Source organism: Soonwooa sp. (genome assembly GCF_030151385.1).
In the GTDB taxonomy this organism is placed as follows: Bacteria; Bacteroidota; Bacteroidia; order Flavobacteriales; family Weeksellaceae; genus Soonwooa.
Genome location: NZ_JASLDS010000059.1, coordinates 1 through 56733 on the forward strand (window position 1 = coordinate 1; position 56733 = coordinate 56733).

Here is a 56733-nt window from a genome sequence, read left to right on the forward strand (position 1 = left end):
GACCACGAAGTGGGGGCAGGAAAGACGCTCATCATGTGTACCGCAGCACAGGAAATGAAGCGTTTGGGAATGGCTCATAAACCGATGATTATCGGGCTGAAAGCCAATATTCCCGAAATAGCCGAAGCCTACCGCAAAGCCTATCCTCACGCAAAAATCCTCTATCCGGGCATTGATGATTTTACGCCCGAAAAACGCCTGCGGATTTTCGGCGATATTAAAAACAACGAGTGGGACTGTGTGATATTGACACACGACCAATTCGGAATGATACCCCAATCAGCCGAAATACAAAAGGAAATTCTCCAAGACGAATTAAACAGCGTAGAGGAAAATCTTGACGTTATGCGAAGTCAAGGCGATGACATCACACAATGGATGCTAAAGGGAGCAGAAAAACAAAAGGAAAATCTCGAAGTAAAGCTCAAAACCCTGCAACACGATATTGAAAACCGCAAAGATGATATAGTGGACTTCAAAATGATGGGCATAGACCATTTGTTTGTGGACGAAAGCCACCAATTCAAAAACCTAATGTTCAATACAAGGCATTCGAGGGTGGCGGGATTGGGAAACCAACAGGGAAGCCAAAAGGCACTAAACCTGCTTTTTGCTATCCGTACCATACAAGAACGGAATGATGCGGATATGGGTGCGACCTTTCTTTCGGGAACTACCATTAGTAATTCACTTACCGAACTGTACCTGCTGTTCAAATACCTGCGACCAAGAGCATTGGCAAAACAGGGTATTAACTCGTTTGATGCGTGGGCGGCGATTTACGCCAAGAAAACCACCGATTACGAGTTTTCAGTGGCGAACAATATCGTGGCAAAAGAGCGTTTTCGCTACTTTATAAAAGTGCCGGAATTGGCTCAATTCTACTCGGAAATAACGGACTACCGCACTGCGGAAATGATTGGCATTGACCGCCCCGAAAAGAACGAGATATTTTACAACATACCGCCAACTCCAGACCAGGAAGAATTTATCCAAAAGCTGATGAAGTTTGCCGAAACAGGCAAAGGCGAATTATTAGGTAGAGCACCATTATCACAAAAAGAGGAAAAGGCAAAAATGCTCATCGCTACGGACTACGCCCGTAAGATGTCATTGGATATGCGAATGGTAAGCCCGCATTATGAAGACCACCCTGACAACAAGGCTTCACATTGTGCCAAGAATATCGCCAAGTATTACAATAAGTTCAACGCACAGAAAGGTACACAATTCGTGTTCTCGGATTTGGGAATATACAAGCCCAACGAATGGAATGTATATGCTGAAATCAAACGCAAACTCGTAGAAGACCACGGCATACCTGCACACGAAATCCGCTTTATACAGGAAGCGAAGAACGACAAGCAACGCAAGGCACTTATCAAGGGAATGAATGATGGAACAATCCGTGTGCTGTTCGGTTCTACGAGTATGTTAGGTACAGGTGTTAATGCACAAAAAAGAGCGGTTGCCATACACCATTTGGATACGCCGTGGCGACCGTCCGACCTTGCCCAAAGGGACGGTCGGGCTATAAGAAAAGGAAATGAAATCGCTAAACATTTTAATAACAACAAAGTGGATGTAATTATTTATGCAGTTGAAAAATCGTTGGACAGTTATAAGTTTAATCTGCTGTACAACAAACAGCTATTTATAGACCAACTGAAATCCAATAATCTCGGCAAACGGACGATTGACGAGGGCAGTATGGACGAAAAATCAGGAATGAATTTCTCGGAATATGTGGCTATTCTTATGGGAAATACTGACCTTTTGGATAAAGCCAAAATAGAAAAACAGATTGCCGGATTGGAAAGCGAAAGACAAGCATTTAATCGTTCCAAGTACAGTGCAAAGTACAAATTGGAAGATTATACGGCAGAATTGGACAAAGCCCAATCACGCTTTGACCGTATGAGCCTCGATTGGAACAATCTGCAAAGTCGTATTCAAAAACGCTCGGACGGTACTGTTGCCAATCCTGTTCAGTTGGACGGCTTGTCGCCCAATGCGGACATCAAACAAATCGGTGCAAAGCTCAATCAGCTTGCAGACAAATCCCGTACAGGTGGGGATTATGAAGAAATTGGTAGCTTGTACGGTTTTCAGCTTTTGGTCAAAACGGAAATGTCGCAAAGAGAGGGTATGGATATTCGGGTAAACCGTTTTCTGATACAGGGAGAGGGGAATATTAAATATACCTACAATAACGGTATCATTGCCAAAGATGAAAAACTTGCCTCTATGAATTTCCTCAATGCCTTGGAAAAATTACCAAGCTATATCGAACAGGAACAAAAGAAAATTACCGAAATCCAAAAAGATTTACCTGTTCTACAAGAGGTGCTTAACGGTACGTGGAGCAAAGAGAATCGATTAAACGGACTCAAAACTGAGCTGGCTTCCGTTGAGCGGAAGATCCAACTCTCTATCAATCCCGAAGCACCGGGAAACCAAATTGAAAAAGAGCATGAAGCACCAAAGGTTTCAGAAAGTATTATGCGGACAAAAGTTATCAGTTTTTCACGAGGGATATTATGATCATCTCTCGTCTCGTTCGTCCATTTTCTTTATAAGAGCATTGCACAAACTATCAAGGAATTTCGTTCGGTTTATTTTACGCGCTTTTAATTCCATAAATGTATGATAGAAGTCCCCCAAATCTATATTAAAAGCACTTTCAAAAGTTTTGGCAATAAATTTAATATCTATACTCCCATTGTTAAATACGCCTTGTGCATGGAGCGCATAAATCAATTCTATTAATGCGGTTTTGCTAGCTGTCCAGTTCATCAAGTAGTTGTCGGATATCTTTTTATGGTTGTGATTTAGCTGATTTTCAAGATAGACCTGTATCAAGTCATTTGCTATTATTTTGGCTACTTTGTAGTCGTGGGAGGTACAAAAACGGTGGTCAGCTTCAAAATAAAACGTATCTAACCACAATCTTATATCGTGCTTCCCTCGAATAAAAAAAACCTGGTCAAGGAATGTGTTATTGCTACGGTAATACTTGTAAAAATCAAGATTGTTATCAAAAAACCTTTTGAGTTTATTTAATTCTCTATTCAGATATTTTTTTATCTGTTTTTCTCCGTAAGGCTTTTTGGTTTCGATTTTATAAACGGCGTTATAATAAATCAACTTAGAAACAATGGCTGGCTTTTGATACTTAAAAAATCGAATTTCATCATTAATATTATCAAAACCATATTCAAGGACATAGTTTTTTAAATCAGATAAACAACTCAGAATCGCCCTTATTACGGTTTCAATCCGTTGAATTGAATAATTTGCTTCATCTTCCATGTCGTTGATTGACAATTCCAGTTTGATAAGCGACTCCTTATAAATTTTATCCATAAAATGATTCTTTTGTGAGGCAACCTGAAGCTTACGTGTAATCCTCTATTTTTCGCAATTAGATTTTACATTCTTAGTCTGTACTTTTCATGTGATTCACAGTGTTGATTAATTAGTACATATGGAATTACGGCCTTCTCGCTTATTAAATTTATTTAGTGAGATTGATTTTTACATACCATTACCCATTTGGATTCCCTGATTAGATTCTCCTTGTTTCTGATCATCATTTTTAATACCTCTTTCTTTTTTAGCCCTACCTTTCGTATCCGCCTTTCCAAAATTATAGCTAAAGGTCAGTCCAAAAGAACGGAACGGGAGTTTCATATTATTTGTTTGGGTATAATCAGGAGTAAATACCTCGCTTTTGAAATTGGTATTTTCCCAGAATGGGTTTGTAATATTTAATCCAATACTAGCCGTTTTGTCCCATAATTCTTTTTTCACACCTACGGTCCACATACTCATAGAAGGGGAAGTACCCTGGAATGTACGTCTTGGTGAATTCAACATGACGAATGTCTCCGCTATTAAATCATTGCTTATTTTATAACTCCCGTTTATAAAAACGCGATACATAAAATGCAACTTGCCAACCTGAGTACTCATTTCCTCATTAAAGGAGTTTCCTTTTGCTTCATATGTAAATAGACTGACATTGCTTCTTAGCGTTAAATTTCTAATAGGTGAAAAAGACAAAAACAGATTTGTTCCAAAAGATTCATTGGTGCCGATATTGTCAAAAGTAGTCAATGAAATCTGCTGTCCAGGCGTGCTAAGACTGTCAATCTGGTTCAAGCTTTCGATTACGTCGTTGGTTCTGCGATAAAATATGGAAGCATTAAACACCGTTCCTTTTTTAAATGTTGAATAGCCCAATTCAACGTTGTGGGAAAGCTCAGGCTTAAGCTCTGGATTTCCTTGTCTCTGAACAATTGGGTCTGCCGTATTTCTAAAAGGATTTAAATAAAACAAACTTGGTCTTTGAATACGTTGGTTGTAGCTCAGTTTTAAACTAGACATCCTTCCTAGCTTTTTCGATATTACCGCAGTGGGTAATATATTTGTATAGTCATTTTTAAAGGCTTCGAAACCGCCTATTGCATCACCATTAAGCTTTGTGTGTTCCATTCGAAGACCTGCTTTTACTTCATATTTTTCAGCAAACTCAAAACCATACGATAGATATCCAGCTACTACATCTTGGTTATAGTTAAAGTCATAAGATCGATCATCTGAAATATGAAAACTGCCGTCTTCTCCTTCTTGAATCAAAGATGAGCTTGTAATATCGCGAAGAATGGTTTTAACTCCCATTTCCAATGTTGTACTACCGAGAGGTTGTACATAATCTGCCTGAAGCGTAAATTCATCATTTACTCCTTTATTTTCTCCAATTTCGTCAAGACGACCTCCTGTTTCATAAATCGTTTTGTAATCAGTAATACTGTTGCTTCTGGAAAACTGCCCTGATAGTGTCAATTCCTGTTTTGGATTTGCAAATTTCCTTATGTAATCTGCTGACCAATCAAAGCCGTCAGAGGCAGTCTTTTGATCTCTATTGGATAATAGTGACGAATTACCATTATTTGGCAAGAAGAACGTTGAATTGGTGTTTCCATCCATATTCATTTCAAATCCGTTTACTGAAAACGTGGTAGTAAATAGATCTTTATCGGTCAGGTCATAATCAATACCGATAGACCCCCGAAGTCCAGATCGGGTGGTCTTTTGATCACTGAATTGCTTCAACACCGGATCACCCCCAATTGTAAATTGTTCGAAATCATTGGTAACGGTTTGAGGCCACATATAATTACCTCCTACATTGGCTACAACGCCAAATTTTCCTTTTCTAGCATTAAAGTTTGCATTTCCATTATTATGTCTGGTTCCAAGACCGCCAGAGATAGAGCCGTTTACTCCGCCAATATCTTTCTTTTTGGTAATGATATTAATAATGCCAGAAGTCCCTTCTGCATCATATTTAGCCGAGGGACTAGTAATAACCTCTACACTTTTTATCTGATCGGCAGGAATGGTCTTTAAGGCATCGCCAACATTACCGGCCATTGCACCAGAGGATTTTCCATTGATTAATATTTTTACGTTTTGATCGCCACGCATGGACACATTTCCATCTATGTCTACAGAAAGCATTGGCACCTTACGCAAAACATCGGTGGCATTTCCGCCCATAGAGGTTACATCTCTTTCGGCATTAAAAACCAATCTGTCGATTTTATTTTCGATAATAGGGCGCTCTCCCTGTATCACTACTTCTTCAAGCAGGTTAGCATCTTGATTGATCATAATGTTGCCCAAATTATTGTCTCCAGGCTTAACAATATAATTGGAGAAGGTTTTTGTACTGTACCCTATAAAGTTGATGGAGATATCGTATTTTCCCGGTCTTAGATTATCGAGTGTGAATTGGCCCTTTTCATCCGCTACAGTTCCGTTCACATTTTTGTCGTCTCCAACTGGATGTAAAGAGATCGTGGCATAGTACACGGCTTCTTGAGTAAGTGAATCGGTTACTTTTCCACTGAGTTTTGCAGTTGGGTTTTGCGCCCAGACACTATTTGCCAGTATTGCAAAAACAAATAATATCATAATTTTCTTAAATTCCATAAAATTGATTTTTTGTTGCGTTGCGTTAATTCTATTTTTTAAGATCATTTTCAAACTTTAATTGCGCTAAGATATAGTCGTATGCAGCGGTCAGGTAATCGTTTTTTGATTTTTGAACGTTATAATCTGCGTTGTAGATTTCACTGACCAAAATAGATGATCCCTCTTTCAGGTTCATGCTGATCAATGTGCCACTCTGTTCGGCTCGTACAAGTCTGGCGTTGGTTGATTTTTTGGATTTTTCCAATTGGGATTTTATTACATCAATGTCTGCGAAAGAGGCTGCGGCATTTTTTCTTGCAGAATTAAGGTTGGCACGGGCCACATCAAGATCTTTTTTCTTTGTTTCCACATTTTGCCAAGTTTCAGCTCCAGTTTCTGCAAGGCGATTGCTTACATCAAGATCTCGTTCTATTTCTGCGAGTTGAATTTCATATTGTTGAATGTTTGAGTAATCCGCTTCAGCTCTTTTCTGTTGCATATCAAGTTGTTTAAGCAGAATATTCTCATCTGCCTTTTCGGATTCCGTATTCAATTCAAAAATGATCTCTCCAACTTCAACATAATCACCTTCTGCTTTGAACAACTGGGTAATGATTCCCCCATATTCTGAAGCGATCTCTACCAATCCCCCTTCGGGTTCTATCTTACCAATTGCCGAAACAACACTGACGCTATCAGGTACCGCAAGTCCTTTTTCTTTGATGTTTTCTGCCCGTTGCTCTGCTTTCTTATTTCCACAAGAATTCAAAAGAAGTAGTGCAAACAAAAGAACAACAGGAGTCAATTTTCCCATTTTTTGCATGATATTAATTGAGTATTTCATTTTTCTACTGTTTATATAGTGTTTCATCTTTCGGAGTATCCGATACATTGCCTTCTTCTACATAGATAATACGGTTCGCATATTGTCTTAGCCGTAGATCATGTGTTACGACGATCACAGCTTTACCACTTTGGGCCAATTCCCTTAGATCATTCATTACAACATTCGCACTTTTGGCATCCAACGAAGCGGTTGGTTCATCACAAAGTAAAATGGGTGCATCGGTAACCAGTGCGCGGGCAATGTCCATATCGAAATGCTCTACATAGGTTTCTTTGTCCGTGCCGTTGGTTACGTAAAAAACCAATGCTGATTTAGGAAAATAAAGCGTTCCGAAATTTGCTGTTATGTCGGTTGCATTGTTCATTTTTCTGTGGTTTTATAGTTATACAATAGGTAAGATAGGTCGTCCAATAACTCAAACAGGCAGTTCTCAAAATCAAGGTTTCCAACCGATATTTTTCTTTCGTCAAAGACTTTGTTAATGGTCGGTTCTTCCATTACTCCGTATTCGTTAAACTCGTTGTTGATACTGTCTTTTATGTTTTCGTACAACCAACCTTTGGTATCTGCGATAAAGGAAATATACTTTTCCATTCCGATAACTTCGTTTTCGCAATCATCGTTATAGGGGTCTTGTTCGGGTATGGGTGCGTTTCGGAAAATACTTGCTGTCGGGTATTCCGTATAAAGGGCAAAGGCATTACAAGCCACGTTCCAACATTCTTTGTCGAATGTATCACGGCTTTTAAAACGGCTTAAACGTTGCTCAAATATCGTTAGATTGATACGGTTGTACAACTTTTGCTCAATCCTGTCGCCAACGGTTTCCGCTTTCCTCAATTCACTTTTATAGCTTTCGGTTTCTTCCGTTTCATCGTCATAATCTACCCAATCTTTGTGCGTTTCATACAGCCAATACAAATAGCTGTCTTCCTGTCTGTAATATGGTATTTGGGCAATATGGTACAGATAACTGCAAACCGAAGTCAGTAAATGTGCGGTGTGTTTCCGCTGTTTGTCGTGCAACATTTCAAAGAGTGGAACAATGGGAATGTAAAACAGCGTTGTACCTGTGTCGTATCTTTCCTCGCTCGTTAAAAAGGTTTTCTTACTGTCCCGTATCAATTTAAAACCGTCCCAATTTCTATGGCTTCGTTTCATTTGGGTATCCATATCCCACATAGCCAATACCATATTGTAGGGATAGCCGTAACCCTGTCGGGTTGGCATTGGCTCAATGCTGTAATGCTCGGCAAGTTTGGAAAGGGATTTATAAAAATCCCTTTCCGTTTTCTGACAAGCCTGTACGGATTGTGCCGTTTTCAGTTTAGGCAGAAACGTACACTTTAGAAAACCATTGGTAGCATTGCTATCGGTACGGATTTCCGTTTGTCTTTCCGCACCTGGTCTGCATCTTTTGGTCTTTGCATCCATTGTGCGAACTCGCCCAACTGTCGGTGCAACTTCCGTTGCCGTTTCTGTTCGGGTATGCTGATTGTTCCCGATATGATTTTGCGTTGCATAGTTCATTGTTTTACGATTTTAAATTATCCTTTAGTACCCATAACGCTTTCAAATCTGTACTCGACCGCATCGTCTTTTATCTTCGGTGCTGATACCTTTGCGGTCGTCAAAATCGGGTACATATTGGCGTAATAATTCATTACGGCTTCCACGCTCCAACGTGCTTCGGGGTCGGTCAGTCTGATGTCCTGTCCTTTATCTTTAAGTATAAAAACTCTCGGTAATACTGTTGCTAATAACATAACTTTTGATTTTGGTGTTAATACTGTTCTGTTTCGTCAATGGGGCAATCTGCCGTAACTTCTTCCGCTTGTGGCGGTTCTTCCGTTGGTTCTTCCATTGCACCGAATAGGCTCGGTGTTGCAAACTTGTCGGACAATGATGTTTTGCGTTTGCGTATCTCGTCCGCCTTTTCGGGAAACTCCGCAATGTCGGGTACTTTTATCCACGCTTCACGGAATTTGCCCTCTTTCTCCAACTCGTCAGCCTTTGCCATACCGTCTTTGTACTTCTTGTCTTTTGCTTCCTTTTCCTTTTTAGCTTTCTCGGCTTTCTGCTTCTCCGCTTCGGATTGCAGTTTGACGATTTCCATTTGCTTCATAAAGGCTTCCATATCTACCATTACGCCCGAAATGGTTTTAATAGGTGCGGTAATCTGCTCAAAAAATCCCTCGTCAAACTCCTGCGGAGTGGCGTTGAATGTCAAAGGGGGAATGAGGTTTTTTGCACTATCTCCGCATTGCTCATTGTTGAGCAATACTGTTACGATTAGGTTGTTTTCCGTGCCTTTGGTTATTGTCAGTTGTAAATTACCTGTAAAATCCAACTGTGCTATCTGATTGAAAAAATTTGTGTTCATTGTCTTAATTTTAATGTGTTGTTACTTGTTTTTTGATTGCTGTAAGTTTCTCGTACATATCCGTCCAATAAGCTTTTTGCCTTTTGTCGAACTCGGAAAAACTTTTGTCTTTGTGCCTGTACTCCTTGTAATCTGCGGTTATTCTGATAGCTTCGTCAAGGTCTGTAACTTCTATTAGGCAACCGTTTAAATCTGTGATATACATTACTATCCGTTTTTAATTTGTTATTTCTGCTATCTTGTCAATCCTGCCATAAATGAAACTTCGTAGGCTTGTTTTGTCGGGTGCGTTGTATTCCTGCCAACTGTCGTACTGCTTCACTACATAGGTTTTTAAAATATCCTCAAACCCAAACCGATAACCCATTAGGGGAATTGCCCTGTTAAAAAATGCGTTTCGGTTTACTGCTTCTGCAATCCAGTTTTTATCGGCTCGGCTCAACTTCTCGCCCTTGTTCAGTTTCTCCCTTAGCTGATACACCTTTGAGTTTTTCAGCGTTTCCAAATTGGGTACTTCGTGGCTGACAAATTTTGTGGCTATTGCTTTCGTTTCCATTGTAACTGCTTTTAAATGTTATGCAATTATTCTGCGGTGTAAACTCCATTTACATAGTAGCCGTGTGACTTTTCCCAAAGGCGTACTAAACCGTCTGTGTCTATATAAAAATGCTCTGTACGATTGCAGTAAATAATAAATACGCTTTCGTCCCTGTGCTTCTTTTCAAGGCTCTTGGCTCTCGCCAGACTTTTCGCTTCCTCTATTGTTGTCGCTTTCATAACTTCTGTTTTTATAGTAGGCTACCACCGATTAAGGCGGTAGCCTCTTGTTATCTAATTAAGGTTTAGGATTTCTGCACCGTCTAAGGCAAAGGCGGTACACAGTTCAAATGCTTTCTGCGATTTGCGTTGTGCAGTTCCGCCCAATACAATATTCTGTAACTTGGCTTCTTCGTTATTGTATTTTTTTACGTTCTGATAGTAGCCTGTAACAGCGTTGTACGCTCCGAACAAAGTGCCTTTGGTCGTGTCCATTAGCTGTGTGTCGCTCATCATTGCATAGCCGAAAGCGTCATCAACTACATTTTTAAACACGGTTGAAACTTCATCTTCCGCACCCTTTTTGAGTAAATCAAGGGTTTCCTTATTCGGGCAAAGTGCCAATTGGATTAGCTTTCTGACCTCACGGTCGGTTACTTTTACCTTTGTCCATTGGTTGAAAATGCCCTCTAACTGAATGCTCAACGTGTTAGCCAATCCCATAATCTTGTGAGCGTTCTCGATACGCTGTTTCGCTCCCGAAGTATGTTTGATACGGACAACATTGGTCATATTCCGCAATGAAGCGTTTAAGGTATTTTGGCAAACGATACGGATAGGTGTAAACGCTGCGGTAATACTTCCGCTACCATCGTGCGAAGTGGTAAGGAAAATGTACTTTTCTGTAACATCATCGCCATTGCCTACACGGATATAGTCGGGCAATTTGGCTGTGATAAAAATGCGCTCTCCCTTGCCCAATGCTCCTGCGGTTTCGTATAAAATACCGTCCCCACCGCCTACGATAGCATCAAAGAAATTAAACGCTTCTCGGTTTTGTACGATATGGTAATCCTTACCGACTACGCCTAATACTGCATTGTTATCGGTACGTATGTTGGCGAAATAGTTAGGTACTTCCAATTCGGTACTGCCTAACTCAATACCTTGTGCCGTTTCGATAAATCCCGAACCTTTGGTAAATAGTGGGGATTTTACGACTTCGTAATCTAAACCTGCGTGTTTGATAGCTTCCGCGCTTGTTGGGTATTGCTCCACGATTTGCCCCAAACCGTGCCACGCTTTTTGCTGTACTGTAAAGAAACTGTACTTTCCTGTTCTCTCGTTGAAATTGATGTTATGTGCCATTTTGATAAAATTTTGATGTTAAAAAATGATTGAATACTCGTTTTAGAATGGTAGGTCATCTTCCGTTCCCTCTGCTGTAAATCCGTTGCTTTCAGATTGTGCAGTAGCTTGTAGGGTTTCGGTTCTTCTACTACCTCCGTGCAGTTTGATTTGTGAGGTATGGAAATTCAGCCCTGCTCTCGCTTCGCCCTCTTTGTTTACCCACGCCCTTGTGCTTACCCGCCCTGTGAGTTCTACCAAAGTGCCTTTTGTCAGTAGCCTTGCCACGTTAGCACTTATCCAATAGGCACAATCGAAATAGGTTGTTTGCTCTACTCGTTCGCCTTGCTTGTTCCGATAGCTGTCGTTTACCGCTACTGAAAAGTTTACTACTTGTTTTTCGTTCGACAATGTGCGTACTTCCGCATTTCTTGTCAGTCTTCCTGTGATGTTCATTTTTGTTGATTTTTAGAGGTTGATATTTGATTTAATTTTTTTTGATTTATTCGGTAATGAGAGGAGGTGCTGTTTCGTTTCATTACCATTTTCAATGCTTATAATTTTCATAACTGACATTTTTTTTATTCGTCCAAAGAGCCGGAGTATGCTATGTTTCGTTTCACGAGCATAAAAGGTTCGTGTTTAGCCGACACAAGGTTTTGAATAAAAAATACTACCCAACGGGTGGAGATTTTTTTTCAAACTTGCGTGACCTTTTGGCGGCGTTAAGAACACGGAAATACCTTTGCTCTTGAAATGGGACAATAGTGCATACAGGCTTCTTTGAATAAAAGAAAATGTGGAAGCCGGGAAAATTGCATTGGAAAATGGTCTGTTGTGAATGGAAATAACACTTCTATTTCCCTGGATTGATAAATGTTTTTTTAATTGTGTGGCTCTTAAAGCCACACCTGACAGGGATTTTAAAAATGCCGGAAGGGCGTTTTTCAAATTTCTGTTTCAGAAATAGCCGAAAGCTCTTTTACAGTCGGGGAAATTGGAAAGGGAGGTAAATGTGCTTTGGGTATAAAAAATTGGGACAAAAAAAACAGAGCTGTCAAGCTCTGTTCTATAAGTTGTGTTGGATTTAATTAAATATCTACCGTTAAAAATGCTTCTTCCATTGCCTTGAATTTCGGTGTTACCAAATCCATATCCTTACTGATTTTCTGGCTGGTAATCTTTGCATAAATCTGTGTGGTAGAAATATTTTTATGCCCCATCATTTTGCTTAAACTTTCAAGCGGTACGCCCTCGGTCAAAAACATTGTTCCGAAAGTATGTCTTGCCGTGTGGAAAGTTACTTTTTGCTCCGTAATAATTTCCGCTTTTTCAATCAGTTTAGTAACGTGTCTATTACAGGTCGTATTGGTCGGAACAGGAAAGATAAATTCATTGCGGGTCGTACCCAAATATTTTTCAATGATGCGTTTGGGTATTTCCATTAACCGAACATTGGAAGCAACATCAGATTTCTTTCTCCTGCTGATAATCCATTGATGACCGTCAAAGAATGACTGAATATTGTTCCTTGTCAGCTTTTTAATATCTGCATAAGCAAGTCCGGTAAAGCAACTGAAAATAAACAGGTCTTTTACTACCTCATACCGTTTGTGCGCAGGTTCGCACATCATTAGCTTTTCGACATCTTCTTTCAGTATGTAACCTCTGTCGGTTTCCTCCATACTGATTTCGTAATCTTCAAACGGATTATCACGTATCAGCCCTTTTTTGATAGCCAGTTCGACAAGGGCTAATACAGGCATCGTGTACACCCAAACCGTATTATGCGACGACTGTAAATCGTACCGTAGGTAAAAATCAAACTCACGGATAAAATCGTTGGTCAATTCCCGAAAAGCCATATCATTACGATGATAGCGTTCCTTTATAAACGTGGTAAGATGATTGTAAACCGTGATATACTTGTTGTAGGTGCTTTGTGAGCGTTCTTCCTTTTCGACCAATTTTTTAAATTCCTCATTTTGGTCGTTGAAAACTTTCAGTATAGCATCGTCCATTACACCCACACCTAAAAAGGAGAGCTTTACTTTTTGGGCGGTAGCAAAACCCTCGTGTTTCAGCATATCTTCATAAATCTTGTCGATACGCCCACGTATGTTATCTAATTTTTGGTTGATGCTTAATGCCTGGGTACTCTTGCCCAAAACTCTCCCGAATTTTAAATCCCAATTATTTGCATTAATTTCTAACTTTGTTCCCAAAGTTTTAGCAACTCCGTCAATGGTAATACGTGCCATAATCGGGGCATTACCGTTCTTTTTCGGTTCGTTCTTTTTCAAATAGAAAAGTAGTTTGAACGTCGATTTTTTTGCCTGTTCCATAACTCCAATGTTTAATGTTTAAAATTAAATTACATTGAGTTACAAGGAAACGTAAAAAAGGGTGCAAAACACTGAAATATAACTTGTTAAGACATACCGTTACCTGTATCAACAGGTAACGAATTAGTAACCTAACCTTGTCAATTTAAGCCTAAAATCATACAGACACGGACTTCCAATTTAAGACTACTATTTTATAAAGCGTTGTATAGCAAAGGGTTTAACCGTTTTGCTTATCTTTGCTTTTTATTAATCTTTTTTAATAAAAATAGTGCGTCTTTGCATGAAAAATAAATAAAAATGTTAGATTTAATCATAGTTGGTGGAGGACCTATTGGTATTGCTTGTGCGATAGAAGCGGAGAAACACCAACTTTCTTATGTTATTTTAGAAAAAGGAACAATCGCCAATAGTCTTTACAATTATCCTTTGTACATGCGGTTTTTCTCAACGGCAGAACGCCTTGAGATCGACGACATTCCTTTTATAACGACAGCACCAAAGCCAGGTCGACAAGACGCCTTGGAATATTACCAAGGGATAACGCGACAACGAAAACTCAATATTCGGTTGTATGAGGAAGTTTTGATGGTTCAGAAAAATGGAAATGAATTTTCGGTAGCGACTTCAAAAGCAGGTTATACAGCCAAGCAAGTCATTATTGCAACTGGATTTTATGACATTCCAAATTTGTTGAATGTTAAAGGAGAGAATCTTCCCAAAGTTCATCATTATTATAAAGAACCTTATCCGTACGCGCAACAAAAAGTTGTCGTGGTTGGTGCGAGTAATTCTTCGGTAGATGCGGCTTTAGAGATTTATCGAAAAGGCGGTGATGTTACGATGATTATTCGCGGTTCCGAAATTGGAAATCGTGTTAAATACTGGGTGAAACCAGATATCGAAAACCGAATTGCCGAAGGAAGTATCAAAGCTTATTTTAATTCCGAGATTACAGAAATCACAAATACGCATGTTTTGTTTAAAACTGAAACAGAATCGCTTTGTATAGAAAATGATTTTGTTTTAGCATTGACTGGTTACTTGCCTGATTTTAAGTTTTTAAAAAATGCTGGAATTATTTTGGAAGGCGATGCCGAAGTTCCGCTTCATAATCCCGAAACAATGGAGACTAATATTAAAGGACTTTATCTAGCGGGAGTCGTTTGTGGTGGTCGCAATACACATTTGTGGTTTATAGAGAATTCTCGGATTCATGCTAAAAAAATTATCAATCATATTACAAATCCTTAATACAAAGAAAAATTTACAAAATTTGGTCTAGTTTTTGAATGTTAAAAATTCGTTAAAAAACACGTTATGAAATTCAATTTTAGTCGAAAACTATGGCTTTTGCTGCCTGTTTTTGTTTTAATTCAATGTAAAAAAGACCAAGAAAGTACTCAGAGTTCTTCAAGTTCGTCAGCATCTATAGACGCTCCAAATTCTGTCGATTCGGTAAAAGTTGATAATACAGAAAGCAGAATTAAGGATTCTCTTGCCAAAATAGAAAACCAAAAAAAGGAGGCTGCAAAAACGGTTATTCCAAATAAAGAATTTCATTACACGGGAATTTCATTAAAAAAGAATGATTCTATAGCCAAAGAGTTTAAGAAGAAATATACTTCTGACGAGATTTACACTATTTGTGCTATTAATAGAGTTGACAAAAGGAACCTTAACCGTCCTGATACTTTGGTTGTGCCAAGTGTTATCGAAAAAGATTTTTTAAAATATTCGCCTTTTCCAGGTAATGTTCCTGTTCTTAAAGATGTTAAGAAGTTTGTGTTTTTCTCATATCCAATTCAGGCTTTTGGTGTTTATGAATATGGAAACCTTGTTAAATGGGGGCCAACATCGATGGGGAAAAAAGCCTCTCAAACGGATAGAGGACTTCATTTTGCCAATTGGAAAAAAGAAGTGTCAATCTCTACAGTTAGTGATGAGTGGAAGCTAAGATGGAATTTTAATATCAGTAACTTCCAAGGTATTGGTTGGCATCAGTACGAGTTGCCAGGTTATCCAGCGTCGCACTCATGCCTCCGAATGTTGGAAGAAGATGCCAAGTGGATGTACAGTTTTGCCGACACTTGGATTCTTAATAAAGGTGGTGCAACAGTTCGTGCCAACGGCACACCAGTCTATGTCTATGGCGATTACAAATGGGGTGGCAGAAGACCTTGGTATAACTTAATGGACGACCCTAAGGCTAATGATATGTCGGTGGATGATATGACAAAAGTAATCCAGCCACAACTCGACAAAATCTTAAAAGAACAAGATAATCGCAATCAAGTTGCAGCACAAGTTTTAATCGAAAGAGCTGAGAAGAAAAGACAAGACTCTCTTAGTATTGGTGGTGTCTAAGGTTTTTGTTGTGTTGGATTTTTCTTAAAGGTCAAAATTGTTTTTTCGAAAATGAGTTTAATTTGTCCCATGTTGAAAGGACTTATATAACCGTACTTTAAGATTTCAGCATAAGTTTTTTTGTCCATAGTCATTAAAGAAAAAGATAAAAATCTGTTGACATCTTGACTTTCGAGACCGAATTCTGCAAAATATTCGTCGGTTAGTTCGCTGTGTAACCATTCGACACAATCGGGAAGCGACCACTTGTTGTCAATAGCTCCAAAACTAATTCCAGGACCAACAGGTTGTACAAAATCTCCAGGTTTTCTTAGTCTTTCAACGTAGAATTCAGATGGTAGTTTTATCGTTTTTCGGATGCCATCATTCACGCGTCTATCTTTTAAACTTCTTCCAAAAGCTTCGCTGTCTTTTGTTAAATCACCTGTTGGTGTTTGAGCGATTACAACTTCTTCAATTTCTTTTGGGATGGGCGTTATGTCATAATCGTAGGAAGTGTTAAGATTCTGAACATGGAAGTTAATATTCTCATAACCAGATCGCGTGATTCTTATTTTGTCACCAGCTTTTGCAGCGATGCTATAAAATCCAAATGCCGTCGATGTTGTGCGTTGTTCGGTTGAGAGATTGATAATTAAAGCACCAGCAACAGGATAATTGTTGAGGCGGATTGTTCCAGAGATGCTTTGAGATTTATAAAAAATGGCGCTTAATAGTAAGCAAAATAGTAGAAGTTTCTTCACGCAATATTTTTTGTTAAAATTAAATCTAAAACTAAAACTTAAGTGATATTTAACCGATATTAACACTTTTATAATTTTTTTATAAAATCAAATTTTTGCTACTTTTTTTCTGAGGAATTATGTCTTAACTTTACACTCAATTAGCGCAAAAATTTCAAATTAATGTACTTAGTTTTCGATACCGAAACCACAGGTTTACCAAAGAATTTTAATGCCCCTTTATCAGACTCGGACAACTGGCCACGTATGGTGCAGATTGCTTGGCAGTTACATGATGAAGAAGGTAATCTTATTGAAAATCAAGACTATATTATAAAGCCAGAAGGTTATGATATTCCGTTTAACGCGACAAGAATTCACGGGATTTCTACCAAAATGGCGCAAGAAGAAGGTCGAGATTTGAAGGAAGTTTTAGAAGAGTTCAAGGCGGTTTTGGAAAGGTCGAAAGTAGGTGCTGGACATAATGTGGAATTCGATTACAATATTGTTGGCGCTGAGTTTTACCGTAAAGAAATTGAAGACAAATTGCAGGCGCTTCCAAAGGCGGATACCATGCATTTGGGAACCGATTTTTGTAAGTTAGGCGGAGGACGTAATGGTCGTTACAAAGCACCAAAACTTGGTGAGCTGTACGAAAAGCTGTACGGTACAAGTTTCGATGAAGCGCATAATGCTGCTGCGGACGTTAATGCAACTGCGCAAGTCTTTTTCGAAATGATGAGAATCGGCATTATTCCTGCAGATTTGCTTAAGATTTCTGAAGACCAACTTCGACTTTATCAAGAATTACATCCTAATCCAATTGCGCCTTTCGACATTGTTATTCGTCGTCAGGTTGCTGGATTTAACAATAAAAACAAGAAAAAAGATTTTGGAAGTCTTGACGAGATTGACCTTGGCAAGTATTTTCATTTTGATAACCACAGTGTTTATTCCACGTTGCAGGCATCGTCAAGTATTAATGATTTGATTAAAAAAGCGGTGGATAACGATTTTCCAGCAGTTGGTATGGTCGATATCGGGAACATGATGGGTGCTTTCAAATTTGTTTCGGCGATGGAAGGCGTTAATGGTGACCGCGAAAAAGCTTACAAATCTTATCTTGAAAAGAAGCAAGAGGCTGAGGAAAAAGGCGAGGAATTTAACGATGCCGAACCTCCAAAAGAACCGCTGATGCCAGTTTTGGGTTGTGAGTTTTTTATCTCTGACCGTTACGAGCAAAAACAATTTACCAAAGATGATCCTGACAAAAGAACGCAAGTTGTTCTTCTAGCAAAGGATTTTGAAGGTTATAAGAATTTAGCAAAATTATCGAGTATTGGTTTTGTTAAGGGTTTTTATTTTGGTGTCCCAAGAATTAGCCGCGAGTTGATTGCGCAATACAAAGAAGGTGTTATCGCTTTAACTTCGGGGATTAATGGCGATATTCCTGATGCGATTCTTAACATTGGTGAACAAAAAGGAGAGGAGCTTTTCAAATGGTGGAAAGATGAGTTTGGTGATGATTTCTATGTTCAGCTTCAGAACCACGAATTGCCAGAAGAAGAGCATCTTAATGAAGTTCTTTTACAATTAGCAGAAAAATATGAGGTTAAAATTTTAGCCCAAAACGAAACCTATTATACCAATAAAGAAGATGCAAATATCCAAGATATTTTGATGTGCATCAAAGATGGCGAAAAGTTGTCAACGCCTGTTGGTAAGGGTTTTGGAAAAAGAAAGGGTCTTAGTACACAAGAATATTATATCAAAAGCAGTGATGATGTCAAAAAGACGTTTATGGCTTATCCTGATGCTTTCGAAGCTTATGAAGATTTCTTAGCCAAGTTCAAACCTTATCGATTGAAGCGTGATGTTTTGCTTCCGAAGTTTGATATTCCTGAGCAGTTTATCCATGCAGAAGATGATGTCGATGGCGGCAAACGTGGTGAGATGGCATATCTAACGCATTTAACTTATGAAGGTGCGAAAAAACGTTATGTCGAAACTGGTATCACCGACGAGATTAAAGAACGTCTAGACTTCGAGTTGGATGTTATCGCAAATACAGGTTATCCTGGTTATTTTTTGATTGTACAAGATTTCTGTAACGAAGCTCGAAATATGGGCGTTTGGGTTGGACCTGGTCGTGGTTCCGCGGCAGGTTCTGCTGTCGCTTATTGTATTGGAATTACGAATGTTGACCCTATTAAATACGATTTGCTTTTTGAGCGTTTCCTAAATCCAGAAAGGGTTTCGATGCCTGATATTGATATTGATTTTGATGATGAAGGTCGGGATAAAATTATCAAATGGGTTGTTGAAAAGTATGGTAAAACGCAGGTTGCACAGATTATCACATATTCTATTTTGGGAGGGAAATCTGCAATTAAAGATGCGGGAAGAGTTTTGGATTTGCCAATACCAGATACCAATAGTATTGCAAAATTAATTCCGTCAACACCTGGGATGAACATTGCAAAAGCCCTCTCTAAATATGATAAACTGAAACCAGAAGAACAACTTTTGGTGGACGAGATGAAGATGGTTTTGGATGATCCTAATGATGATCGTTACCAAGTTTTGGCGAGTGCCAAAAAGATGGAAGGTTGCGTTCGTAACACAGGGATCCATGCTTGTGGTGTGATTATCACGCCAGAGGATGTTAGTAATCTTGTGCCAGTGACCATTGCGGCGAAAGATGCTGATATTTTGGTATCTCAGTTTGACAACTCGGTTGCGGAAAGTGCGGGACTTTTGAAGATGGACTTCTTGGGACTTCGTACTTTGACGATCATTAAAGATGCTCTTAAGTTGGTGAAGCAACGCTATGATATCGATATCGATCCAGATTTGATTCCGTTGGATGATGTCAAAACTTATCAACTCTTTAAAGAAGGTCGTACGATTGGGATTTTCCAATACGAAAGTCCAGGGATGCAAAAATATATGCGCGAGCTGAAACCTACAGTCTTTGCCGATCTTATTGCAATGAACGCCTTGTATCGTCCAGGTCCTATTAAATACATTCCGAACTTTATTAATCGTAAACACGGGATCGAGGAGATTGTCTATGACTTACCAGAAACTGAAGAATATCTAAAGGAAACTTACGGAATTACTGTTTACCAAGAACAGGTAATGTTGTTGTCTCAGAAGTTGGCAAATTTTACCAAAGGTGAAGCCGATACTTTGAGAAAGGCGATGGGTAAAAAGCAAATCGACGTTCTTAACAAGATGTATCCAAAATTTATCGAAGGTGGACGTAAGAATAATCTTGATGAAGGACCTTTGGAAAAAATTTGGAATGACTGGAAAGCCTTTGCCGAATATGCTTTTAACAAATCGCACTCCACTTGTTATGCCTTTATCGCTTATCAAACGGCTTATCTAAAAGCCAATTATCCTGCCGAATATATGGCGAGTGTGATGAGTAATAACATTAACAATACCGAGCAAATTACCATGTTTATGGAAGATTGTAAGGCGATGGGTGTTGATGTTTTAGGACCAGATGTTAACGAATCGCAGTACAAATTTGCAGTAAACGAAAAAGGTCAAATTCGTTTTGGTTTGGGAGCGATTAAAGGAATAGGCGAGGGACCAAGTGAGGCAATCTATGCAACACGTCAAGAAGGAAAATTCAAAAATATATATGACTTTTTCGAGCGTGTACCAGCATCGCAAGTTAACAAAAGAGTGGCGGAAAGTTTGGTAATTGCTGGCGCTTTTGATGGTGTCGATAAGTATCACCGCGGACAATATTTTGATATTGACCAAGCTGGGAAAACTAATCTCGAAAAGTTGTTGCGTTATGGACAAAGCTTCCAAGAAAGTCATAATGAAATGGAAAATTCCTTATTTGCAGATTTTGCAGATGAGGTCAAAATAGAACAACCAAAACTTTTGCCTTGCGCAGAGTGGCCAAATATGCACACGCTTAACAAGGAAAAAGAAAGTATCGGATTCTATCTGTCGGCGCATCCGTTGGACGAATTCAAATATCAGTTTCAGTTTATCCAAGGTGTGTTGTCGAAAAAAGCAGTGTTGGAAAGTCAAAGCGAAGATGTTCCGCAAGAGAATCCTGCTTTGGCTGCGGCAGAAGATGATAAAGATGAGGTGGAGGAAATCGATTTTGAATTCGATATCGAAGACCACGATGGCGAATCCGAATTGGTGGAAGCTTCAACTAAAAATGCTGAGCCCAAAGGAAGTTTTAACTTCTTTAATTTGGATGAGTTGGATTATTTTAAAGACAATGTTTTTCCAAAATTGGCAAAACCAGAACAAGACAAAAAAGATTGGCGCAACCGTGATAAAGATACAGGTAAGGAATATTCTGTTGCAGGATTAATCACCGAATATCGTGTGCAGGATGGTTTTAGAAGTGGTGAGAAGGTTGCGTTTGTAACCTTGGAAGATTACACGGGTTCGTATTCTTTCCGTTTGGGCGACCGCGATTATATGAAGTTAAAAGAAAAGCTGGAAGTACAGCGTTTTGTAATTTTAAAAATAAAATTTGCGCAAGTCAAAGACGGTCGCGTTTTCGTCAATGTCAACGATGTTATCGAATTGAAGGAAGCTTTCGACAAGTTTGCAAAAAGTATGTCTGTGGTTGTGAGTCTCGACAGTCTCCGTCAGACGGATATTGACTTTTTCAAAAATTCGTTTTTGGGACACGATTATGGTGATCAAAAGTTGAGTTTCTGCGTCAAAAATCCAGAAGATAACAGTGTTATAGAATTAGTGTCCATGCAGCATCGCATCAAGATTAACGACGAGTTGCTGAGTATTGTCCACGATGTCAACAATTATGAAGTTTTCCTAAATTAAAAGATAAGTTTAGTGTAAAAATATTTGGGCGTGTCCCTCGTATTTTTCCTTCGCTAAACCTCATAGGTTTCTAAAAACCTATGAGGTTTTTCTTTTGTCAAAATCCTCGGGTCGGGCTCTTTGTTGCAATCTTTAGGTTTGTCGCTCGGACGGCTCCGCTACGCTCCGCCGCCTCGCTCCAACCCCAAAGGATTTTCACGTCGATCCCTCACGCGGGATTCTGCGCCATAGGAAAAAAGCTTTCAGAATTTGAAACTCTGAAAGCATTTTAATAGTTCATATTAATTTGAATAAGAAATTTAGCTACACAAATCCGCGAAAGATGCTTCGGTGACAGATTGTAGATCGTTTGGATTTAAGATGATTTGCAAACCTCGTTTACCGGCGCTAATGATGATGTCATTTTCTAGAGTTGCCATCTCTTCGATGTAAGTTGGAAAAGTTTTTTTCATCCCAATTGGCGAGCAGCCACCTCGGATGTATCCAGTTGTAGCAAGCAAATCTTTAAGGGGAAGCATTTCGCAATTTTTGTTGCCAGAAGCTTTCGCCAATTTTTTGAAATCCAATTGTGCATTACCTGGAATGACAGCAACCAAAAATGGATCTTTTTGACCTTTCAGAATAAGCGTTTTATAAATCTTCTCTGCAGAAATCCCGATAGATTCTGCGACATGTTCTGCGCTGAGATCATTCTCATCGACTTCATATTCTCGAAGTTCGAAAGTGATATTTTGAGATTCTAAAATCCGTACTGCATTTGTTTTCTTGGACATTTTCGAATATTTAAAACTAAGATTTTTGTTCTTTATCTATAAATTAACCACAAAAGATTTTAACTTAATTCAAGCTTACAAAAGACAAGATTCTTTTGTCAACATCATCTTTAATGAATAATGTTTTCCACTTTTGCGGTTTAAAGATTTTTAATAAAAACTAAATTTAAAACTTTTTTGATTTTAAATCCCATTTTACACCAATAAAACTTCGGATACCTTGCATTGGTGCATAACCGTAAGTGGTGTCAAACGTATAATGTTTTGGATTGCTGATAGGATCATCAACATTTTTATCAAAAGGATCATTTGTACGCATAATCGGATCTTTCGGAAGAAAGTTCAATAGATTTTTTACACCAGCATAGACTTCAAAATTTTTGAATTGCTTTCTAATCTGGATATTTGCCAAAGTAAAAAATGGTGAATACTCTGGTCGAAAGTCGTCTTCCAAAATCGGCAAACGCATTGGTCCGTAAAATTGTCCAGTAAAATCTGCAATCCAATTGTTCGGGAAATAATAACTCAAATTATAAACGCCGCTCCATTTTGGCGCATGAAGTTGCTGGATTTTTTCAATGCTATTTTTTTGATAAACATCCATGTAGGTAAGACCCAAATTTATTTTTAATGGCGAAGTCCAAAGCAAATCCATGTTTAACGACAAACCTTTTGAAACCGCATATCCGTCCAAGTTTTTAAAAATAATTTTATCAGGATCGGTATCGAAATCGCCAATAATTTTGTTCGTGAAGTAAGAATAAAAACCAGAGAGATCTACACTTACATTGGCGTCTCCCAAAGGAATTTTGGTAAGATAGTTGGCAAAGGCATTGTAAGATTCTTCAGGTTTTAAAGTTTCGGAAATAACAACATCGCGAGAACCTGTCAATGCAGCATGATCTTCCGTGAAAACATGGACAACACGAAATCCTTTTCCTAAGCTTGCACGAAAAGTATGATGTTCGTTTGGCATAAATTTCCATGCCAATCGCGGCGAATGGATTAAACCGTGTTGGTTATCGTGATCTAAACGATAAGCCAACAGTAGAGCATTTGACTTCGAAATCTGCCATTCGTCTTGTGCGAAAAAGCCATAGAGATTTCGGTTTTGCAAGCTTGCCGTTTGTGTGTAATTTTCTGTTGCAACAGTATTGTCATCATAAGTAGAAAACTTTGCTGTGATACCAGAAGTTAAATGATGTTTGCCAAGTTTTTTTTGCCATTGCATCTGTCCAAAAAATACCTGTTGATCTGCAAGAAAAGAGTTTTCGCCATAATAAGAATCTTGATGATGGTAATTGTACGACCATAAAGTTGTGATATTTTCTAAAGTTGGAAGATCATAAAGCGCGAAAACTTCTACGCGATTGGTGTAGATACTTTCTCCATAGACATCGGAGCTTCCGCGATTTTCTTTTTGCCAGTTCATTTCGCCACCAAAGCGATCTTCATAATAATAACGTAAACCGAAGCTCGCTCTTTTTTGATGCTCTCGCTTGAAATTCCATTTGTTAAAAATCGAGATTCGATGCTGCAAAGGTGTATCGGTAAAATTGTCTTTATTAAGATCGATTCTGTTTCCAAAATAAAAATGATTAAGACTTAACAAACTCGAAATTTTAGAATTTAATCTGAAGCTCGTTGCCATATCAAGATTTAGTTCGGCATTGGAAGATGTTGAATAATCAATACTTAATTTTGGAGAAGTGAGAGGACTTTTGGTGATAATATTGATAATGCCGCCCATTGCTTCGGCTCCATAAGTCGCATCAGCAGGACCTTTTATAACTTCGATGCGGTCAATAAGGTTACTCGGAATTCCACTAAGACCATAGACGGTTGATAACGAACTAACAATTGGCATCCCATCGATCAACATTAACGTGTAAGGACCTTCCATACCGTTGATGTGGATATCGCCAGTATTACAAACGGCACAATTAAGTTGAGGTTTTACACCGTTGATCATCGCTACCGAATCAAAAATGTTATTTGTATTGTTTTTTCTTAAAAAAGCAGACGAATACACTTCTATTGGGATAATACTGTTCGATTTTTTTTGAGGTCGTTGGGTTTTAATGATGCTAACGCCATCAATATTTTTAGTGTGTCGGTTAGGTTTAATAACGACGCTGTCTCGATCAATAGTCAAGCTGTCGGACTCTTGAGAATACAATATTGATGAAAGTAAGAGTCCTAGTAAAGGTAATGTTTTATTCATATATTTATAAAAGTTAGACAAATCTAACAAAATAAATTTAAAAACAAAATTTGATTATTCTTTCGGATTGTTTACTAACTGCTCGAAAATGATTAAATTTGGGAAAAGCGAAAAGTAAAATGAGATACCACAGTTCTGGAAGTATTCCGCAGAAAAGACATACGATTTTTAAGTCGCCAGAAGACAAATTTTATTACGAACAATTGTTTGGTACAGAGGGTTTCCACGGGATTTCCTCATTGTTATATCATATCCACCGTCCAACACAGATTAAAGAAGTTAAGCTTTACAAGGACGCAACACCCAAAATTGCAGTTCCCAAAAACATACAACCAAGGATGTTTAAGGGGAAAGATGTGACTCCCGAAGATGATTTTTTGGAGAGCCGAAAGATTTTGATGTTAAACAATGACCTGAAAATGGGACTTGCTAAACCTAGAAAATCTACCGATTATTTTTATAAAAATGCCCACATGGACGAATTGCTTTTTGTGCATGAGGGAAAAGGTATTCTTAAGACTTTTGTTGGAAATCTAGAATTCGGTGTTGGCGATTATTTGATTATACCGCGTGGAACAATCTATCAAATGGAATTCGAAACCGAGAATAATGTTTTATTTTTCATTGAAAGTAATTCGCCGATCTATACACCAAAGCGTTACAGAAACGAGTTTGGACAATTATTAGAGCATTCGCCTTTCTGTGAGCGCGATATTATTTTGCCAACGCTTGTAGAACCAAAAGACGAAAAAGGTGAGTTTTTAATTAAGGTTAAAAAAGACGATATGATTTGGGACATCACCTATGCAACGCATCCTTTCGATGTTGTGGGCTGGGATGGTTTCTTTTATCCGTTTAAATTTAACATTAAAAATTTCGAGCCTATTACAGGTCGCGTACACCAACCGCCTCCAGTGCACCAAACTTTTGAAGCGCACAATTTTGTAGTTTGTTCTTTTGTAGCGAGACTTTTTGACTACCATCCATTGGCAATTCCTGCACCGTATAACCATTCGAATATTGATTCGGACGAAGTATTGTTTTATACCGAGGGCGATTTTATGAGTCGTAATCATATCGATTTGATGGATTTTACATTACATCCAGGTGGCATTGTGCATGGTCCACATCCAGGTGCGATGGAACGAAGTATCGGTGTTAAAGAAACACATGAATACGCCGTGATGGTTGACCCTTTCCGTCCTTTGTTATTGACAGAGGAAGCAATGAAAGTCGAGGATCCATCATATCTTACATCTTGGTTAGAGCCTTAGAAAAGGTTATTGCAACCGATTGTAAAAAATTATTTTTTAAACCAACATACAAGAGATGCTTCATAATGAGTTAAGCATTTCTGTTCTTGTATAAAATATAGGGATAAACTTTGATGCCTTTGCGCCTCAAGGTTTTGAATTAAATTTAAAATCAATGTTAGAGAGAATTAGATTAGAAAATCTACACAACAAAGTAACCACTGCTGAAGAAGCCGCAAAAATCATCAAAGATGGAATGGTCATTGGCTCTAGTGGTTTTACAAAAGCTGGCGACAGCAAAGCCGTTCTTGCAGCTCTTGCAGAACGTGGAAAAACTGAAAATCTAAAAGTTACATTAATGACAGGTGCTTCTCTAGGTCACGGAACCGATGGGAAACTTGCTGAAGCTAATGTTATTAAGAAAAGGATGCCTTTCCAAGTTGATCCTATTTTGAGGAATAAAATTAATGCCGGAGACATTCTTTTTATCGATCAACATCTTAGCGAAAGTGCCGAACTTCTTCATGCTAAAAATCTTCAACAGTTGGATGTTGCCGTGATAGAAGCGGCTTATATTGAGCGCGACGGAAGTATTGTTCCTACAACTTCTGTCGGAAATTCTGTAACCTTTGCGGCGATGGCAAAAAAGGTGATTATCGAAATTAACACCCAAGTTCCAGAAGATGTTTATGGCATCCACGATATCTATCAAGCGGAAGATTATCCTTTCAGAAATGTTATCCCAATCGTTGCACCTTGGAATAAGATTGGACGTAGAAGTATTCCTGTGGATCCAGAAAAGATTGAAGCGATTGTTTTCACCGACATTAAGGATAGTCCAGCAGATATCGCTGAACCTGATCAAAAGACGATTGCAATTGCAAATCATCTTTTGAATTTCTTCGAAAATGAAGTGGCTTTAGGAAGACTAACGGACCGTTTGCTTCCTATCCAAGCGGGAATCGGAAAAGTAGCCAATGCTGTTCTTACAGGATTTAAGGATAGTAATTTCTATGATTTGACAATGTTCTCGGAAGTGTTGCAAGACAGCACGTTTGACCTAATTGACGCTGGAAAATTAAGCTTTGCGTCTGCTTCATCAATTACTGTTTCTAAAGAATGCTACGACCGTGTTTTTGACAACCTTCAAAAATATAGAGAGAAAATCGTTTTGAGACCTCAAAACATTTCGAATACGCCAGGTCTTATCCGAAGATTAGGAATTATCGCAATTAATACGGCAATTGAGTTTGATATCTACGGTAATGTTAATTCGACGCACATCAGTGGTACTAAAATTATGAACGGAATTGGTGGTTCTGGCGACTTTGCGAGAAATGCTTATCTAAGTATTTTCGTGACGCAAGCTGCTTCTAAAGATAATAAAATTTCGCACGTTTTACCGATGGTGTCGCATACTGATCATACCGAACACGATGTTGATATTTTGGTAACGGATGTTGGATTAGCAGATTTAAGAGGTCTTGCGCCACGCGAACGTGCTCAAAAAATTATTGATAATTGCGTGCATCCAGATTATAAGGAAGAATTGCAATCTTACTTTGATAGAGCTTGCGAAAGAGGTGGACACACGCCTCATTTGCTAGAAGAAGCTTTCAGTTGGCACCTAAGACTTGCCGAAAAAGGAACTATGAAAAAATAGTTAAACGGAAAAGTTTTTGATTTAAACTTTTAAAAATATTTTAAAATCTGTGAAATCGATAAGATTCGTTGGTTTGGTAATTCGCTGACAATCTAAGGTTTTCACAGATTTTTTTTGTTTTCGATTTTATGTGATGAGCTTTTATTCTTGCATTAAAATCAGTTTTAAAAGAGAAACTATTGAACTTAAAAAATGAACTCAGTAAAAATCTTCTTAATCGTGTTTTGTAAAATGTGAGAGGGGAGCGCCGTAGGTGCGACCTGATAATTTTTCTAAATCAAGTTTTTCCGACAATCCAGACTTTGTAATTTTAAAAATAAATTCTTGCTTAAAATTTATACTTACCTAAAAGATTTTGCGTTATCGATTTTGTATTTTAAAAAATACTGACTAGAACTATTAAAAATTAACAAACCTGTGAACAAATCATCTTCAAGCAGAAGCCTTAATCTATTGATAAATAGTATATTTGTTAGAGATGTTTAACACAAATTTTAGCCAATAATGTACCATTACGTAAGTGCGGAAGAAGCAATTTCTATTGTTAAAAGTGGTGATCGAATTTTTTCACACGGAAGTGCCGCAACCCCTAATTTTTTAATCGACGAGTTGGCGAGGCAAGCTTCGAGACTTCAAGATGTCGAATTGGTTTCTATAACATTGCAAGGCAATATCGAAGTTGCAAAACCAGAATACAAAGGGCATTTTGCTATTAACTCGTTTTTTGTTTCGGGACCTGTTCGTGCGGCAGTTAATTCGGATAATGGTGATTTTGTCCCTGTTTTTTTAAGTGAAATTCCACTTTTATTTAAGAAAAATATTTTACCTATTGATGTGGCTTTGGTGATGTTGTCGCCGCCTGATAATCATGGATATTGTACATTAGGAACTTCGGTTGATATTGCAAAATCGGCTGTTGATTGTGCCAAAAAAGTGATTGCGATTATCAATCCCAAAATGCCAAAAACCCAAGGTGATGGAATGATCCATGTGAGCCGAATTGATAAAATGATTTATCATGAATCCGAACTCCCAACCATAGATTATAGTGCCAAAGTTGGTGACGAAGAGTTATTGGTCGGTAGAAATGTTGCTGAAATTATCGATGATCGTGCGACTTTACAAATGGGAATCGGAACTATTCCTGATGCGGTTCTTAAATGTTTGAGCAATCATAAGGATTTAGGCATTCATACAGAAATGTTGAGCGACGGCGTCATTGATTTAATCAAAAATGATGTTATCACCAATAAGTACAAAGGCTATAACGATTTTAAAAACATTACAAGTTTCTGTTTTGGTACACAAAAGCTTTATGATTTTGTAGACGACAATCCTGTTTTTTCGTTCAAAGAAGTGACAGATGTTAACTTTCCGATTAACATTATGAAAAACAAAAAAATGCATGCCATCAATTCGGCGATCGAAATTGACTTAACAGGTCAAGTTTGTGCTGATTCCATTGGAACATTTCAATACAGCGGTATTGGTGGTCAAATGGACTTTATGCGAGGTGCTGCGTTGAGTGATGGAGGCAAACCTATCATGGCGCTAACATCGAGAACCAAAAAAGGAATTCCGAGAATTGTGCCTTTTCTGAAAGAAGGTGCTGGCGTTGTAACCACTAGAGGGCACATTCATTATGTTTGTACGGAATACGGAACTGCTTATCTCTACGGAAAAAACTTGAGACAACGTGCTAAAGCGCTTATTGAAATATCGCATCCCGATGATCGCGAAATGCTAGAAAAAGCCGCTTTTGAAAGGTTTAAATAATATGGTTTAAAACGGAATAAAATAAAAGGCTATCCGATTTTGGATAGCCTTTGCTGTAAGTTTTCTATTACCAGATTTTAATTCTGTCTTCTGGTTTTTTATAAAGTTTGTCACCTTCTTTGATGTCGAAAGCTTTGAAGAATGCATCAACATTAACCAAAGGTCCAACAGCACGATACATTCCTGGTGAATGTGGATCTGTTTTAACCTGATTTGTCAAGAATTTTTCTGTTGCTTTAGTTCTCCAAACGGTTGCCCAGCTCAAGAAGAATCTTTGGTCTTGCGTGTAACCACTTATCAATCCAGGATTTCCTTTGTCTTTAAGATACATTTGCAAAGCATCATAAGCCACGGCAACACCACCAAGATCACCGATGTTTTCTCCCATTGTGAAAGTTCCGTTTACTTTGGTACCAGCAACAGGCTCGTAGCTAGAATATTGTTCGCCTAGTTTTTTTGTAGCCGCTTCAAAGTTCTTGCGATCGTCATCTGTCCACCAATTATTTAGGTTTCCATCACCATCAAATTTAGAACCGCTGTCATCAAAACCATGTCCAATTTCATGACCGATAACAGCACCAATTCCACCAAAATTAACAGCTGGATCTGCTTTAAAGTTAAAGAAAGGCGGCTGAAGAATTCCCGCAGGGAAAACGATTTCGTTGTTAGATGGACTGTAATAAGCGTTAACAGTTTGTGGTGTCATGCCCCATTTTGTTTTGTCAACAGCTTTACCAACTTTTTCTAAATTTTTGGAATAACGCCAAGCCGAAACATTTTTTAAGTTTTCATAAAGCGAAATCTTATTTGGCCCTTCGATTGCCAATTTGGAATAATCTTCCCACTTATCTGGATAAGCTACTTTAACCGTAAATTTCGACAACTTTTCCAAAGCTTTTTCTTTGGTCGTTGGCGACATCCAAGTCAGTTCCGAGATATGTTTGTGGTAACTTTTGATTAGGTATCCAATTAATTCTTGCATTTGCGTTTTAGCTTCTTCTGGGAAGTATTTTTCAACATACAACTTTCCGAAAGCTTCACCCAAAACGCCGTTGATCATTTGTAAACCACGCTTGTTAAGTGCACGTTGTTCTTCTTGACCTTGAAGATATTTGCTGTAGAAATCGAAATTCAATTTGTCCATATTTTGGTTTAGGACACCAGCATTTCCCGAAAGCAATCTTACCTTCATATAATCTTTTAGCAAAGGAAGATTTTTCTCATTAATGAAACTGTCTAGTTTATCATAATAAGCCAATTCTCCGATAATAACGCGATCTGTGTTAACACCAACATTCTTTAAATATTGAGGCAAGTTAACATTCTTAACCATTGCAGAAAGTTCAGCAATTGTCTTCGGGTTGTAACGTTTGTTAGCATCACGACCTTCTTCTAATGTTAAGTAAGTTTTGGCCAAAGATTTTTCAAAGTCAACGATAGATTTTGCAGTTGCAGCACTATTTTTATTACCGATTACATTTAACAAAGCTGTTACATGCTTTTGGTATTCTTCCAAAGTTTTAGCATTAGCTTCATTTTCTTTTTGATAATAATCTTTTCCTAAACCAAGATCCGCAGCACCTAGATAGATGGCGTTGTTTTTAGAATCTTTAAGGTCTGGACCAACACGCCAATCGTAGAATGGATTATCTCCAAATTTGGTTGCTTGGTCAAGATATGTTTGTAAATCTTTTAGATTTTTGATAGCGTCGATTTTCTTAAAATCTGCTTGGATAGGCTTTAATCCATCTGCATCTCTCTTTTTAAGATCCATGTAAGATGCGTAAAGATCTTGGATTTTTTTACCTTCTGTACCAGCAGCAAATTTATCCGTCAAGATGTGATTAAGAATATCTAAAGAAGCTTCGTCTGTTTTTTCGCGAAGCTCGTTGAAAGAACCCCAACTTGCTTTGTCAGCAGGGATTTTTGCGGTTTTAACCCAGTTACCATTAACATAACTAAAGAAGTCATCTTGTGGTCTAACGGATTTATCCATCATAGAAATGTCAATTCCAGCTTCTTGATATTGTTTGGGAGTTGAGGTTGTTGAAGCGGTTGTCGCTCCTTTTGTCTGTGCTATTGCGTGGTTGCTTGCTAACAATCCGCAAAAAGCGATTACACCAATTTTTACTTTCTTCATTTTTTGAAATTAATAGCATTAAAGATAAGTATTTATTCCTTTATAGAAGCCAGTTTTGGGCATAAAAAAACCTCACTTTTAATGGTGAGGTTTTGTATGCTAAAGAATGATTATTTCTTTTTTTCTAGGGCATCTTTTATTTTACAATCTTTGTATTTGTCATCGATTGAGATAAAGATGTTTGGGATTTTTGCTTTTACCCATTTGTCAACAACTTCGCCTTTCTTTTTGTTAAGAGCCATTTCCTTAACTCTTTCGTAATCTGTATTAAGGTCTAAAGCATGTGCGTCGATAATCTCGTTAACACTTACGATAGAAACAGCTTGTTTTCTGTTAAGTGTTTCTTCAAAAGGTTCTGTGATGTCGTCTTTGTTAAGACCTGCAATTTGGTAAGAAATTGTTGGGTCCAGGTGTAGTTTTTCAATTTTGTCACCACCGTCTTGTGACTGCATTACACCAGCATTAAACTTCGTCGCCTTGTCATCAGAATACTTGTAAGCAGCATCTTTGAAGGTTAGTTTTTTGTCCAAAATCTGTTGACGAATATCTTCTAGCTCTTTTTTAGTCGCTGCAATTTCTTCTTTAGTAGGTTCTGCTTTTAACAAAATGTGACGCGCATCATATTTGTTACCAGTTCTTTTGATCAACTGGATTAAATGGAAACCAAATTCTGATTCTACAGGATCTGATATTTCGCCATCTTGCAAGTTAAGTGCTGCTGCTTCGAAAGGCTTCACCATTTGACCTTTGTTGATGTTTTTGTAAAGTCCACCATTGGATGCCGAGCCTTCGTCTTCGGAATAAATCCTCGCTTGGGTTTCAAAAGATTCGCCTGCAAGAATGTCTTTTTTAATCTTGTTAAGTTTATCAATCAATTCTTGTTTGTGAGCTTCTGTTAGCTTAGGATAAATACTGATTTTACCCAAAACAACTTCGTCTTTAACTTGTGGTAATTGGTATTTGAATTGGTTAAAAAAATCCGTTACCTCGTTAGGTGTAACGTCTGTTTTATCCGTAATTCTACTGTATTTTTGTTGTCCGTAGTAATTGTCAGAGTCAATTTTTTCGATCGCGTTACGCATCTCGTACGCTGTACGGAACTTGTACATACCTAACATCGTTTTTTCGTCAGGAAACTGAGATAAGATTTGGTTGTACTTTTGCAGTGCCATATCTTTAATCGCAGCAGAACGATTTTCGATCAAAGTATCTCTTTTTGCTTCGTAGATAATGATTTTGTTATTAACAATACTTGATAAAAACTCACATTTGTCAGCTACTTTAGTTCCTTGTTGTTGTGCGTAGTTGGCTTGGTCTTCGATGTCGGATTCTAGTACAATTTCGTCACCGATAACTGCAGCAATACCATCTAAGAATTGTCCAGGCTTTATCTGAGCATCCATTTTGGAACCGAAAAGCACCAAAGCTAACACTATAAAAACCGATTTTAATTTATCTAACATTATAATTTCTTGTAAAATTTGTTTGCAAAAATAGGATTATAAATGGATTACAGTCAATCTTTTATTATAATTATTTCTTAAAAGTCTTCTGTAAATCTTCCACAAAACCTGGTTGAATTTCAATTTTGGTTTTCTTTTTTTCGTTGGCAATAGCTTCTTGAAGGGCAACTTCTGTCATCGCATCTTTTACCGAATCTTTAGCTTCTTCAAAAGTCATTGTTTCCTCTGGCAAAAGCTCATCCACTGCAACGATAACGTCACGATCTTTAACTTTAGTTTGGAAAACACCTTTTTCGTATGGTACTTTGTATTCTGTGAAAACTTCTGCCGTATTTGGGACTTTTCCTTCTTCGAAGCTTACTAGGATTTTATTTTTATCGCTAAGTTTTTTATCGTATTTAGCTTTTAAAGCATCCCAATTTTTGATGTTTGACATTTCTTTTTTAACATCAGAAACTAGCTTAGGGTCCGAGATAATTGCAACACGACTTTTAGCACTTTTTTCCCACTGGTATTTGTCTTTGTGACTTTCGTAATAAGCTTTTTGCTTCGCAACATCTTTATTGATTTCAGCTTTTAGATAATCATCAAAAATATATTGAGAATACAAGTTTTGGCGAAGTTCGTCAAGTTGAGATTTAATATCTGGACGGTTTTGGAAGTCTTCTACAAATGCTGTGTAAGCAGAGTTTTTAACTTGATAATCCACTAAGCTTGCCCATTCTTTTGGTGTAATTGTATCGAGGTTTTTATAATTTTTGTCGATATAATTTTTGAAATCAGAATAGGTTTCTGTTTTGGTTTTGTATTGGAAAAGCGGCGCTGCATAATTTTTGAAATTTTTATAGTCAGCATAACTTTTCTTAATCACAGCAAGATCCGGAAACTCTTTGTAATCTGGTGCTTGCATAATCATTTTTAACATGTTGTCCGAAACCAATTCAGCATAAGCGCTTGATTTCAGCTCGTTACGGAAGAAATCTTTATTCTTGTCTGTCAACTGATAAGGCTCGATGTGGTAAATATTAAAAATGAAATATTTGTTATCAAGCTTTACAGGCTCCGTTGTGTAGTAACCATTAGTTTTACCTTTGAATTGTGCATAGACTTCATCTGGTAGAATAGGAGAGCCTAGGATAAGTCCAGCATTTTTCCTTTCGTTATCCGTTGATCCTAATTCTTTCGCAACATCTTCGAATTTTTTTCCAGATTTAAGTGCTGCATAGATTTTAGCTTTAGATTCGTCTGTGTTAAAATCATTAGGGTAAGAAATTGTACCCAAAGTGATGTAACCTAGACTTGGTCTTTTCTCTAAAACCTTCGCAAAAACAATGCTACCATTGGCATTAAATAGTTTGGTATAACTGCCAACAGGCGTTTTTTCGATTTCGCCAAAAAGTTCGTTATCCAACATACCAGCTTTTACAAAAGCAGGTGCCACCGGATTTTTGACATAAGTTGCAACAGCATCTTCCATTTTGGTTGTGCCCGCTTTTACGTCTTTATAGATTTGATCGTAGTTGTTGGTGTCTTCAGCATCTTTAATAACATTGAAGACTTCAATTTTGTATTCGTTTTGATTGGCTTTAATGTAATCTGCGATGATAGGATCTAGAATATTACTTGGGATAAGTTTTTCTTCTTTAAGATCTCTGATGCGCATATCCATCGCATTGCGAAATGAGGTTAGCGTGTCTGCTTTCTTTTCTTTTGCCAATTGTTGCAAAAGCATGAATTCTACTGTTGAGTTAACCGTTGCGTCAACGCCAGCTTTTTCTAAACCAACTTTATATTTATCCTTAAAATCTTTAAGCGTAATGCTTTGGTCGCCAACGATTAATTTTTGACCAAATACAGCTTGTGTTGCCAAGGCTGCTAATACAAAAAGAGTCTTCTTCATTATTAAAATTATTATTGATGTCCGAGAACAAACATTCTACATATTAAGTTCGAAAGTTGTTAACTCGCGGAATTGGTTGATACGTCCTTTTAGCTCGTCTTTAGTTACATCTTCTAGACGTACTGTTCCGAATTTTTCTACTGTGAAAGATGCCATCGCACTTCCTACAATAAGAGCGTTTTTAAGATTGTCAAAACTGAAATCTCCAGTTTTTGTAATATAAGCTGCAAGTCCACCTGCGAAAGTGTCACCAGCACCTGTTGGATCGAATACTTCTTCTAATGGTAAAGCTGGGATTGCGAATACTTTTCCATCATGGAATAATAATGCACCATGCTCACCTTTTTTGATAATTACGAATTTTGGACCTAAAGCATGGATTTTTTGAGCTGCTTTTACCAAAGAATATTCACCAGAAAGTTGTCTAGCTTCTTCATCATTGATGGTGATAACATCTGTTTTTGCGATAACATCCATTAACAAATCCCAAGTAAGATCCATCCAGAAATTCATCGTGTCTAGGATAACCATTTTTGGTCTTTGGCTCATTCTTTCCAAAACAGCTAATTGTACTGCTGGATGAAGGTTTCCTAGCATCAACACATCTGCATCAGCAAAGCTTGCGGGGATTTTTGGGTCAAAGTTTTCCAAAACATTAAGCTCTGTAACCAAAGTGTCACGAGAGTTAAGGTCGTTGTGGTATTTGCCACTCCAGAAGAATGTTTTTCCTTCTTTAATGATTTCTACACCATCGATGTTAATGTTTTTTGAAGTTAACATATCCAAATAGCCTTGTGGAAAGTCACCGCCAATCACAGAAACCAAACCAACTTCTGCTTCCAAAGCCGAAGCTGCAAGTCCAATGTATGTTGCTGCACCTCCTAGGATTTTATCAGTTTTTCCGAAAGGTGTTTCGATGGCGTCAAATGCTACAGTCCCTACTGCTAGTAATTTCATATCTAAATGTCTTTTTTTAAGTTATATATTATTTTTTCCACTGGAACGTATCAATCAAGTGGAGCATGTCTTTTTTGATGTAATCAACCGCTGGCGCCAGTGAGTCTGGCTTTGGGCGTGTGTTGAAGTATAAATTTCCTGTTAAAAAATGCTTTGTACTGTCCGTTACATAAAATTGAATATTAGAAGCCGTCTGTCCTTGCAACTCATAAAAATTACCGTAGACTTTCTTCTCTGGATAAGCGAAACTTTTGGTGTCAATAGCTGTCGCTTTTATCGTATGTTCGTAGACCATTCTTTCTGCTTCTTTCAAGTGGCTTTGGAAATCGCCAGTTATCGGAAGATAAGTAATGAAGACTTTTGCCTTCATCCCTTTGTAATTAATGTTGTACCAACAAGGCTTTTTGGAATCTTGTATCACAGCAAAATCCGAATAATCGAACTGAAATGGACAAGCGCTATTAAAGGTCTGATAGCGAGGTTTGGGATATTCCAATCTCAAATCTCCGCTTGGCTTGGGCAATACTTCTTTTCCACAAGAAGCGAGCATTGCCAAAACAGTAAGTCCTAATAGCTTTTTTAACATCTGGCAAAAATAGTGATTAGATTTTAGATACTATACATTATAAAATATAAAAAATTCTTAATTGTTGATGATTTTTGTTGCTTTTGAAGCCTATTCGGAAAAACTGGTCTTCCATGAGTCTTCTAAATCATTGAAAGATTGTAGATTAAACTTAAAATAAATTTTGAAATTAATATTGTGGGATTAATAAAAATTACTAATTTTGCAATCTGTTAACCAACCTCTGACGATAGACGTGAAAGTTGCTTGACTTTGAATTATTTTATTTTATAAATAATGGATTTAATTAAGTACGTACAAGAGAAGTACATTGACAAAAAAGATTTCCCAAGTTTCAAAGCTGGTGATACTATCACTGTTTATTATGAAATTAAGGAAGGTCAAAAAACAAGAACTCAGTTCTTCAAAGGAGTTGTTATCCAATTGAGAGGAACTGGTGCTACTAAGACATTTACAATCAGAAAAATGAGTGGAGATGTTGGTGTAGAGAGAGTTTTCCCAATCAACATGCCTGCACTTCAAAAAATTGAAGTTAACAGAGAAGGTAAAGTTAGAAGAGCTAGAATCTACTACTTCCGTGATCTTAGAGGTAAAAAAGCAAGAATTAAAGATAAGTCTTTCGGAGGTAAATAATCCACAGATTTTATCTAACAATAAAAGCCACGTCGCAAGATGTGGCTTTTTTTGTTTTTCATTAGCTAATAGCTTTTAGCTGATAGCTAATAGCATTTGATCAGTAGTCAATAGTTTAATCCAGAAGCTGATAGCCAGTAGCTAATAGCCTTTAATCAGTAGTCAGTAGTTTTTATCCAGAAGCTAATTGCCAATAGCTAATAGCTGATAGCCAGTAGCTAAAAACAAAAAAAAACTGCCCGAAAGCAGTTTTTAATTTAATATAAAGTTCCAAAATATTACATTGGACCTTGTTGATCATCTCCAGATGCATTGGAGTTAATGTCTTTTTTACGTTTTGGCTGATCTACCTTTTCACCTTGCTTAAAGCGGTATGTTAATGATAGGTTGAACTGTCTAGGTTGCCATTGCATATAAGAATATCTCGTAGCATTCGCTGTGTATGTCGTAGACTCCATTGCTCTTGTATTAAAGATATCTTGGATGTTAAATGCAATTGTTCCGTTTCCGTTCCAAATTGTTTTTGAAGCTCCTAGATTAACAGCATACATATCTTTTCTGTCTTGGTAAGCTGTTTTTTGAGCACCACGATAGAATCCTTGAAGTTGTACACTGAAAGTTTTATCAATCTTAAAAGTAGAATTAAGACGTAATCTTGTTGAGAAACCTTTACCTGTAAAGTCTGCCAATGCAACAGTTGGATCACCATTATTATCTAAGGTGTTGTATTCGATTTGACCTTTTGTGTAGTATTTGTAAACATCCGCACTACCCATAAATTTCAACCATGAAAAAGCATCATAAGTAAAGTTGAAATCCAAACCATAACGATCGTCAACACCTAAGTTGATTGGCTTGGTGTGGAATACAATCGTTTCGTCAGGTGTTCCTACATATTCTTTAACGTTATATACAAGCATTTTAACATCATCACTTTCATGACGATAATAAAGCGTAGGTGTTATTGTGAATTTTTTCTTTGATAAATTATAACCCAATTCGTAAGAGTCGACATAAGCTGGATCTAAGTCTATGTTACCATCAAAAATATTTTGATTATCAGCGTAACTAGGATTTGGAATCAAGAAGAATGAACGTGGTCTATCAATTCTTCGTGAGTAATTTAACAATAACTGATTGTCTTTCGCAATGTCGTAGCTTAAATATACACTTGGGAAAAGATTATTGTAATTTTTCTTAGAGTCAATCGCAGCCTTGTTTGGATTTAAGTTATGATATTTTAAACTGATGTTAGAATATTCATCACGTACACCTAACTGATATCCAAACTTGTCAATTTTACTTTTGAATTGTAAATAAAACGCGTTGAACATCTCCTCGTATTGCGCTTGATAAGTATAGTCCTTTAGGTGTCTTAGTACTGGATCACCCGCAGTGCTTTGTAACACATCATTATCATAATCGTTTCGGTTGATGTCGATTCGGTAACCTGCTTCCAATTTAGATTTTTCGCCAATTGGAAGTTCGTAATCCGCTTTTCCAATAAAGGTTTTATTTACCGTTTTTTGATTAACAACATTGTTTAAAGAAAATACATTGTTTGTCGTTTCCAAAATATTGCTGTCATTGTTAGAGCGGTTTCTTTGCACACTTACAGACAATGAAATATTATGTCCTTTGTCATTAAATTTGTGGTCTAATCCCCAATCTCCTTGGAAAGCAAGATTATTATTGTTTCCTAGACTGCTTCTGTTTTTATAAAAAATTGATCCATTTAGGAAATTGTTATTATAGTCGATATTACCATTGTTATTACTATCAAAAGTTCTAACCGTACCAGATATGTTCATTGATGTTTTGTCCGAAATGTCATAGACAAGTCCTCCAGTTGCGTTGTACATATCGTTTTTACTTTTCGTAAGCGAGTTTTGCCCAGTGAAAAGAATCGCGTTTGGATCAGTTACATTAATGTATGAGTTGGTATTCTTGTTTTTGTTTTCCGACTCACGATAACCGCCGCCGCCATTCAAGAACCAAGAGAATTTACCTTTTCTCCAGCTTAGGTTAGCATTAAGATTTGTCTGAGGCAGATATCCTAAAGAACCAACAACACTACCATTGAAGCCTGTTTTTTTATTCTTTTTAAGAATGATATTCAAAATACCGGCAGTTCCCGAAGCTTCAAACTTTGAAGAAGGGTTGGTGATTACTTCAATTTTTTCGATTTGGTCGGCTGGGATTGATTGCAAAGCATTCGCTCCATCATCAATTCCTAATAGAGAAGAAGGTTTACCATTAATTAAAAACTTAACATTAGAATTTCCTCTCATCGATACCGTTCCATCTGTATCTACAGAAACCGAAGGTACGTTCGTTAAAACATCTTGCAAGCTTCCGCCTTTGCTCACGATATCTTGTGATGGATCGTAAGTTTTTTTGTCGAGCTCAACTTTGTAAGCTTTTGGAGCAGCTGCAGTAATGACAACACCTTGGATTTGCGTTGTTTTGTCAAGATTTGCAACTTCATTTCCTTGGATTACAAAAGCAGGAATAACGCCCGATTTTGTAATTTGAATTGTCTGAATTTTTGTCTTAAAATCAATAGCTTCGATGGTTACCTCGTAACTTCCAGCAGCTAACTCGATTTTAAAATTACCATCTACATTTGCCAAAACGGCGTCACTTAGTTGTGCATTTTGCTTGTTTTTAAACGTTAAAGATGCGTAACCAATACCGCTGCTGGTGTTGTCCTGAACACTACCCGTCATAGAAAATTTCTGTTGGGTTGCGCTTGGTTGCTGCTGTTGCTGTGCAAATGCCAGTGAAGCCGCTCCAAGAACAAACACTAGTCCCAATGTTCTTTTCTGAATAATGTTTCTGATTTCTGTTTTTATCATGCTTTCTTTTTTATCGATTCTCAAAGAGATTCGAGAAGTATTATTTTATCTGTTTTGCATTAAGCCAATCTTGATAAGCTTTTGCATTTTTGGCGTGTTCTACATCGTTATCCGTGAATTTGTGATAGCCAAATCTCGCTGGATCAGCACACATATAGATGTAATTGTTTTTGTCCGCGTTAAGAACGGCATCCAACGTATTTTTGTCAACAATACAGATTGGCCCCGGCGGAATTCCCGCGTTGGCATAGGTGTTGTAAGGTGATGGTGCTTTTAGATCTTTGTAATAGACGCGTTTTATTTGTTTGGTAAAGTTGCTCGCTTTGTTAATCGCGTAGATAACTGTTGGGTCACTTTGCAACTTCATACCTTTTTTGTAGCGGTTAAGATAAAGTCCAGCAATCGTTTTTTGCTCGTCCTTTTTTCCTCCAGATTCTTTGTAAACGATAGATGCCAAAGCATAAATTTGGTCTCTCGACAAGCCAAGTTGCTTTTCTTTAGCAACGCGATCAGCATTCCAAAACTCGTTGTATTCTGTGTTAAATTTATCAAAGAACTCTTTAGGCGTCACCGTCCAAAAGAATTGATAGGTATCATTAAAAAAGAATTTCTTAAGATCTTCGGCATTGTTAAAACCTTTCTCAACGGCAATTGCATTAAGGTCTTTTGCAAAATGTGTAGAATCCGCTTCTGTTTTTCTGCTAACGCGACCAATCATTTGGTACACATCATCAAAATCTTTAATTCTAAAACTATTTGGTGTTTGGTTACCAGCTTTAATCATGTTGACCAAATCGCTGTTGTTCGCACCCATTTTTATTTCGTAGCGTCCAGCTTTAATATTTTGAGCCAAATCTTTGTCGGCTGCAATTGCTTCAAAACTTTCGGCATTGCTAAGATAAGGTCGAATGGAATCCATCACTTGCTTCATCGGAGCATTGTGCGGTATTAAAACAAAACCTTCTTTAGCAACATTGTTACCGTAATTTTTGGAATAAAATCTAAACCCAAAGTAAGCACCAATTGCAAGAATTGCGATGATAATGATTGCTACTATTTTTTTCATATTCGATTTAGATTTCTATTGTTCCTATAAAAACTTGCTTTGCAGGGCCTTCCAACCAAATATTTTTGAAAGCTCCATTTTCTTCTTCAGCATAAATTTTCAAATTGCCACCAAGTACTTTAACAGGCACAGAAGTTAGATGCTTCTTTTGCATAAAAGTTAAAGCCGCAGCTGTAACACCTGTTCCACAACTGAAAGTTTCGTCTTCGACGCCACGTTCGTAGGTTCTTACAAAGAGTTTGTTATCAGGAAGTTCGGTTACAAAATTAACATTGATGCCTTCTTTGTGATAAGTCTCATTATTTCTGATTTTGTTACCATTATGATAAACATCATAGTTTTCGACATCGTCAACATATTTAATATAATGCGGCGAACCTGTGTTTAGCACAAAATCTTTTTCGTCCGCAAAGATTTTTTCGACATCAATCATTTTAAGTTTAACAATACCATTTTTGATTTCGGCTTCGTGTAAACCATCGATCGCGTTGAAAGTTGTTTTATCTTCAAAAATATCTAAGAAATGTGCAAATGCCACAATACATCTTCCGCCATTGCCACACATCGTGCTCTCGTTACCATCGGAATTGTAATACACCATTTTGAAATCTTCGTGCGCATCATTTTCTAACAAAATAAGCCCATCGCCACCAATGCCAAAACGTCTGTCACAAAGACGATTGATAAGCTCGGTATTCTCTTTTGGAAAGTCAAGATTGCGGTTGTCTATTATGACAAAATCGTTTCCTGTTCCTTGATATTTATAAAATTTCATGTTTTGTTTTTTAGTGTTTTTAAAAAGCCTACAAAATTACAAAATACTTAGCTCTATTAAGAATTTGGTTTTCTTAAAAAATATTAAAGTTTTTTTATTAGCCATTATCTACAATAATTCGCAATTTGTCATTCAGAATGAAGCGCAGCGAAATGAAGAATCTCTTTGAAAATGGGGATTGTTCCTCAATTGGAAATCGGTGATTCGGTGTAACCAATGACAAACTTTATTTAAAAAAATGACTTAGGCTTTGTCACGGATAATCAAATAAAGTTCACTTTAATTTTTTGTTTTAAAATGAACTTTAAAAATGAATTTTAACAGAATAAAAAAAGAAATCGGATGCATAAAGCACCCGATTTCACACTAAAAAATACAAACAAAACGGACTTACTTTTCAGTTTTTCGATAAGCATAGTAGAATATCAAAGGAAGAATAGTAAATGATAACAACATACATATAATAAGTCCACCAACAATCATAATAGCAAGAGGTTTTTGGATTTCCGAGCCCATTCCGTGAGAGATTGCGGCTGGAAAAAGTCCCATAGAACCCATCAAAGCAATCATCACGACTGGTCGAATTCGGCTTTCTACACCTTTGGCAATCGCTTCTTTTAGAGACATTCGGTTTTGTAAATTCTCCTTCATAACTCCGATGAGGACAATGCCGTCAATCGTGGCAACACCAAATAAAATAATAAATCCAATTCCCGCGGAAATTCCAAAAATGGTTCCCGTTGTCCAAAGCGAGATAAATCCACCAATAAATGCAAAAGCTAATGTTATCGACGAAATAAGTGTGTCTTTAAGGTTTCCAAAATTGAAATACAACAACATCATAATCAACACCAACGAAATCGGAACGACCATTGCAAGCTGTTTTGCAGCTCTTTCTTTACTTTCGAATTCGCCAGCCCAAACCATTTTGTGATTTTTCGGAAGTTTGACATCTTTAGCCACTTGTTCTTTGGCTTCTGCAATGGTGCTTCCTAGGTCACGTCCTTCGATGTTAAATCCAACACCAATGTAACGGCTGTTTCCTTCACGATAAATAAATGATGGTCCAGTATGATAATCGATGGTCGCAATTTCCTTAAGAGGCACTTTTTTCTCATCCGCAGTTGGAATCAAAATGTTGGCAATTTTCTCTGGCGTATCGCGGTATTGTTTTTCGAAACGCAGCATCACATCAAACATTCTTTCGTTCTCGTAGAATTTTGTAGCAGCTTGTCCACCAATGGTCATTTCAATGACCGCTTGTGCGTCAGCTGTTGAAATCCCGTATTTTGCCATTTTGGAATCGTGCAACTGAATTCTAAGTTCTGGAAGTCCAATGTTTTTAAATACGTTAACATCAGTAATACCATTAACTTTTCCGAGAGAGTTGGCAACTTGGCCAGCATATTCCTCAAGTTCGAAAAGGTCGTTTCCGAAAATTTTGATAACCAAAGGTGCTTTGACACCAGCCACATATTCTTCAACGTTATCTTGTATCGGTTGGCTAAATCCAAAGTTAATTCCCGGATAGCGCTCGAGGTCTTTTCGCATTTCGTCGAGCAATTCGTCTTTAGAAATTTTCTTTTTCCAATCGCTTTCAGGTTTTAGTTGAATATTAAATTCAATATTAAAAAATCCAGTTGGGTCGGTTCCGTCATTTGGTCGTCCCGTTTGCGTCATCACAAATTTTACTTCGTCATACTTTAAGAGAATTTTTTTCATCTCTTTTGTTAAACGAACAGACTCGTCAAGGTTAACGGAATTCGGCAAAGTTGCTCTTACATAGATGGCGCCTTCGTTTAGTTTTGGTAAAAATTCTGAACCGTAGTGAGAAAATTTAAAACCACAAATTCCGAGTAATGCTAAGAATCCAATGAAGAAAGCTTTTTTGTGTCTCATGCTAAGCTCGTAAAGCTTGAACATATTTTGTCTAAAGAATCTCGAAATAAAGTTTTCTTTTTCCTCGATATTTTTCGTTAGTAAAAGTTTGCACATCGCAGGAACGTAAGTCAAACTTAATATCAATGAACCTAAAAGTGCGTAACCTAGCGTAAATGCCAATGGTGAAAACATTTTACCTTCTACTTTTTGGAACGAGAAAATCGGTAACAAAGCAACAATCAAAATAAGCAACGCAAAGAAAATGTAACTCGCTACGCTTCCTGCGCTTCTCTTGATAATGCCCAATTTTGACATTTTGTTAAAACGTCGTAGACCGACTTGCTTGGCTTTGTGTTCTAATGCTACAAAAACATGTTCGACGATGACGAGTGTTCCTTCCAAGAGAAGTCCAAAATCCAGTGCGCCCATCGAAATAAGATTGGCTGGCAAACCTTGGATTCTCAACATTATGATGGCAAACAAAAATGCCAAAGGAATAACCGACGCCACAATAAAGGTTGTCCGCCAATTGTAAAGGAAAATGAAAACAATAATGGAAACTAAAATAATCCCTTCGACAAGGTTTTTGGAAACTGTATTCACTGTTGTATTCACCAATTCTGTACGATCGATGATAGGCACAATTTCGACATCAGCAGGAAGTTCGCCGCCGTTAAGCTCGGCAATTCGTTCCTTTAGTTTTGCAATAACGCCACTTGGATTTTCGCCACGTAACATGATGACAATTCCTTGTACAACGTCGTCTTGCTCGTTGTAACCAACTTGACCCAATCTTGGTTTTGCTGAGATTTTGACTTCTGCAACGTGTTTTACCAAAATAGGCGTCGAACCTTTTACTTCAATCTGAATGTTTTCGATGTCGGCTTTACTTTCCAAAAGTCCAATTCCACGAACTACGTAAGCTTGGTCACCTTTGGATACGACATCGCCACCAACATTAATATTACTTTTAGAAACCGCTTCGAAAACGTCAAGCGGCGAAAGATTATAATTGTGAAGCTCTGTTGGATTGATTTTTATTTCATAGGTTTTTTCTTCCCCACCGAAACTTACCACATCGGCAACGCCAGGAACTGCTAATAGTTCGCGTTCGATCACCCAATCTTGGATGGCAGTCACTTCCTTAAGAGGTAGTTTACTTTTAATAATATATCGGTAGATTTCACCAGTTGCACCTGAAGGTGGTTCGATTTCAAACTCGGCGCCAGCGGGAAGATTAACATTTCCCATTCTGTTGGAACCGTACTGTTGGGCGTAGAAATCGTCAACATGGTCGTCAAAAATAACCGTCACCACCGAAAGTCCAAACAGCGAAATAGAACGCACCGAGGTTTTGTTCGGGATGGTGTTCATTTCTTTGGCAATCGGAAGACTTACAAACTTTTCAATTTCTTCGGCGCTTCGACCTGGCCACTGCGTGATAATCCTAACCCTTGTGTTGGTTACATCTGGGAAAGCTTCAATGGGTGTATGCAGGTAAGAATAAATCCCACCAACCAAAAGCATCACCGTCGCAAAAAGAACTATCAGAGAGTTCTTTAATGAGAAAGAGACAATGTTTTGAACAAATTTTCGCATTATTTTTTCGCTTGCTTAGGATTAGACTTTAGGTTTTCGTAGATAAGAAGTGCGTTGGATGCAATGATTTTTTCGCCTGCTTTTATATTGCCAGAGATGTAGCTTTTCTTGTTGTTGGTGCTAATTTCGTTAACCAATCTTATCTCCATATCACAATCGTTTTTGTAAACGATTAGATAATTTTGATTGTTGTCAAAAATTAAAGCTTCTGTCGGAACTGCAATTGCTGATTGGTCGTTGGTCTTAATCGGTAATTCGATATCGGCTGACATACCTGGACGAAGCTTCATATCGTTATTGTCCATGACGATTTTTGCTTTTAGGACACGTTCGTTTTCATTAAAAACTTGCGAAATCGAACTAATGCTGCCAATAAAACTTTCGTCAGGATAAGCCAAAGTTGTCACTTTCACAGGTTGATTAACATAAACGTGACGCATATTGGTTGCATAAACATTGGCCATTACCCAAACTTTTTCGAGGTTCGAAATGACAAAAAGTTGGTCGCCTCCAGCAGTAACAGGCATTCCTTTAGCAATGTTTTTTGAGATAACATAACCATTGGAAGGTGCTTTGATTTGGAAGTTTGTTTGATTGGCAGAATAAAGCTGCATGTTTTTCTGCGTTTTAGCCATATTCGATTGTATGATGCTAACCTCGGCTTTGGCTTCTTCCAAATCTTTTTGAGACGCGATATCATCTTTGTACATCGATTGTACAGAAGCTAATTTTCTTTTAGCAACCGCTAATTGTGCACTTAGACTTTGCGTATCATCTTGCATCTCGTTGAGTGAGGCACTTTTCACACTTGCCAAAACTTGACCTTGTCGCACATAATCGCCGAGAGAAAAATAGGTTTCTGTAACGATACCATCAACAAGACTTACGAAAGGAACGGTTTTGTCGGAGTTGCTTTCTACCTCACCAGTTAATGTGATGGTCTCTTCGATAAGTTGTGATTGTACTTCTGTGATAAGAACTTCTTTTTTTAATTCTTTAGAAATACAAAAATTCGGGTGTTCTTCCTTTTTATTTTTATCCTCTTTCGAGCAATTTATTAATGTTAAAGCTGAGAAAAATCCAGCTGCGATGATGTATTTTGTTTTCATAATTATAAATCTTGTCCGATGGCGTATTGCAAGTTTTCGAAGTATTGGTTAAGTTCTTTTTTTGTTTCCAGAATGATTAGTTTGTTCTCGATATAGGTTTCTAAAAAGTCCATATATTCAAGCATGCTGATGTTTCTGAGGCGGAAGTTTTTCTCATGACTTATCAAAAGCTTGTCAAGACTTTGCTCGTAATCTGCATCGAATTCTCCAAAAATTTTGTTCGTACGTTGGTAGTTTCTAACAGCAGAGGTAATTTCGTTTTCTGCTTTTAGAACATTCTTTTTGGTTTCTAAATCCGTTTTTTCAATCTGAATTTTAGCTTCTTGAATATTACCCTTGTTGCGGTCAAAAATTGGCAATTCCATCGAAGCGCCAACCCCGACAAAGTCTTTCATAATGCTACCGCCACGGTCATAATTAATCGTGAAACTAATGTCTGGCGTCTTCATGGCATTTTGAAGCTCCAAATTCTTCTTCGCGTATTTTTCTTGGTTAAGGCGAATTTGGATGTCAGGACGATTCTGTGTCGCGATATTAACCCACTTTTGCAGATTGTAATCTTCAATGTCTTTATTTGGAATTTCTAAACTGTCAACAATGTAAACGTTGGCAGCTGCTGGAAGAATCAAAAGACCTTTAATTTCTGTTTGCAGTTCTTCCAAATCTTGATTTAGCGCAATTAGCTTTTTCTTAAAATCCAATTCTTGCGCTTTCAATCGTATGTATTCAGCTTTGCTGATGTTACCTTGGTTGAGTTGGTTTTGGTAAGATTTAGTCAATTTTTCCAAAGACTCAATTTGGCTTTTATAGATTTGCTGATGCTTTTGATTATAGATAATATCGGTGAGCGTGTTGCGAAGTTCCTTTTTCAGTTCGCGCATAATTTCTAACAATTCGAACTCTTCTCCATTCACTTCAATTTGATGTAATTCTACGGTTTTGCGACGCTTGCCAGCAGTTGTAATAACTTGCTCTATCTGCGCAGAAACTTGTGAGGTCGTTCCCCAATTACCAAGAAGTGGAGGCAATTCTTCAACGTCATAGGTTCGCCAAAGATTAACTTCGCTGATGCCGATTGTAGGATTTGGCCAAAACTTCGCTTGCAAAGCACGTGCTTTGGCTTGGGAGATTTCTAAACGTTGCGTGATAAGGTCAAAATTCTTTATTAAAAAAAGATTTTCGGCTTCGTTTCGGGAAAGTTTTATCGTGTCCGATTGTGCAGCGATAAAACCAATGAAATGAATAAAAAATAAGGATAAAGCTAGCTTCTTCAATGTCTTAAAATTAAGACCACAAAGCTATTTTTTTAACATTAAAGCCGATTTTAAGCTTTATTAGAATTAGCTTAGAACAACCTTAAAGGAACCTTAAAATGTGTTTTTTTTAGTTTTGAAATTTTTAATAAAAACAAGTCAAAACCTATAAAACTAATTTGACACTTGTGCCCAAATTTTCTTCGGATTTTATTTCGATTTTAATATGGTGGTGTTCAAAAATTGTTTTTGATAAAGACAAACCAATGCCGCTTCCATTAATGTTTTTAACGTTTTTGCCTCGGAAGAAGGTGTCGTATATTTTAGCCAAATCTTCAGCATTGACGCCGGCACCTTGGTCGGTGACAGTGACAACCAAATGTTCTTTTTCTTCGCCAATTAAAACCTGAACGGGATTTTGATTCGAGTATTTAACAGCATTTTCGATGATATTATAAAATGCTAAATACAACAAAGTTTCGTTGCCTGAATATTGTAGAGATTCTGGATTTTTAACTTCAAGATTAATGTGGATTTGCGTATGGTATTCTAAGGTTTTGGGCAGAATATTTTCGTAGATTTTCCAAATAATTTCGTCAATACGGACAAAGCGATGGCTGTTTTCGATTTTTGAAAGTCCCGACATTAAAAGTAAATTATTAAGAATATGTTCGATTTGGTAAACATTGTTGAGCGCATCTTTTGCAACTTTTTGATATTCTTCAGGACTTCTTTCGCGTTGCGCAAAAACTTCTAGATTGCCCGAAATACTTGCTAAAGGTGTTTTGAATTCGTGCGAAACATAGTTAATGAAATTTTGTTGAAGCAGCACGTTTTCCGAAATATGTGAAAGAAGTTTGTTGTAAGATTTAATCAATTCTTCGATTTCGTCGTTGGTATTGGTAGAGGTTATCGCTTTAGAAATGTCGGTATAATCAGCATTGTTGATTTGTTTGACAACTTTAGAAATAGGTTTGTACACAATTTTGGAAAGTTGCATACTCAGGAAAATAATGAATAAAAGTCCCAGCAAAAGTCCTGCAAGCATAATCATCGACAAGCGGAACATTTGATCTTTAAAGGAACTATTGGAGTTTTTGACAAAGACCACAAAATCGCCTTGGTTGTCCTTGTAGAAAATACCATAATAGAAAAAGTCATCGGACATGAATTCCACAGTTTTCCGACTTCGTGCCTGTTGTAGATGTTTAACTTTAATATTAAAATCTGCAATATTGCCACCGTAGGTTAGTTGATTTTTTTCATCAAAAATGGCAACATTTTCAGGGCTCATTAGATGATTGTATTCTTTTTTTACCTCGGCATGACGCTCTTTTGGAAGTTCGTCTTTTTCTAAATAATAAATCGCCGAAATGAGCGCCTTATTTTTTAGTCGGTCAAGATATACTTGTTGAGAACTATCGTAATATCCAACATAAATAATGATGAATGTGATGATGGAAACCACACCATAAGACAAACTCGATATGAGGATAAATCGCTTGCGAAGTGTCATGCTTTAATCTTTGATGAGGTAACCTTTTCCTTTGATGGTGTGTATTATTTTTTCGTCGCTGGATTTTAGTTTTGTGCGGATGTACGACATATAAACGTCCAAAACATTGGTGTTACTATCAAAATCGATTCCCCAAACATGATTAAGAATTTGAGTTCTGCTAACGACCTTATTTTTGTTTTGCATCAACAACAATAGTAATTTGTACTCGGTAGGAGAGAAGATGACTTCTTCGCCTTCGTAGGTTACAGTGTGCATATCGGTGTTGATGATAAGACTTTTACAAGAAATCTCTGAACTCGAATTTTGAAATTGTTGCACATTGCGACGTGTCAAAGCTTTGATGCGCGACAGCAATTCGGCGAAGTGAAATGGTTTTGACAAATAATCATCGGCGCCGAGATCCAGCATTTTTACTTTGTCATCAGGACTGTTAAGTGCGCTAAGAACCAAAATCGGGGTAAAGTTTTTTTTGAACCTTATAAGTTGTGTCAATTGCATGCCGTCGAGATCTGGTAGCATAATGTCCATTAAGATAATATCAAAAACATGCTCGGAAACAAGCTCGCGTGCAACTTCACCAGTTTCTGCCAAGCTAATCTGGTAGCCTGCTTCGGTGAGTCCTTTTACCAAAAAATCACTGATTCTTTTGTCATCTTCTATTAGGAGTATATTCATCGGAAAAGTTTTGAAATTGCACTTGAGTTCCCAAAGCTAGATAAATTTAACGATGATTTCTATATTTATTTGAAAATGAAAACTAACTTTGTTCTTCAATTGATACACGTGATGATTAAAAAGATAAAGATTTTGATGTTGGTTTTTTGTTGTGTTAATCTTGGTTTTGCGCAACAAATTGATAGTTTGGCGATTGTTAGAGAAACGAATTCGTTACCAAGCGATAGACAGCGTTTTGAAATCAAAAAATTATATGTGCCAGCAGGTTTGATGATTGCTGGTGTTGCGTTAAGTGGCAAAAGTGCAGAATCGATTAACAACGAAATCGTTGAAGAACGGAATGAGCATTTTATGAATTTCACATCGCATTTGGATGATTTTCTACAGTTTTCACCGATTGTAACAGCTTATGCCTTGGACGCTTTTGGTGTTAAATCCAAAACAGATTTGGGCAACCGAACGGCGATTTTGATAAAGGGAGAAGTGATGGCTTTAGGCTCTGCATTTATTTTGAAAAGTTTAATCCACGAAAACCGTCCTGATAGCTCTAACAATATGTCCTTTCCGTCTGGACACACAACACAAGCATTTGCTGCAGCCACTTTCCTAAGTGAAGAATACAAAGATCGTTTTTCTTGGATGCCTTATGTTTCTTATAGTTTGGCAGGTACAGTCGGGGTTTTTAGAATGGTGAATAACAAACATTATATTTCGGATGTTCTGTTCGGTGCTGGTTTAGGAATTTTATCTATGAAGATGGCTTATTGGACGCATCAATACAAATGGAACAAGAAAGAACGCCACGAGCAAGCTTACCAACAATATATTAAAAACGAGAAACCTGTATATTAGAATAAGTTTGTTGTTTTTAAATTTTAAAATAGCTTTTTAATTTTCCTCTTTATTCATTCATAATATTTTCTGTATGAAGAAACTGATTTCGATAGTCCTTGTAGTCGCACTTCTTGGTTTTTTGTCTTATCAATTTTTATTTAAAAAAGATGATGAAAAATACTTAGAAAAAGGTGTCGAGTACTTTAATGAAAATCGATACGACGAGGCTTTGGTTTACTTTGATCTTTCCGAAAAATTTGGAAATAATAAAGCGCTTAAATATTCGAGTGCCATTTATTTAGAAAAAGGAAAACCAGACTTGGCTATTCCAAAATTGCAGAAATATATCAGTACGACAAAAGATCCCGAAGATCTAAAGTTTTGCTATAATGATTTAGGAGTCGCTTACTTCAAGCTTAATGATCTTACAAATGCAAAGAAGTATTGGAAAAAAGGAGACAGTTTGGGTAACGAAACGAGCCGAAATAATTTGAAAGAATTAGAAAAAACGAAATGATCTTGTACTTGCATTTTGCATCTTAATTTTATAAATTATTTCTTTTTCTTAAAATTCTAATCTTAGCATTTTCATTGTCTCAATCTATCAATACGATATCATTTTTTTAGCAGTATTAATTTGTATCTTTGCTTATCTCTAAATGAAAAAAGAAGCATTAATAGAATTAGTAAAGAAAGCCAAGGATAAAGATCAAAAAGCGCAAACGCATTTGATTAATCTCTTTTGGGTGGATGTTTTTTCTTTCGTGATGAAGAAAGTTCAGGACGAAAATGACGCCGACGAAATTACCGTTCATGTTTTTTCGAAAGTCTTGTCAAAGTTGGATATGTACGACCCTAATTTTCAGTTTAAGACTTGGATTTTGACCATTGCTCAAAATACGGTTATTGATTTTTGGCGAAAGAAAAGCCGCGAAAATACGGATGCCAGCGATTCTTTGGATGAGGTTAAAAATCACTTTGCAAAATCACCAGAAGAGCTTTTGATTTCGGAGGAAGAAAATGACGAGATTCTAAAAATTGTTGCTTCGATGGATGCCAATTATCAGGATATTATTAGGCTTCGATTTTTTGAGGAGAAAAGTATTAAAGAAATAGCTGAAGAGCTTAACCTATCAGTTGCCAATACCAAGGTGCGCATTATGCGAGCTAAAAAAGTCTTGGCAGAATTATTAAAAAGTAACGAGTTGTATAATGAGTAACGATGTATTAACGACAGATACCACAACACAAAAACCAAAATGGATTCGCGTAAAATTACCAACTGGTAAAAATTATCGTGAGCTTAGAAACTTGGTTGATAAATATAAATTGAATACCATTTGTCAAAGTGGAAGTTGTCCAAATATGGGCGAATGTTGGGGCGAAGGGACGGCGACTTTTATGATTTTGGGAAATATCTGTACGCGTTCTTGTGGTTTTTGCGGTGTTAAAACTGGAAAACCTTTGGATGTTAATTGGGACGAACCTGAAAAAGTAGCGCGTTCTATCAAATTGATGAAGATTAAACATGCGGTTTTGACTTCTGTTGATCGCGACGATCTTAAAGATATGGGATCGATTCTTTGGGGCGAAACGGTAAATGCTGTTCGTCGTATTTCTCCCGGAACGACTATGGAAACTTTGATTCCGGATTTCCAAGGGATTACAAAACATTTGGACAGATTGGTGGAAGTTGCGCCAGAAGTTATTTCTCACAATATGGAAACGGTGAAACGTCTAACGCGTGAAGTGCGTATCCAAGCGAAATATGAGAGAAGTTTGGATGTTTTACGCTATCTGAAGGAAGCTGGACAACGCCGTACCAAAACGGGTGTTATGCTTGGTCTTGGTGAAACTAAAGATGAAGTTTTCCAAACCATTGAAGACATCAGAAACGCTAATGTAGATGTTATTACTTTGGGACAATATCTGCAACCTACCAAAAAGCATTTGCCAGTAAAAAGATTTATCACGCCAGAAGAGTTTGATGAATATGGTGCTTTTGCAAAAGAATTGGGTTTCCGTCATGTAGAAAGTTCACCGTTGGTACGTAGTTCTTACCATGCTGAAAAACATATTCACTAAGGATTTATTTTTTTTAAACATATTAAAACACTCATTTCGAGTGTTTTTTTTATTTTAGTAAGACAAAGTTTAAGGATGAAAAAATATATTTTGCTTTTTATTGTTTTGCAGTTTTCTGTTGTTAAATCTCAGATTGTTGATGCTAAGTTTTTTAATAAAGAAATTGGGAATTCTAGTATTCGACAAGCAAAAGCTGATACTGTTGTTAAGTCGCCATTTTTAATTTCGTCGATTAAAGTTTATACTTCGGAGAAAACAAATTTTGTTTCAAATCAGGTTAAGAAAAATCAAAACAAAAATTTTTATCCTATATCATTAATTAAATTCCAACCTGATGGCAAAATATTTTTTAATGAAAAATACTATGATGGGACGATTTACAAAGTGAATTTTTATTACGGAAGCAATGGGAATTTAATTCTTAAAACCAACAAGACAAATAATGATACTTCAATAGATTATTCGTGGCTTCATTACGACAAAAAGAATTATTTGGACTACGAATTGGCTTACGAAATTAATGGAAAGAATAAGCTTCAATTCCAAGGTTTGATGAATTATAAAAAGGAGATTAAGCCAGATTATTTTAAAGTTGATTTAATGCATTATAGCTATGATTCTTTGCTGTCGACGGTGGATACCTTTACTTTTTTTAAAGATAAATATGTTGTTGACATGCCTGTCCGATATGCTCGGAAGTCCTACTACCGCGCTTTTGGCGACCAATATCTTCCTTATCAGATTGACGGTTATTATGTGGAGGGACGAACAGCGAATTATAGTTATAATGATAAAGGTTTTCCGCTTTGGGAAAATTGGGTTAATGAAAAAGGTTTGGAAAACAAAACGGAATACACCTATAATGCAGATTTTACTGAACGTATAACGCAACAATACGATATGTTGGGAACTGAAAAGTCAACGAAAATTATTAAAAAGTATAACAAGCAAGGCAATCAAATTTTTGAACAAACTTCTGAGCGCACAGGTAATCCGCTTGACATTTACACTTGGGATTATGTTTACGATGAAAAGGGAAATTGGATTGAGTCCAAAAGATATTGGCAAGAAATCCGAAGCGGAATTGAAAAAAAGAATAAACTTGTTGAGCATATTATTAGAGAGATTAAATACTATAATTCGCCGTCAGAATTTTTGCCAGAGAAAGCGCCAACTTTTGATGAACGTGCAACAGAGTATTTAACGACTGTTCCAATTTATGCTGAGAAGATTGATAAAGAAAATAAGGAGCGTGACGCCGCAATCCAAGCTGGAGATTATGTGTCGGAAATTCCAGATGAGAAGCATGATAAAGTTGAGGATTTTACACCAAAATATTGGACGTTGAAACAAATTGCTTACGGAAATCTCAATGATGATCAACAAGATGAAGCGGTTGCGGTCTATACATCCCCTGATGGTGGCGATATAGGAAGTCAACAAGTTTTAGCGATTTATAAAAAGGAAGACGGAAAATGGCGATTGTGGCACCAGAATTTTTCTGCAGTTTTGTCTTCGGATCATGGTGGGATGATGGGAAATCCGTTTGATGGTGTATCGATAAAAAACAAATGCATCTTGGTGAAGCATTTTGGAGGAAGTCGCGACAAATGGTCGTACATCCATCGTTATCGTTTTCAGAATGGTGATTGGTATTTGATTGGTGCTTTAATCGATTTTGGTGCACCGCAAGATTATTTTGGAAAGTTCGATTACAACCTTTCGACAGGTGATATTGTTGCATCTTATAAATCTGAACTTTCTTCCGACGAAAAACTGAATGCCTCAAAATCTTGGTCACGCAACTTGAAGAAGAAAATTCCGTTACCGAAAATGGATGACTTTGTTCCTGGTGAAACCGAAACTGTCGTCAATGGACGAACTTTTTATTGGTAGGATTTGGGAGATCCAGAGGCGGCGCATCGAAGATGCGCCGCCTCTGGAACTTTTTCAATTATGTAAAAAGTTTTAAAACTACATGTCAAGACCAAGTCCGTCACCATCGATTTTGGCATCATTCCAAAGTTTTTCAAATGATGGAAGCTGATAGTATTTATTCTTTCGAAACTCTTCATCATATTTCTTTTGCAAATCGGGCGAAGAATGTTTGTAAAAACTTCCCATAAAGGCATTTGTTAAACCTGTTTTGGATTTATGTTTCTCGCCAAAGTAAAGCAAATAAGCAACTAATTTTGATTGTTCGCTAAAGTTAAGGCTGTTTAGTTTTAAATTTCCAGATCTTATTTCGTCAAGTATAGATAGAATTTGTGATGAATATTTAGTTGCATCTTTTTCCATGTAGGTAAAAGCCTCGGGATGAATTTCAAAGCTGTCGTTACAATTTTTTACATAAAAAACACTTAGACAATCTTCCTTGTTTTTTTCGAAATTTTCAATACTATATTTGTCGATATACCAAGCTAACAAATTAGCATCTTTGACGTAGCCAAAATTTTTCACTAAAGATTCTAGAAAAATCTGGTCATGAAGTCTTAGCCAATCAAAACTCGCTTTATCATTGTTAAACAAGAATTTGTTTCTATTAATTAATTTTTGAATATTATCGTTTCTGACTTCGGTTAATTCTTCGAAATCTTTCCACTTTATTATTTTATAGACTGTACCATCTTTATCCTTTTTTGTTGCAGGAATATTATTTTCAAGTTTCGCAACGGCTGGAAATTTAGTTTTGTAATCTATTAGTTCTGGGATAAATAAAGCTTCCGAAAGTATTTTATTCTTCGTATCAATAAAGAGTGGATTGTTGTTGCTGGTCACATAATTTCCATCCAATTGATAAACTATCTTTTCGCGAGGACAAGGATATTCGATTAAGAAATTGACTAAATCTTTGGAAGTGTTGACTTTATAAACCTCTTTTATTTTTGCGTTAAAGTCGTTGGCGGAAGGAAAAATATAGCCACTGTTTTTTAATATTTCTAAAGAAATCTGTTGACTTACCAAAAAGTCTTGCTTAGTATATTGATAGTTACTGCTGGCATCTAGTCCGTCTTCTTTTAATAAATATCCGTTTTGGATTTGCTTTTGGAGAAGCTGTTCTTCAAGGTTTTTATCGCTTTTATTTCCTAAATTTTTGTTGTGGCTTTCTTGGCAACTTACCAAAAAGGAAAATAGAATAGAAGTAGACAGTATTAGATTTTTCATAGCTTTTTGTGTTGATCAATTGCTAAGAGCCTGTTTAAATTTAGCAAAGAAGACTTGAATAGTTTAAAAATATGTTTCGGTAAAATTTTTAAATAGGCTCTCAGTTACTTTAGCTAAAGATACAAATTCAACACAAAGCCGTTAAAAGAAGAATCAAAATAATATTTGTTTTCTTTATTAAATACCAATCAACCTCTCGATAATGCCAAAATACAATCTTCGCGAATTTTCCAAATTTCTTCGATAGAATAGGGGATTTCGGGATGTTGGTCGAGCCAGTCTTCTAGGAAGTTTTGGTGGTATTTAACTTTAAAATCTGTGATTTGCTCTGGCTGAATTTCGATTTCTTTTAAAAGTTGAGATTCAAAGTTTTCTTTGCGCCAAGTGCGACTTGTAAAGTCAAGGATTTGATGATTCCATTTCAGGTAATTGTGCGCTTCGGGAATGTAATCGAGTTGATGCTGCTCTAGAATCTCTTTAATTTGAGGTGCATTATCTGCGTTCATTTCAAAAATACCCAAAATTAATTGAATGTCGAATTTTTGATTTTCGTCCGCCAAACGTTTTAACAATGCATGTTTGGTACTGCAAGTTCCAAAATTATCATTAAGGACAACTAGCATATTATTTTTGTCAAGATTTCTTTTGTAATCCAAATTCTGAACAAAGTGTGCTGCTTCTAGAAAAGTCGTTTTATCAATGTTGAGAAAGCTTTCGGAAATTATTTTGTCCGATTGGATGTCAAAATTCATCTTTTAAAATTTGTCGCTAAAGTAACACATTACAAAGCCTTGTGATAAGTTTTATTTCGAATAATTATTAACATTAAGCAAGCCTAAGCTTTAATTTCGTTAAATTAAATTTTTAAAAAGAATGTCCTTAAAAATCTTAATATAAATCAATAAATTGATTTCTTAACAGGATATGTAGTTTGATTGTTTTAATTTCTTAATGTTTAATGAAGAATAAACGCCGTTCTTTTTTTTAAGAAAGCTTAAAGTTCGACGTAGTCAAATTAAATTTAAGATTTAAAACGTCACTCAGAATTATTAAATATTTAAGAAGCCTAAAATTGCTTTTCTAGTCCGTATGCTTTAACTTTGCACAAACCTAATCTAATGAGTAAAAAAGAAACGAAGTACATCTTTGTAACAGGCGGTGTTACTTCTTCACTGGGTAAAGG

The 56733-nt window shown here is 37.0% G+C and carries 45 protein-coding genes; 13 read left to right on the forward strand and 32 right to left on the reverse strand.

Annotated elements, in window-relative coordinates; genetic code table 11:
- The coding region (locus Q1V95_RS11320) for a helicase-related protein (protein ID WP_300673912.1) at positions 1 to 2544 on the forward strand (2544 nt) is incomplete at its 5' end.
- On the opposite strand, the gene Q1V95_RS11325 is transcribed toward Q1V95_RS11320, so the two are convergent.
- The 14 genes from Q1V95_RS11325 to Q1V95_RS11390 form a co-directional block, all read right to left on the reverse strand.
- Entirely contained in the window at positions 2545 to 3366 is an 822-nt protein-coding gene (locus Q1V95_RS11325) for an RteC domain-containing protein (protein ID WP_300673915.1), read from the reverse strand.
- Between the two features lie 171 nt (positions 3367 to 3537).
- A complete protein-coding gene (locus tag Q1V95_RS11330; RefSeq protein WP_300673917.1) occupies positions 3538 to 6000 on the reverse strand; it encodes a TonB-dependent receptor in 2463 nt (820 codons plus the stop codon).
- A 31-nt stretch (positions 6001 to 6031) separates the two neighbouring features.
- Positions 6032 to 6826 (reverse strand): hypothetical protein, encoded by a 795-nt coding sequence (locus Q1V95_RS11335; RefSeq protein ID WP_300673920.1) that lies wholly within the window; start codon positions 6824 to 6826, stop codon positions 6032 to 6034.
- 4 nt (positions 6827 to 6830) lie between these two features.
- Entirely contained in the window at positions 6831 to 7193 is a 363-nt protein-coding gene (locus Q1V95_RS11340; RefSeq protein ID WP_300673922.1) for a hypothetical protein, read from the reverse strand.
- Complete coding sequence (locus tag Q1V95_RS11345) at positions 7190 to 8059, reverse strand: hypothetical protein (protein WP_366143284.1); 870 nt, start codon at positions 8057 to 8059, stop codon at positions 7190 to 7192. The genes Q1V95_RS11340 and Q1V95_RS11345 overlap by 4 nt, the downstream gene beginning before the upstream one ends.
- 317 nt (positions 8060 to 8376) lie before the next feature.
- A complete protein-coding gene (locus tag Q1V95_RS11350; protein ID WP_024564690.1) occupies positions 8377 to 8595 on the reverse strand; it encodes a PRTRC system protein C in 219 nt (72 codons plus the stop codon).
- Between the two features lie 17 nt (positions 8596 to 8612).
- Positions 8613 to 9212, reverse strand: coding sequence for a PRTRC system protein E (locus tag Q1V95_RS11355; RefSeq protein WP_048500408.1), 600 nt, complete (start codon positions 9210 to 9212; stop codon positions 8613 to 8615).
- 10 nt (positions 9213 to 9222) lie between these two features.
- A complete protein-coding gene (locus Q1V95_RS11360) occupies positions 9223 to 9417 on the reverse strand; it encodes a hypothetical protein (RefSeq protein ID WP_048500407.1) in 195 nt (64 codons plus the stop codon).
- A 12-nt stretch (positions 9418 to 9429) separates the two neighbouring features.
- Positions 9430 to 9768, reverse strand: coding sequence for a hypothetical protein (locus Q1V95_RS11365; protein ID WP_048500406.1), 339 nt, complete (start codon positions 9766 to 9768; stop codon positions 9430 to 9432).
- 26 nt (positions 9769 to 9794) lie between these two features.
- Complete coding sequence (locus tag Q1V95_RS11370) at positions 9795 to 9989, reverse strand: DNA-binding protein (protein ID WP_083993730.1); 195 nt, start codon at positions 9987 to 9989, stop codon at positions 9795 to 9797.
- Positions 9990 to 10043: 54 nt separating this feature from the next.
- Positions 10044 to 11117: a DUF932 domain-containing protein gene (locus Q1V95_RS11375; protein WP_048500405.1), complete on the reverse strand. Its 1074-nt coding sequence runs from the start codon at positions 11115 to 11117 to the stop codon at positions 10044 to 10046.
- A gap of 42 nt (positions 11118 to 11159) precedes the next feature.
- On the reverse strand, positions 11160 to 11552 hold the full coding sequence (locus Q1V95_RS11380) for a single-stranded DNA-binding protein (protein ID WP_300673958.1): 393 nt from the start codon (positions 11550 to 11552) through the stop codon (positions 11160 to 11162).
- A 186-nt stretch (positions 11553 to 11738) separates the two neighbouring features.
- Positions 11739 to 12047 (reverse strand): hypothetical protein, encoded by a 309-nt coding sequence (locus tag Q1V95_RS11385; protein WP_300673961.1) that lies wholly within the window; start codon positions 12045 to 12047, stop codon positions 11739 to 11741.
- A 140-nt stretch (positions 12048 to 12187) separates the two neighbouring features.
- Complete coding sequence (locus Q1V95_RS11390; protein WP_300673964.1) at positions 12188 to 13441, reverse strand: site-specific integrase; 1254 nt, start codon at positions 13439 to 13441, stop codon at positions 12188 to 12190.
- 294 nt (positions 13442 to 13735) lie between these two features.
- Between Q1V95_RS11390 and Q1V95_RS11395 the strand changes: the two genes are divergently transcribed.
- Positions 13736 to 14695: a YpdA family putative bacillithiol disulfide reductase gene (locus Q1V95_RS11395; RefSeq protein WP_300674038.1), complete on the forward strand. Its 960-nt coding sequence runs from the start codon at positions 13736 to 13738 to the stop codon at positions 14693 to 14695.
- 66 nt (positions 14696 to 14761) lie between these two features.
- Positions 14762 to 15808: a L,D-transpeptidase gene (locus Q1V95_RS11400; RefSeq protein ID WP_300673967.1), complete on the forward strand. Its 1047-nt coding sequence runs from the start codon at positions 14762 to 14764 to the stop codon at positions 15806 to 15808.
- Here the strand turns inward: Q1V95_RS11400 and Q1V95_RS11405 are convergent.
- Positions 15805 to 16551 (reverse strand): hypothetical protein, encoded by a 747-nt coding sequence (locus Q1V95_RS11405; protein WP_300673970.1) that lies wholly within the window; start codon positions 16549 to 16551, stop codon positions 15805 to 15807. The two genes, Q1V95_RS11400 and Q1V95_RS11405, sit on opposite strands and share 4 nt — an antisense overlap.
- Before the next feature lie 162 nt (positions 16552 to 16713).
- Here Q1V95_RS11405 and dnaE point away from each other — a divergent pair, with 162 nt between their 5' ends.
- The gene (dnaE, locus tag Q1V95_RS11410) at positions 16714 to 21363 is read left to right on the forward strand and encodes a DNA polymerase III subunit alpha (protein ID WP_300673972.1); all 4650 of its coding nucleotides are present in this window, start codon (positions 16714 to 16716) and stop codon (positions 21361 to 21363) included.
- Positions 21364 to 21662: 299 nt separating this feature from the next.
- Here dnaE and ybaK read toward each other — a convergent pair whose 3' ends face one another.
- Together ybaK and Q1V95_RS11420 are read right to left on the reverse strand one after the other, a co-directional pair.
- Positions 21663 to 22136 carry a Cys-tRNA(Pro) deacylase gene (ybaK, locus tag Q1V95_RS11415; RefSeq protein WP_300673974.1) on the reverse strand — a complete coding sequence of 158 codons (474 nt, stop codon included), beginning with the start codon at positions 22134 to 22136 and terminating at the stop codon, positions 21663 to 21665.
- Positions 22137 to 22302: 166 nt separating this feature from the next.
- Positions 22303 to 24360, reverse strand: coding sequence for a TonB-dependent receptor (locus Q1V95_RS11420; protein WP_300673976.1), 2058 nt, complete (start codon positions 24358 to 24360; stop codon positions 22303 to 22305).
- Between the two features lie 119 nt (positions 24361 to 24479).
- On the opposite strand from Q1V95_RS11420, the gene Q1V95_RS11425 reads away from it, so the two are divergent.
- From Q1V95_RS11425 to Q1V95_RS11435, 3 genes are all read left to right on the forward strand, one after another.
- A complete protein-coding gene (locus Q1V95_RS11425) occupies positions 24480 to 25634 on the forward strand; it encodes a homogentisate 1,2-dioxygenase (RefSeq protein WP_300673979.1) in 1155 nt (384 codons plus the stop codon).
- Between the two features lie 154 nt (positions 25635 to 25788).
- The gene (locus Q1V95_RS11430; RefSeq protein ID WP_300673981.1) at positions 25789 to 27276 is read left to right on the forward strand and encodes a succinate CoA transferase; all 1488 of its coding nucleotides are present in this window, start codon (positions 25789 to 25791) and stop codon (positions 27274 to 27276) included.
- 504 nt (positions 27277 to 27780) lie between these two features.
- Positions 27781 to 29052 carry an acetyl-CoA hydrolase/transferase C-terminal domain-containing protein gene (locus tag Q1V95_RS11435; RefSeq protein WP_300673982.1) on the forward strand — a complete coding sequence of 424 codons (1272 nt, stop codon included), beginning with the start codon at positions 27781 to 27783 and terminating at the stop codon, positions 29050 to 29052.
- A gap of 67 nt (positions 29053 to 29119) precedes the next feature.
- On the opposite strand, the gene Q1V95_RS11440 is transcribed toward Q1V95_RS11435, so the two are convergent.
- From Q1V95_RS11440 to gldD, 5 genes are all read right to left on the reverse strand, one after another.
- Positions 29120 to 31192, reverse strand: a complete 2073-nt coding sequence (locus Q1V95_RS11440; protein WP_300673984.1) for a M13 family metallopeptidase — start codon at positions 31190 to 31192, stop codon at positions 29120 to 29122.
- A gap of 110 nt (positions 31193 to 31302) precedes the next feature.
- Entirely contained in the window at positions 31303 to 32655 is a 1353-nt protein-coding gene (locus tag Q1V95_RS11445) for a peptidylprolyl isomerase (protein WP_366143285.1), read from the reverse strand.
- Positions 32656 to 32725: 70 nt separating this feature from the next.
- Positions 32726 to 34555 (reverse strand): hypothetical protein, encoded by a 1830-nt coding sequence (locus Q1V95_RS11450; RefSeq protein ID WP_300673987.1) that lies wholly within the window; start codon positions 34553 to 34555, stop codon positions 32726 to 32728.
- 36 nt (positions 34556 to 34591) lie between these two features.
- Positions 34592 to 35512 carry a PfkB family carbohydrate kinase gene (locus Q1V95_RS11455; RefSeq protein ID WP_300673989.1) on the reverse strand — a complete coding sequence of 307 codons (921 nt, stop codon included), beginning with the start codon at positions 35510 to 35512 and terminating at the stop codon, positions 34592 to 34594.
- A 28-nt stretch (positions 35513 to 35540) separates the two neighbouring features.
- Positions 35541 to 36098, reverse strand: a complete 558-nt coding sequence (gldD, locus tag Q1V95_RS11460; RefSeq protein WP_300673992.1) for a gliding motility lipoprotein GldD — start codon at positions 36096 to 36098, stop codon at positions 35541 to 35543.
- Between the two features lie 276 nt (positions 36099 to 36374).
- Here gldD and rplS point away from each other — a divergent pair, with 276 nt between their 5' ends.
- The gene (gene rplS, locus Q1V95_RS11465; RefSeq protein WP_300673995.1) at positions 36375 to 36731 is read left to right on the forward strand and encodes a 50S ribosomal protein L19; all 357 of its coding nucleotides are present in this window, start codon (positions 36375 to 36377) and stop codon (positions 36729 to 36731) included.
- 278 nt (positions 36732 to 37009) lie between these two features.
- Here rplS and Q1V95_RS11470 read toward each other — a convergent pair whose 3' ends face one another.
- The 8 genes from Q1V95_RS11470 to Q1V95_RS11505 form a co-directional block, all read right to left on the reverse strand.
- Positions 37010 to 39589 (reverse strand): TonB-dependent receptor, encoded by a 2580-nt coding sequence (locus tag Q1V95_RS11470; RefSeq protein ID WP_300673998.1) that lies wholly within the window; start codon positions 39587 to 39589, stop codon positions 37010 to 37012.
- Positions 39590 to 39629: 40 nt separating this feature from the next.
- Positions 39630 to 40655, reverse strand: coding sequence for an endolytic transglycosylase MltG (gene mltG, locus Q1V95_RS11475; RefSeq protein ID WP_300674001.1), 1026 nt, complete (start codon positions 40653 to 40655; stop codon positions 39630 to 39632).
- A gap of 7 nt (positions 40656 to 40662) precedes the next feature.
- The gene (gene dapF, locus Q1V95_RS11480; protein ID WP_300674004.1) at positions 40663 to 41430 is read right to left on the reverse strand and encodes a diaminopimelate epimerase; all 768 of its coding nucleotides are present in this window, start codon (positions 41428 to 41430) and stop codon (positions 40663 to 40665) included.
- A gap of 390 nt (positions 41431 to 41820) precedes the next feature.
- Positions 41821 to 44910, reverse strand: a complete 3090-nt coding sequence (locus tag Q1V95_RS11485) for a CusA/CzcA family heavy metal efflux RND transporter (RefSeq protein WP_300674007.1) — start codon at positions 44908 to 44910, stop codon at positions 41821 to 41823.
- A complete protein-coding gene (locus Q1V95_RS11490; RefSeq protein WP_300674010.1) occupies positions 44910 to 46019 on the reverse strand; it encodes an efflux RND transporter periplasmic adaptor subunit in 1110 nt (369 codons plus the stop codon). Before Q1V95_RS11490 ends, Q1V95_RS11485 begins: the two co-directional genes overlap by 1 nt.
- 2 nt (positions 46020 to 46021) lie before the next feature.
- Positions 46022 to 47293 carry a TolC family protein gene (locus Q1V95_RS11495; protein ID WP_300674013.1) on the reverse strand — a complete coding sequence of 424 codons (1272 nt, stop codon included), beginning with the start codon at positions 47291 to 47293 and terminating at the stop codon, positions 46022 to 46024.
- Positions 47294 to 47438: 145 nt separating this feature from the next.
- On the reverse strand, positions 47439 to 48788 hold the full coding sequence (locus Q1V95_RS11500) for a HAMP domain-containing sensor histidine kinase (RefSeq protein ID WP_300674016.1): 1350 nt from the start codon (positions 48786 to 48788) through the stop codon (positions 47439 to 47441).
- Positions 48789 to 48791: 3 nt separating this feature from the next.
- Positions 48792 to 49466 carry a response regulator transcription factor gene (locus tag Q1V95_RS11505; protein WP_300674018.1) on the reverse strand — a complete coding sequence of 225 codons (675 nt, stop codon included), beginning with the start codon at positions 49464 to 49466 and terminating at the stop codon, positions 48792 to 48794.
- A gap of 75 nt (positions 49467 to 49541) precedes the next feature.
- Between Q1V95_RS11505 and Q1V95_RS11510 the strand changes: the two genes are divergently transcribed.
- The 5 genes from Q1V95_RS11510 to Q1V95_RS11530 all read left to right on the forward strand — a co-directional run bounded on the left by Q1V95_RS11510 (position 49542) and on the right by Q1V95_RS11530 (position 54281).
- On the forward strand, positions 49542 to 50318 hold the full coding sequence (locus Q1V95_RS11510) for a phosphatase PAP2 family protein (RefSeq protein ID WP_300674021.1): 777 nt from the start codon (positions 49542 to 49544) through the stop codon (positions 50316 to 50318).
- A 73-nt stretch (positions 50319 to 50391) separates the two neighbouring features.
- On the forward strand, positions 50392 to 50817 hold the full coding sequence (locus tag Q1V95_RS11515) for a hypothetical protein (RefSeq protein ID WP_300674024.1): 426 nt from the start codon (positions 50392 to 50394) through the stop codon (positions 50815 to 50817).
- Between the two features lie 142 nt (positions 50818 to 50959).
- Positions 50960 to 51520 (forward strand): sigma-70 family RNA polymerase sigma factor, encoded by a 561-nt coding sequence (locus Q1V95_RS11520; RefSeq protein ID WP_079666166.1) that lies wholly within the window; start codon positions 50960 to 50962, stop codon positions 51518 to 51520.
- Entirely contained in the window at positions 51513 to 52385 is an 873-nt protein-coding gene (gene lipA / locus Q1V95_RS11525; RefSeq protein ID WP_300674028.1) for a lipoyl synthase, read from the forward strand. Before Q1V95_RS11520 ends, lipA begins: the two co-directional genes overlap by 8 nt.
- 75 nt (positions 52386 to 52460) lie before the next feature.
- Positions 52461 to 54281: a hypothetical protein gene (locus Q1V95_RS11530; protein ID WP_300674031.1), complete on the forward strand. Its 1821-nt coding sequence runs from the start codon at positions 52461 to 52463 to the stop codon at positions 54279 to 54281.
- Positions 54282 to 54359: 78 nt separating this feature from the next.
- Here Q1V95_RS11530 and Q1V95_RS11535 read toward each other — a convergent pair whose 3' ends face one another.
- Complete coding sequence (locus tag Q1V95_RS11535) at positions 54360 to 55550, reverse strand: hypothetical protein (RefSeq protein ID WP_300674033.1); 1191 nt, start codon at positions 55548 to 55550, stop codon at positions 54360 to 54362.
- A 188-nt stretch (positions 55551 to 55738) separates the two neighbouring features.
- On the reverse strand, positions 55739 to 56302 hold the full coding sequence (locus Q1V95_RS11540) for a hypothetical protein (RefSeq protein WP_300674035.1): 564 nt from the start codon (positions 56300 to 56302) through the stop codon (positions 55739 to 55741).
- Positions 56303 to 56733: the final 431 nt, after the last annotated feature.

Coding starts and splice junctions, on each gene's coding strand:
- Q1V95_RS11325 (WP_300673915.1), bottom strand. CDS start 3,366: ATGGATAAAATTTATAAGGAGTCGCTTATCAAACTGGAATTGTCAATC.
- Q1V95_RS11330 (WP_300673917.1), bottom strand. CDS start 6,000: ATGGAATTTAAGAAAATTATGATATTATTTGTTTTTGCAATACTGGCA.
- Q1V95_RS11335 (WP_300673920.1), bottom strand. CDS start 6,826: ATGAAATACTCAATTAATATCATGCAAAAAATGGGAAAATTGACTCCT.
- Q1V95_RS11340 (WP_300673922.1), bottom strand. CDS start 7,193: ATGAACAATGCAACCGACATAACAGCAAATTTCGGAACGCTTTATTTT.
- Q1V95_RS11345 (WP_366143284.1), bottom strand. CDS start 8,059: ATGCCAACCCGACAGGGTTACGGCTATCCCTACAATATGGTATTGGCT.
- Q1V95_RS11350 (WP_024564690.1), bottom strand. CDS start 8,595: ATGTTATTAGCAACAGTATTACCGAGAGTTTTTATACTTAAAGATAAA.
- Q1V95_RS11355 (WP_048500408.1), bottom strand. CDS start 9,212: ATGAACACAAATTTTTTCAATCAGATAGCACAGTTGGATTTTACAGGT.
- Q1V95_RS11360 (WP_048500407.1), bottom strand. CDS start 9,417: ATGTATATCACAGATTTAAACGGTTGCCTAATAGAAGTTACAGACCTT.
- Q1V95_RS11365 (WP_048500406.1), bottom strand. CDS start 9,768: ATGGAAACGAAAGCAATAGCCACAAAATTTGTCAGCCACGAAGTACCC.
- Q1V95_RS11370 (WP_083993730.1), bottom strand. CDS start 9,989: ATGAAAGCGACAACAATAGAGGAAGCGAAAAGTCTGGCGAGAGCCAAG.
- Q1V95_RS11375 (WP_048500405.1), bottom strand. CDS start 11,117: ATGGCACATAACATCAATTTCAACGAGAGAACAGGAAAGTACAGTTTC.
- Q1V95_RS11380 (WP_300673958.1), bottom strand. CDS start 11,552: ATGAACATCACAGGAAGACTGACAAGAAATGCGGAAGTACGCACATTG.
- Q1V95_RS11390 (WP_300673964.1), bottom strand. CDS start 13,441: ATGGAACAGGCAAAAAAATCGACGTTCAAACTACTTTTCTATTTGAAA.
- Q1V95_RS11400 (WP_300673967.1), top strand. CDS start 14,762: ATGAAATTCAATTTTAGTCGAAAACTATGGCTTTTGCTGCCTGTTTTT.
- dnaE (WP_300673972.1), top strand. CDS start 16,714: ATGTACTTAGTTTTCGATACCGAAACCACAGGTTTACCAAAGAATTTT.
- ybaK (WP_300673974.1), bottom strand. CDS start 22,136: ATGTCCAAGAAAACAAATGCAGTACGGATTTTAGAATCTCAAAATATC.
- Q1V95_RS11420 (WP_300673976.1), bottom strand. CDS start 24,360: ATGAATAAAACATTACCTTTACTAGGACTCTTACTTTCATCAATATTG.
- Q1V95_RS11425 (WP_300673979.1), top strand. CDS start 24,480: ATGAGATACCACAGTTCTGGAAGTATTCCGCAGAAAAGACATACGATT.
- Q1V95_RS11430 (WP_300673981.1), top strand. CDS start 25,789: ATGTTAGAGAGAATTAGATTAGAAAATCTACACAACAAAGTAACCACT.
- Q1V95_RS11435 (WP_300673982.1), top strand. CDS start 27,781: ATGTACCATTACGTAAGTGCGGAAGAAGCAATTTCTATTGTTAAAAGT.
- Q1V95_RS11440 (WP_300673984.1), bottom strand. CDS start 31,192: ATGAAGAAAGTAAAAATTGGTGTAATCGCTTTTTGCGGATTGTTAGCA.
- Q1V95_RS11445 (WP_366143285.1), bottom strand. CDS start 32,655: ATGTTAGATAAATTAAAATCGGTTTTTATAGTGTTAGCTTTGGTGCTT.
- Q1V95_RS11450 (WP_300673987.1), bottom strand. CDS start 34,555: ATGAAGAAGACTCTTTTTGTATTAGCAGCCTTGGCAACACAAGCTGTA.
- Q1V95_RS11455 (WP_300673989.1), bottom strand. CDS start 35,512: ATGAAATTACTAGCAGTAGGGACTGTAGCATTTGACGCCATCGAAACA.
- gldD (WP_300673992.1), bottom strand. CDS start 36,098: ATGTTAAAAAAGCTATTAGGACTTACTGTTTTGGCAATGCTCGCTTCT.
- rplS (WP_300673995.1), top strand. CDS start 36,375: ATGGATTTAATTAAGTACGTACAAGAGAAGTACATTGACAAAAAAGAT.
- Q1V95_RS11470 (WP_300673998.1), bottom strand. CDS start 39,589: ATGATAAAAACAGAAATCAGAAACATTATTCAGAAAAGAACATTGGGA.
- mltG (WP_300674001.1), bottom strand. CDS start 40,655: ATGAAAAAAATAGTAGCAATCATTATCATCGCAATTCTTGCAATTGGT.
- dapF (WP_300674004.1), bottom strand. CDS start 41,430: ATGAAATTTTATAAATATCAAGGAACAGGAAACGATTTTGTCATAATA.
- Q1V95_RS11485 (WP_300674007.1), bottom strand. CDS start 44,910: ATGCGAAAATTTGTTCAAAACATTGTCTCTTTCTCATTAAAGAACTCT.
- Q1V95_RS11490 (WP_300674010.1), bottom strand. CDS start 46,019: ATGAAAACAAAATACATCATCGCAGCTGGATTTTTCTCAGCTTTAACA.
- Q1V95_RS11500 (WP_300674016.1), bottom strand. CDS start 48,788: ATGACACTTCGCAAGCGATTTATCCTCATATCGAGTTTGTCTTATGGT.
- Q1V95_RS11505 (WP_300674018.1), bottom strand. CDS start 49,466: ATGAATATACTCCTAATAGAAGATGACAAAAGAATCAGTGATTTTTTG.
- Q1V95_RS11510 (WP_300674021.1), top strand. CDS start 49,542: ATGAAAACTAACTTTGTTCTTCAATTGATACACGTGATGATTAAAAAG.
- Q1V95_RS11515 (WP_300674024.1), top strand. CDS start 50,392: ATGAAGAAACTGATTTCGATAGTCCTTGTAGTCGCACTTCTTGGTTTT.
- Q1V95_RS11520 (WP_079666166.1), top strand. CDS start 50,960: ATGAAAAAAGAAGCATTAATAGAATTAGTAAAGAAAGCCAAGGATAAA.
- lipA (WP_300674028.1), top strand. CDS start 51,513: ATGAGTAACGATGTATTAACGACAGATACCACAACACAAAAACCAAAA.
- Q1V95_RS11530 (WP_300674031.1), top strand. CDS start 52,461: ATGAAAAAATATATTTTGCTTTTTATTGTTTTGCAGTTTTCTGTTGTT.
- Q1V95_RS11535 (WP_300674033.1), bottom strand. CDS start 55,550: ATGAAAAATCTAATACTGTCTACTTCTATTCTATTTTCCTTTTTGGTA.
- Q1V95_RS11540 (WP_300674035.1), bottom strand. CDS start 56,302: ATGAATTTTGACATCCAATCGGACAAAATAATTTCCGAAAGCTTTCTC.